A 47,669-nucleotide genomic window follows, 5' to 3' on the forward strand; every position below is an offset into this window, starting at 1 on the left:
CGCGCGAGAAGCGCTCGACCGCGAGCAGGCCGAGCGCGTTCGACGTCGTGGTCTGCCAGGCGCCCTGGCGCTGCAGCGCGAGCAGGCCGGCCGTCACGCGCGGCATCTCGTCCTTCCACGCCGGGTCGCCCGCGAATTCCAGCGCGAGACGTGCCGCGTTGGTCTCGTTGCTGGTCATCAGCCACCACAGGTCGTCGTCGCGCGCGGTCGAGAACACGAGCTGCGTGCCCTGGTACGTGAGGCGTGCCCGCAGGATCTGTTCGACCTGCGCGCGTTTCTCGTCGCGTTGCGGGATGTCCTTCACGCGCGTCAGGATCGCGTGATAGTCGATCACCGCCGACGTCGGCCACTGGTTCGGCGCGATCTCGATCGAGCCGAGCATGCGGCCCTGCGCGGCGCCGTAGCGCGACAGCGCCTCGATCGCGGCGAGCTTGCGCAGGTCGCGATCCTGGCGCGGCGCCCAGGTGTTGCGCTCGAGGCGGCCGTCGACGAAGCGCGCGAGCCCGGCCTCGAGCTGCGTGCGCAGGTCTTCCGGCAGCGCGAAGCGCGGGTCGAGACGGCTTGCCTCGTCGGACACCACGAGCAGGTACGACGACAGCGTCGCGCTGCCGGCATGCGAATCGTCGGACGACGGCGGGAAGTAGCTCGCGAGCCCGTCGCTGTCGAGATAGACGGGCATGCGTGCGATCAGCGCCTGCCATTGCGCCGGATCGCGCAGGCCGATCGCGCGCGACGTCTGCTGTTCGAGGCAGCGGTACGGATAGCGCTCGAACCAGCGCTTCACGCCGGGCAGGCCATCGGCGAGCTTCGACTGCAGCGACACGGCGATGCCGCCGCGCGGCAAGCCTTGCGCGTTGTTCGCGGCGCCGGCCGGGGAGGCCACCGGCACCGTCAGCGTGCCGTCGACTTGCGCGAGGGTCGCCTGCTGGACCGTGACCGGCAGCGCGGGCACGACCTTCTGCGCGACCGCCAGCGCGTCGGACGCACGCTTGCCGCCTTGCTCGGCGGCTTCGATGCGCCAGTTCAGCGCGCCGGCCGCGTCGAGCGCCTGCTCGGGCACGGTGATCGTCCATGCGACTTCGGTTGCCGTATTGGCCGCGAGCGAAATGGTTTGCGGTGCGACCTCGACGCCGGTCACGCGCGGTGTCACGACGACCTGCATCGCGCGGTCGGTCGTGTTGCGCAGCGTGACCTGCGCCAGGAACGCGTCGCCTTCGCGCACGAGCGGCGGCAGGCCGGAAATCAGCTGCAGATCCTGCGTGCTGCGGATCGACGTGCTGCCGGTGCCGAAGCGGTCGGGGCCGACCGCCGCGATCGCGACGATCCGGAAGCGCGTGAGCGCGTCGTTCAGCGGCACCTCGACGGTCGCGCTGCCGTTCGCGTCCAGCGTCACGCGCGGATTCCACAGCAGCAGCGTGTCGAACAGCTCGCGCGTCGGCGCGCTGCCGCCGCCGCCGCCGGCCGGCACGGCCTTGCGGCCGAAGTGGCGGCGGCCCACGATTTCCATCTGCGCGGTGGCCGTCTCGACGCCGTACGCGCGTCGCCGCAGCATCGCGTCGAGCAGGTCCCAGCTGTTGTTCGGCATCAGTTCGAGCAGCGCCTCGTCGACGGCCGCGACTGCGATCTGCGTGCCGGCCGGCGCGGGCTGGCCGTTCGGCAACGTGACCTTCACGTGTGCCTGCGCCTTGCTGCGCACCGTGTAGCGCGTCGCGTCGGTCGTCACGGTCACGCCGAGGCGGTGCACGCCCGTGCCGACCTTGATCTCGCCGAGCCCGTAGCGGAACGCCGGTTTCGACAGGTCGACGAACGCGGTCGGCGCTTCATAGTGACGGCCTTCGCGCCAGAACGCGCGCGCCCATTCGACCGGTGCCTTCCAGCCCCACGTGAAGAACGAATACCACGGCACTTCGCGAATCCGGCCGCGCAGCGCGAGCACCGACACGTAGACGTTCGGCCCCCACGATTCGTCGACCTTCAGGTCGACCGTCGGGTTCTTGCCGTTCAGCTCGACGATGTGCGTTTCCATCACGCCGCCGCGTTCGACGGCGACCAGCGCGGTTGCATAGCGGAACGGCATGCGCACCTGGAAGCGGGCGGTTTCGCCCGGTTCGTACGAGGTTTTCTCCGGGATCACGTCGATCCGGTCGGTGTTGTCGCCGCCGAACCAGAGTTCATCCTCGCGCGTGACCCATACCGACGTCGAGGCATTCGACGTGCGGCCGTCGCCGTCCTTGGCCACCGCGATCAGCTGCACGTTGCCGGCCTGTTCGAGCGTCGCGTCGCAGGCCATGCGGCCCTTGTCGTCGGTCTTGCCCGAGCACAGCACGCCGAGGTCGCGCGTGTCGCTCTTGTTGTCGTACGCGTAGAAGCCGCCGACCATCCGCTTGCGCGACGACGTCGTGATGTGCGCGACGCCCTTGATCTCGATCGGCACGGACGCGCGCGGCTTGCCTTGCAGGTCGACCGCCAGTGCCTGCACGGGCACGCGCTGGCCGACCGATACCCAGCGGCCCGCCTTGATGCCGGCCACCACCGCGGCCGGCCACAGGATCGTGTCGCCGCGAATCGTCTGCACTTCGCCGTTCGGATCGGCGAACGTCGCTTCGAGCGCGATGCGCTTCGGCGCATCGACGTCGGGCAGGCCCTTCAGCGTGACCGAGCCCGCACCGTTGCGGTCGAGCGTCAGCGGCAGCTTGTCGGCGATCAGCTTCGTTGCGTCGGGATCGTTGTTCGACGCCGATGCGTTGTCGCCGTCCTGCGAATCGTCGTCGGCATTGCCGTCGCTCTTGTCGGCGCGATACGGCGTGAAGCTGAAATCCTCGAAGCGGTCCGCGAACGGCGGCGAGGCCCACTTCATCAGCGCCGACACCTGCACGGGCAGGTTCGATGCGCCGCCGCCCGACACGTAGTCGATCTGCACCGCGAGCGGCGCTTCCTTCACGGCGACGAGCGGGCTCTTCTGCGCGTCGCGCGCGCCGATCGATCCCTTCAGCACCGGCAGGCGGAATGCCTCGACGCGGAAGCTGCCGCTGTAATAGGTGGCGGTCGGTGCGTCTTCCGGGCCGCCTTCGAGTTCGACGCTGTATTCGCCGAGCTTCGCGGCGGCCGGCAGCGTGAATTGCGTGTCCGCGCTGTGGTCGGCCGCCCACGTGAGCGGCAGCTTGTAGGTCTGGCCCGTGCCGAGATGGCGGATCGTCACGCGCGTCGGGTATTGCGCCGGGAACGCGAGGCTCTGCAGCGTTTCGGCACGGATGAAATGCTTCATCGACACGGTTTCGCCGGCGCGCAACAGCGTGCGGTCGAATACCGTATGCGCGCGCACGGTCCGTGCGCTGTCGGTGTCGGTCGGCACGTTGAAGCGCCACGATTCGATCCCGCGGTTCCAGCCCGAGCTGACGAACGCCATGTCGGGGCCCGTCTTCGGATCGTTCACGCGCGCCGACACGAAGTAGTCGTCGAAGCGTTGCTCCGAATCGGACGAGCTGCATGCGCGCTTCGATTCGAACGCGCCGTCGATCTTCAGCAGGCCCTGCGCGTCGGTCTTGCCGGATGCGATCTCGTCGCCGTTGCAGTCCGACACGCGGATCTGCGCGTTCGGCACGGGCTTGCCCTTGTCGAGCGTCGTGACCCACACGAGGTTGTTTTCGCGGCCCTGTTTCAGGTGCACGGCGAGGTTGGTGACGAGTACCGTGGTGCGCACGTACATGCTCGACGGCTTCGCGAGCAGCGAGCGGCCGAGCGCGGGCGACGCGAGTTCGAGCACGTAGAAGCCGGGCTTGTCGATCGGCACGCCGACGACTTCGAACGGGCGCAGCGCCTTCGGGTCCGCCTTCGGCAGCGTCAGCGCCTGCACGCCGGGCTGGCCCTTGAGCAGCGTCAGCGAGCGCACGTCGATGCGGCGATCCTTCGGCGCGGGCGCCTTCTCGCCGGCTTCGCGCGGCACGTAGACAGGATGCTGGCCCTTGCGTTCGAGCAGGCCGGGAATCTGGCGGTCGATCGAGCCGGCCGTCATCGACCAGTTGTCGAAGCGGTCGACCGTGCGCATCCACTGGCGAATCGCGGTGTCGTCGTCGACCTTCAGGTTCGAGAACTGCGCACCCTGGGTGTTGAGGCCGTCGATATGCAGGTCGGCCTCGACGTTGCGCAGCGTGACGGGCACGAGCGCGGGCGAATCGGGTTCGGCAAAGCGTTCGACGATCCCGAAGGTGCCCGACGAGAACTTCGCGAGCGGCGGCATCGGCGCGGTGCGCGTCGCGAGCGGGAACAGGTCGGCGTTGGACAGCGAGCGGTCGGTCACGTCGCGCAGGCCCGACGGCAATTCGATCGTCAGGGCAGCCTGTTCGGGCAGCGGCGGGTTGAACGTGACGGTCGTGACTTCCTCGCTCTTGTCGTCGGCCGCGAAGGTCGGCGACAGCGAACCGTCAGGGCCGCGCACCTTGATCGCCTCGGCGTTCTTGCGCGAGATCGGCGCGTTGAACGACAGCGTGAGCGGGCGCAGCGGCGTGCAGGGCGCCTTCGCGTTTTCGCGTTCGCACGAGAAGCTTGCGGCGAACGGTGCGCGCACGGTGAAATCGAAGCGCCGTTCCGTTTCGTTCGGGATGCCGCTCGGGCTCGTGACGCCCTTGCCGTACACGAGCTGCATCTTTGCGCTCGCCGGCAGTGCCTGCGCGCACGACAGCGTCAGCACGCGCGCGGCATCTTTCTTCAGCCCGAAATGATCGAGCAGTGCGTTGCGCGCTTCGTCGTCGGCGGCCGTGACGGGAATGCGGTTGCCGATGCCGGCCGCTTCACACCAGATGTTCGCGAGCGCCGAGCGCGGTTCGGCCGGGCCGTTCAGCTTCAGCACGAACATCTGCCGTTCCTCGATCTCGCGCGAGCCGGGGCGGACGTTCACCGGGAACGGGCCGCCTGTCTGGAACGTGAAGCGGCGCGGGCCGCTGGCCGCATTGCCGGCGACCGAGCGCAACGTGTCGTTGAGCGCGACCGAGCAGCGCACGCCGGGCGGCAGGTCGTTTTCGAAATCGTAAACCCAGGTCTTGTCGTCGAGCCAGTGACCCTGACCGCGCGCGGCCGTGGAATCGTTGCAGGTGACGCGCGCGGGATTCGGCGCGGAGGCCGAGCCGAACGCGACCATCGGTTCGTCGAACTTGACGACCGACTGCCGGACTTCGGTGACGGTGCCTTGCGGCGACACGCTCACCGTGCGCGCCGCGCCCGCATGCAGCGACAGCGCGGTGGCGCCGCCGAGCGCCGCGACGGCGCCGATGCGCCAGAGCAGCCGGGTGGTGTGGTCGGTTCGTTTTGCTTTGTTCTGTTTGTCGTGCTGCTTCATCGCTCGATCGCCCTCGGAGGGAAGCTTTCTGTTTGATTGCACGGGATTCTAACCGACCGCCACGCGGACGAAACGCATCAGGCAGGATGTCACCGGCCTGTGACACACGCACGTTCGTGCCGCAGATTTGTCGCGTCGACGATACAAAATTGCAGCGAAATGTCGATTGTCACGGATTGCGGAACATTTAATGGACTATAAAAAGATTGTTCGATCCGATTTGTGCGCGTACATTTCAGGTCCGCGCCAATGTTTGAGAAATATCAAGCGTGGTTTTCCCGAATCCGGTGTTCGAGAGAAGGAAACATGCACAACGACAACACTCCCCACTCGCGTCGCACTGGCGACGCAGCCGTAACTGGCATCACACGGCGTCAATGGCTGCAGGGCGCACTGGCGCTGACGGCGGCGGGCCTCACGGGCTCGCTGGCGTTGCGGGCCCTGGCCGACGATCCCGGCACCGCGCCGCTCGATACGTTCATGACGCTCTCCGAAGCATTGACAGGCAAGAAGGGGCTGAGCCGCGTGCTCGGCCAGCGCTTCTTGCAGGCCTTGCAGAAGGGCTCGTTCAAGACGACCGACAGCCTGCCGCAACTCGCCGGCGCACTCGCGTCCGGCTCGCTGAATCCCGACCAGGAAACACTCGCGCTGAAGATTATTGAAGCGTGGTATCTCGGCATCGTCGACAACGTCGTGATTACCTACGAAGAAGCATTAATGTTCAGCGTCGTCTCCGATACGCTCGTGATCCCGTCGTATTGCCCCAACAAACCCGGCTTCTGGGCCGAAAAACCGATCGAGAGGCAAGCCTGATGGCCGATACCGATACGCAAAAGGCCGACGTCGTCGTTGTCGGGTCGGGTGTCGCAGGCGCGATCGTCGCGCACCAGCTCGCGCTGGCGGGCAAGTCCGTGATCCTGCTGGAAGCTGGCCCGCGCATGCCGCGCTGGGAAATCGTCGAGCGCTTCCGCAACCAGGTCGACAAGACCGATTTCATGGCGCCGTACCCGTCGAGCGCATGGGCGCCGCATCCTGAATACGGTCCGCCGAACGACTACCTGGTCCTGAAGGGCGAGCACAAGTTCAACTCGCAGTACATCCGCGCGGTGGGCGGCACGACGTGGCACTGGGCCGCGTCGGCGTGGCGCTTCATCCCGAACGACTTCAAGATGAAGACCGTGTACGGCGTCGGCCGCGACTGGCCGATCCAGTACGACGACATCGAGCATTACTACCAGCGCGCCGAAGAGGAGCTCGGCGTGTGGGGCCCGGGCCCCGAGGAAGACCTGTACTCGCCGCGCAAGGAGCCGTACCCGATGCCGCCGCTGCCGTTGTCGTTCAACGAGCAGACGATCAAGAGCGCGCTCAACGGCTATGACCCGAAGTTCCACGTGGTGACCGAGCCGGTCGCGCGCAACAGCCGCCCGTACGACGGCCGGCCGACTTGTTGCGGGAACAACAACTGCATGCCGATCTGCCCGATCGGCGCGATGTACAACGGCATCGTGCACGTCGAGAAGGCCGAGCAGGCCGGCGCGAAGCTGATCGACAGCGCGGTCGTCTACAAGCTCGAGACCGGGCCGGACAAGCGCATCACCGCCGCGGTCTACAAGGACAAGACCGGCGCCGATCATCGCGTCGAAGGCAAGTACTTCGTGATCGCCGCGAACGGCATCGAGACGCCGAAGATCCTGCTGATGTCCGCGAACCGCGATTTCCCGAACGGCGTCGCGAACAGCTCCGACATGGTCGGCCGCAACCTGATGGACCACCCGGGCACCGGCGTGTCGTTCTACGCGAACGAGAAGCTGTGGCCGGGCCGCGGCCCGCAGGAGATGACGTCGCTGATCGGTTTCCGCGACGGCCCGTTCCGCGCGACCGAAGCCGCGAAGAAGATCCACCTGTCGAACATGTCGCGGATCAACCAGGAAACGCAGAAGATCTTCAAGGGCGGCAAGCTGATGAAGCCCGAGGAGCTCGACGCACAGATCCGCGACCGTTCCGCGCGCTACGTGCAGTTCGACTGCTTCCACGAAATCCTGCCGCAACCCGAGAACCGCATCGTGCCGAGCAAGACGGCCACCGACGCGATCGGCATCCCGCGCCCCGAAATCACGTATGCGATCGACGACTACGTGAAGCGCGGCGCCGTGCACACGCGCGAGGTCTACGCGACGGCCGCGAAGGTGCTGGGCGGCACCGAAGTCGTGTTCAACGACGAGTTCGCGCCGAACAACCACATCACGGGCGCGACGATCATGGGCGCGGATGCACGCGACTCGGTCGTCGACAAGGACTGCCGCACGTTCGACCATCCGAACCTGTTCATCTCGAGCAGCTCGACGATGCCGACCGTCGGTACGGTGAACGTGACGCTGACGATCGCGGCGCTTGCGCTGCGGATGTCGGACACGCTGAAGAAGGAAGTCTGACCGTGCGGAAATCTACTCTCACCTTCCTCCTCGCCGGCTGCCTCGCGCTGCCGGGTCTCGCACGCGCGGCCGACGCTGCCGATCCGGCGCTGGTCAAGCGCGGCGAATATCTCGCGGTCGCGGGCGACTGCATGGCCTGCCACACCGCGAAGGGCGGCAAGCCGTTCGCGGGCGGTCTCGGCATGCCGATCCCGATGCTCGGCAAGATCTACACGAGCAACATCACGCCCGATCCCGAGACGGGCATCGGCAACTGGTCGGCCGAGGACTTCGAGCGCGCGGTACGCCATGGGGTGTCGAAGAACGGCGACAACCTGTATCCGGCGATGCCGTACGTGTCGTACGCGAAGATCAACGACGATGACGTGAAGGCGCTGTATGCGTACTTCATGCATGGCGTCGAGCCGGTCAAGCAGGCGCCGCCGAAGAACGAGATCCCCGCGCTGCTGAGCATGCGCTGGCCGCTGAAGATCTGGAACTGGCTGTTCCTGAAGGACGGTGCGTACGAGCCGAAGCCGGCGCAGAGCGCCGAGTGGAACCGCGGCGCGTATCTGGTCCAGGGTCTCGCTCACTGCAGCACGTGCCACACGCCGCGCGGCATTGCGATGCAGGAGAAGTCGCTCGACGAGACGGGCGGCGGCTTCCTGTCGGGTTCGGTGCTCGCGGGTTGGGACGGCTACAACATCACGTCCGACGCCAACGCGGGGATCGGCGGCTGGACGCAGCAGCAGCTCGTCCAGTACCTGCGCACCGGCAGCGTGCCGGGTCTCGCGCAGGCGGCCGGCCCGATGGCCGAGGCGATCGAGCACAGCTTCTCGAAGATGACGGAAGCCGACATCGGCGCGATCTCGACGTACATTCGCACGGTGCCGGCCGTCGCCAATGGCGACGCGAAGCAGTCGCGCGCGTCGTGGGGCAAGCCGTCCGACGACGGCGAGAAGCTGCGCGGCGTGCCGCTGGCAACGTCGGGCATCGATCCGGCGCGGCTTTATCTCGGCAACTGCGCGACTTGCCACCAGATGCAGGGCAAGGGCACGCCGGACGGCTATTACCCGCCGCTGTTCCACAACTCGACGGTTGGTGCGTCAAATCCGACCAACCTCGTGCAGGTGATCCTGAACGGCGTGCAGCGCAAGGCCGGCAGCGAGGATGTCGGAATGCCGGCATTCCGCCACGAGCTGTCGGATGCGCAGATCGCCGCGCTGACGAACTACCTGACCGGGCAGTTCGGCAATCCGGCCGCGAAGGTGACCGAGCAGGACGTCGCGAAGCTGCGTTGATGCGGCGCGTGACGAAGCAGGGCGATAACTGACAAGAGGAGGAGCACTGCACATCGGGTTGTTGCCCGATGCCGGTTGTTGCAGAGCGGGGCGGGCGGCGCAGGCGGCCGCCCGTCCTGGTTCATTCGCAATCCGGTGCGCGGGGGCTGTTCCCGCTACGCGCATCGCTTTCGTTGATCGACACCATGACACCGAATCAACCGTTTCTCGCGTCCCAGCGCGATGTGCTGCTGCTGATTGCCCGGATCCTGCTCGTGATCCTGTTCATCATGTTCGGCTGGAAGAAGATCGTCGACTTCCCCGGGACCATCGCGTTCATGGGTTCGGAAGGCGCACCCGCGCCGATCATCTCCGCTGCAATCTCCGTCGTGATGGAGCTGTTGGTCGGGATCGCGATCCTGGTCGGCTTCCAGACGCGGGCGCTCGCGCTGCTGCTGGCGCTCTATACGATCGGCACCGGCATCATCGGCCACCATTACTGGACGATGACGGGCGGCGAGCAGATCAACAACATGATTCATTTCTACAAGAACATCGCGATCTCCGGCGGCCTGCTCGCGCTTTGCGCGGCGGGCCCCGGGCGCTTTTCGATCGATCGCGGATAAACAGGCCCGGGGCGCGCGCATGGGGCGCGCGCTGGAAGGTCGAGACTCCGAGGGGGCATCATTTTGCGACTCAAACATTTCGCATGGCTGATCGCGGCCGCCACACCGGCGGCCGCTTTTGCACAGACGAGCGTGACGCTGTACGGCCGCGTCGACGGCGGCATCGAATACCTGAACCACATCGCGAAGCCGAACGGCGGCAGCGGGACCCGCTGGAGCGCCGAAAGCGGCGACTGGGGCACCAGCATGTTCGGGCTGAAGGGCATCGAGGATCTCGGCGGCGGGCTGTCGACGGTCTTCAACCTGGAAACCGCGTTCCAGGTGATGAACGGCCAGACGGGCGGCGGCCGCATGTGGTCGCGGCGTGCGTATGTCGGGCTGAAGAGCAACACCTGGGGCCAGCTGCAGGCCGGCCGCAACCTGTTCATCGACAGCGACGGCGTGTGGGAATTCGACCCGTTCGTGCAGCAGGCGTTTTCGTCGGCCTCGCTCGTGCGCGGCCGCAACTGGCAGCAGACCAGCAACAACATCGAGTATCACAGCCCGGTGATCGGCGGCTTCGACGTGCAGGCGCAATACGCGTTCGGCAATCAGTCGCGCGGCTTCAACTACGGCGCGGCCGACGATTTCGGCCGCTCGGACGGGATTATGATCTCGTACCACTCGCCGTTGCTCGACGTGCGCGGCATCTACGACGAACTGCGCGACAACAACGGCAAGTTCAGCAACATCTTCACCGCGTCGCGTGAGTACTTCGTCGGTGCGAACGTGAAGGTGTCGAAGTTCAAGATCCAGGGCGCGTATACGCACTACCAGGCACCGGATAGCCCGGCGGGCGTGGCCGATCGTGCCGATCACTACTGGCTCGGCGCGACCTATTCGGCGACGCCGCAATGGGCGGTGACGGGTGGCGGGTACTACGTGAAGGTGGGCGACGGCGGCGGCGATGCGTCGCACGACCCGTCGGGCCACGCGATGATGTACGTGCTCGGCACCACGTACAACCTGTCGAAGCGCACGTTCCTGTACGGCACGGTCGCGTATGTGCGCAATGGCGGCAACTCGAACTTCTCGCTGCTCGCGACGCCGCGTGATGCGACGTCGGGGACGAGCCCGATGACCGGCGAGTCGCAGACGGGGGCGTATGTGGGGGTGATGCATACGTTCTGAGCGGGGGTACGCGATTTTTGCGCAACGCACGGGCGGTGGTCGCTCGTGCGTTGTTGCGTTTACGGTGCGTGACCGGTGCCGGTCAGAACACGCAAGCGTCGGTCGTCGTCAGCGTCGCAAATGGCCCCCCAAGCGTCGCGTTGTGATGCGCGACGATCCGTTCGGCCGGCAATTCCGGCGTGTCCATACAGGTGTGCGCGTCGGTCACGAGCACCGCGCGAAAGCCGTGATCGGCGGCTGCGCGGCAAGCCGTGTCGACGCAATACTGGGTTTTCATTCCCGCGATGACGATCTCGCCGATGGCTGCCTCGCGCAGCCATTCGGCGAGCCGCGTACCCGCGAAGCTGCTCGACTGCGCCTTGTCGAACACGATGTCGCGCGCCGTATCGATCGCGAGTTCCGGCAGCAGCGCGGTCAGCGGCGTACCGGGCGCGATCGGCGAACCGGCGGGCCCGGTGTGCCGGACGGCGAACACCGGCGCACCGGCTTCATGCGCGCGACCGATCAATCGGTTGATGTTCGCGAGCACGCGTTCGCCGTTGTACGGACGCTCGGGGCCGTGAAACAGGCCGACCTGCATGTCGACGACGAGCAGTGCGCGTTTCGGGGAAGAGACTTCGGGCATTGCGTTTCTCCTGAGTGACCGATACGGACGGAGAAACGACAAGACCCCGTCCGGAACCGGCGGGGCCTGTGAGGGATGGCGCTACGACCTTGCGCGCACTCGCCGCACGAGCCCGCCGAAGGCGGTCGTGCGCGTCGTGGTCGAGGTGGTGGTCGTGGTGTGGCGCATGGAGCGATCATGCACGATGCGCGCGCACCAAGTCAATCGCGCATCGTGCATCGGCCACCGGTCAGTCGAGTGCCTTCCCGGCCTTTTCATCCATACAGCGGACTGCGAGCAGCGTCATCGCGCCACAGCCGATCGCGTACCACGCGGGTGCGTTCGGGTTGCCGGTCGCCGCGATCAGCCACGTGACGAAGAATTGCGCGAAGCCGCCGAAGATTGCGACGCCGACGCTGTACACGAGCGCACCGCCGGTCGCGCGCACCGCACGCGGGAACAGTTCGCCGAGCATCGCGCCCGTCGCACCGATGTTGATCGCATGCACGATAGACAGCGCGGCGATGATCGACAGCAGCGATGCGGCGCCCGGCCAGCGGTTCAGCGCGATGAACGCCGGGTAGATCGCGGCCATCAGCACGATGCGCGTCCACCAGACGATCCGGTTGCGTCCGTAGACGTCGGACAGGTGGCCGCCGATCGGCGTCACGAGCATCAGGATCGCACCGGCGACGCAGCCGGCCGTCATCGACAGCCAGGTCGGCAGGTGCAGCACCTGCACGCCGTAGATCGCCATGTAGAACACGATGATGTAGTGGATCGACGTGCCGCCGATCGTCACGCCGAGGCCCGCGAACACGGCCTTGCCGTGATGGCGCAGCACGTCGGCGAGCGGCAGCGAGGCGACCGGCTCGTCGTGCATGGCGGCGGGCGCGGCGGCTGGCACTTCCTCGACGGTGCGGCGCAGCCAGTAGCCGAGCGGCACGAACAGCGTGCCGATGATGAACGGCACGCGCCAGCCCCAGCTTTCGAGCTGCGCGGCATTCAGCGTCGACGTCAGCGCGACGCCGGTCAGCGCACCGGCGAGCGCGGCGAGCCCCTGGCTCGAGAACTGGAACGATGCGTAGAAGCCGCGACGATGCTGCGGCGCCTGCTCGAGCAACAGCGTCGTCGACGCGCCGACTTCGCCGCCCGACGCGAACCCTTGCAGCAGGCGCGCGAGCACGAGCAGCAGCGGTGCGGCGAGGCCGATCTGCGCGAAGGTCGGCGCGACGGCGATCGTCGCGGTGCCGAGCGCCATCAGCAGCAGCGTGAGGATCATCGCCTTCTTGCGGCCGGCACGGTCGGCATACATGCCGATCACGAGACCGCCGAGCGGGCGCGTGACGAAGCCGACGCCGAAGCTCGCGACTGCGAGCATCAATTGCCCGAACGACGAATGCACGGGAAAGAACAGCTTGCCGATCAGGATTGCGAAGAAGCTGTAGACCGTGAAGTCGTAAAACTCGAGTGCGTTGCCGACGGCGGCGGCCGCGATCAGCCGGCGTTTCTTCGCGGCGGCGCGAGCATCGACCGGCGTGCCGGCGAACGAAAGGGCGGACGTTTCCATGTGGGGTTCCCCCGGTGGGCGCGAAACGATGGGATGAAGGGCCGTCAGGCCGCGAGCCAGGCTTCGGCGATGCGAACCCAGTAGCTCGCGCCGATCGCGAGGATGTCGTCGTTAAAGTCGTAGCCGGGGTTGTGCACCATGCAGCCGCCCTTGCTGCCGATCCCGTTGCCGATGAATGCGTAGCAGCCGGGGCGCGCTTCGAGCATGAACGCGAAATCCTCGCTGCCCATCAGCGGCGCCGAGTCGGTTTCGACGCGATCGGCGCCGAGCATCTGGCGCGCGATGTCGGCCGCGAATGCGGTGGGCTCCGCGTGATTGACGAGTACCGGGTAGCCGTAGTCGTAGTCGACTTCCGCCGTGACGCCGAAGCTTTCCGCCTGGCCTTTCGCGAGCGCTTCGATGCGGCGCGCGAGCAGCGCGCGCACGTCGGCGTTCAGCGCGCGCACCGACAGCTTCATCGTGACGGTTTCGGGAATGATGTTGAACGTCTCGCCGGCCTGCACGCTGCCGACGGTGATCACGGCCGCATGCTGCGCATCGACCTCGCGCGCGACGATCGTCTGCAGCGCAACCATGATGCTGCCCGCGGCCGACATCGGATCGCGCGCGAAATGCGGCATCGCGCCGTGGCCGCCGACACCGCGCAGCGTGATCGTCACGCGGTCGGCCGATGCCATCGCGGCGCCGGTGCGGAAGGCCATGTCGCCGGCCGCGCGGCCCGGCATGTTGTGGATCGCGAAGATCGCGTCGCACGGGAAGCGGTCGAACAGGCCGTCGTCCATCATCGCCTTCGCGCCGCCGAAGTTTTCCTCGGCCGGCTGGAAGATCAGGTTCAGCGTGCCGGAGAACTGGCGCGTGGCGGCGAGGTGGCGCGCCGCGCACAGCAGCATCGCGGTGTGGCCGTCGTGGCCGCATGCATGCATCTTGTTCGCATGGCGGCTCGCGTACGGCAGGCCCGTGGCCTCCGCGAGCGGCAGTGCGTCCATGTCGGCGCGCAGCCCGACCGTGCGCGTGCTTTGCCCTTCGCGCAGCACGCCGACCACGCCCGTCTTGCCGATGCCGCGATGCACTTCATAACCCCAGCCGGTGAGCAGCTCGGCGACGAGATCGCTCGTGAGCGTTTCCTCGAACGCGAGCTCGGGGTGAGCGTGGATGCGGCGGCGTACCTCGACCAGCTCGGGTGCGATCGCGGCGATGCCGGGGATGATGGGGTTCACGGCTTGCAGCATGGTGTCTCCTGTGGGGCAGGTGGGGCGTTTGACGCACATATGACGAGCAAGCATATAAATTTCTTTTGCGTACCAGAAGCTGATAAATTGCTTTGGTGCTCACCACCGGTTGCCGCTCGGGAATACCCTGAGCCGGCGTGTGCCGCGCAGCACAGGGTTTCCACGGATCACGCATTGCCGCCATGAAATACCATCAGCTGAAAGCGTTCGTCACCGTCGCGGAAGAGGGGAGCATTCGCGCGGCCGCGCGGCGCCTGAACGTGTCGCCGGCGGCGCTGACGAAGGCGGTCAAGGAACTGGAGATCGCGCTCGGCGTGTCGCTCGTCGTGCGCACCGCGCGCGGCGTGCAACTCACCGCGTTCGGCCAGCAGTTGCAGGTGCGCGCGCGGCTGATCGTCGCCGAAATGCAGCGCGCCCGTGACGACATCGAGCAAGCGCAGGGCGCGATGACGGGCTCCGTCGCGGCGGCGATCACGCCGGCCGCCGCGGTGACGATCCTGCCCGATGCGTTTCGCGCGTTCCGGCGCCGCTTCCCGGTGGCGCGCGTCAACCTGATCGAAGGCTTTCCGGGCGTTGCGCTGCCGCGCCTGCACGACGGCTCGCTCGATTTCGCGGTGGCCGTCGTCGTGCCCGAACTGCTGGCGGCTGAATTCGATCACGCAGAACTCTATGCGAGCCGGTCGCTGATCGTCGCCCGCAAGGGGCATCCGCTCGCCTCGGCCACGTCTCTCGCCGATCTCGTCGAGGCCGACTGGCTGATGAACCCGTCGCCGGAAAGCTCGACGCAGGTGCTGTTCAATTCATTCGTCGCGTACGGGCTGCCGGTGCCGGCGCGCGTCGTCGAATGTCCGAGCTTCGGGCTCGCACACAGCCTGATGACCGGTTGCGACCTGATCGCATCGATGCCCGAGCAACTACTGCAGGGCGAGTGGGCGCGCGACCAGCTCGCGGTGCTGCCGATCCGCGAGCGCTTGCCGGGCGTCTCGGTGCAGGTCATCACGCGTCGCGACAGCCCGCTGACGCCGGCCGCGGCGATGCTGCTCGACTGCCTGCGCGATTCCGCTCGACGCAAGGGGCTGCGGTGAACCGGTGCCCGTGGTTGGGAACCGTCATTGCATCGTTATCCTGACGATAAAGTGCGTGACGTTGTCGTCGTCCGGCAGGCACGTGGCTTGCGCAGCGGGCACGCCATTCCGGCGCATGCCGCGCGAGCCGGTATCATAGCGGCCGGCCCGCCGCTTCGGCCGGCCTCCAACAACATCGCCATCCGGCATCCAGCAATCAGAGGCATTTCATGACCAGTGCAACCCAATTCGACAACGTATCGGTCGTCAAGCGTGCGAACGTCTATTTCGACGGCAAGTGCGTGTCGCATACCGTGCTCTTCCCGGACGGCACGCGCAAGACGCTCGGCGTGATCCTGCCGTGCGCGCTCAACTTCGGCACGGACGCACCCGAATTGATGGAAGTGCAGGCCGGCAAGTGCCGCGTGAAGCTCGACGGCAGCAGCGAATGGCAGTCCTACGGCGCCGGCGAATCGTTCTCGGTGCCGGGCAAGAGCCGCTTCGACATCGAAGTGCTCGAGACGCTCGATTACGTCTGCAGCTACCTGTAACACGCAAGCGCGCAGCAAAAGAAAAAGCCCCGCCGAAGCGGGGCTGGTCGCAAGCGGATGGCACCCAGGCCATCCGGAGCGCCTGTTCTCTTTACAGGCAGGCGTTGATGTCGCCGGCCGACGATGCATCGCCACCGCGGAAACCGACCCAGGTCTTCGCGTTGCCGGCGTTGGCCGGGCGGACCACGGCGGCAGCGCCGTTCGGCGGCTGCTGGCCCGGCGCATACACGGCCATTGCGAGGCCGTTTGCCAGTTCATACTGCGACGTCACTTGTTGTTGCGACTTGTCGGCCCACGTCTTGGCGATGCACTGCGCCACTTGATCGGCGGGCTTTTGGCTTTGTCCCACGTTCTGCAGGGCAGAATCGGCTGCATGAGCAGAAAATGCCACGGTCAATGCGATGAGCGGTAGGTATTTAGCGTTCACGTTATCTCCCTCGAGTCGTGATTGATTGAGTGGGATGCGCAGCAGGACTGCGTAACAGTGAGATCGCATCAGGCGAGCACGGTTCCGGCTATTCCGAAACAAGTTGTTAACGCGCTTGCCAAATGGCGGCTGCGATGCAGTGCACTTTGCTGCGGCACGGCATGCGTCGTGTGCGGCACGACGTCATGCGCTGCGTGGTCGGCGCGCTGCCCGGTCGTGTGGTGACGTGACGGTCGCGGCGAGCGGCATGTGTCTGCATGCCGTGCCGCGACTCTTTATTTGATCGCGAAGTGGAATGGCTGATTGGTGGCCCCGTCGCATGAGCACCATGATGACAAACTTTCGCCCGTCGAATTGTTAACCAACTTTAAACACGGAAAGCGGCGGAAAGCGATGCGGCACGCGAGGGGCGTGACGCATCGTGCAGCGAATCGAGACGAGCGGGTCGTGCGCGGCGAGGGTGCCGCGCAGCGCGGTGGGTCAGCCGGCCTTGCGCGTGCCGATGTCGCGCAGGTTGGCGGGGACGATCGGGCGGAAGCGCTCGCGCTTCTGTTCGTCGTCGAAGTGCTGGAGGGCGGGCTTGATCAGGTCGCTGCGCGACACGATGCCGGTGATGCGCATCGATTGCTCGTCGGCGACGACGGGCAGGCGCTCGAGCCCGAGCATCGCGAGCCGCGACGCCACGACGCGGCACGTTTCGTGCGCCTGTGCGACGGCAGGGGCGCGGTTGGCGAACGCGTCCGAGATCGGCGTGTCGGCCGCGGCCTGTGCGCGCTGCGCATCGAGTGTCGCGCGATCGACGAGACCGAGCAGGCGGCCGTTCTGCACGACCGGGTACGCACGGTGCGTCTGCTTCGCGCCGAAGTACTGCGACTCGACGGTATCGAGCGTCGCTGCGCCGTCGATCGCGACGAGCCGGTCGGCGGCCGTCATCACTTCGCCGATGTCGTGCCGCTCGAGCGGATCGACGCCGTACTCGCGATAGATGTGATAGCCGCGGCGCGCGATCTTTTCCGTCATGATCGAGCGCTTCATCACGATGGTCGAGAAGCCGTGCGCGACGAGCGTCGCCGCGAGCAGCGGCAGCAGCGCATTCGCGTCATGCGTGAGGCCGAACGCGAACACGATCGCGGTCAACGGGGCGCCGAGCGTTGCACCAAGTGTCGCGGCCATGCACACGAGCGGCCACAGCGCCGGGTCGCCGCCCGGCAGCATCGGCGACAGCACGGTGCCGAGGCCGGCGCCGAGCATCAGCAGCGGGGCGAGCACGCCGCCCGACGTGCCCGAGCCGAGCGCGATCACCCACATCACGGCCTTCACGATCAGCAGCGCGAGCGCGATCTTCAATGCGATGTGCTGATGCAGTAGGTCGCCGATCACGTCGTAGCCGACGCCGAGCGCGCGCGGTTCGAGCCATCCGCCGATGCCGATCACGATCGCGCCGAGCGCAGGCCACCACATCCAGTGCACCGGCAGCTTTGCGAAAGTGTCCTCGACGCGATACAGCGCAGCCGACAGGCCGCACGCGAGCATGCCCGACAGCAGGCCTGCGACGATGCACGACAGCAGCGCGACGGGTGTCGGCGCGGCCGTCGTCAGCGGAAACAGCGGATCGACGCCGAAGAACACGGCGCGGGCGAAACCGGCCACCGCGCAGGCGAGCGCGACCGGCAGGAAACTGCGCGGACGCCATTCGAACAGCAGCAGTTCGACCGCGAGCAGCACGGCGGCGACCGGCGTGCCGAACACGGCCGTCATGCCGGCAGCGGCACCGGCGACGAGCAGCGTCTTGCGCTCGGCGGCGGTCACGTGCACGCACTGCGCGATCAGCGACCCGAGCGCGCCACCCGTCATGATGATCGGGCCTTCGGCGCCGAACGGGCCGCCGCTGCCGATCACGACGCCGGACGACAGCGGCTTGAGGATCGCGACCTTCGGCGACATGCGGCTCTTGCCGAACAGGATCGCCTCGATTGCTTCGGGAATGCCGTGGCCGCGGATCTTTTCCGAACCGAAGCGCGCCATCATCCCGACGATCAGCCCGCCGATCACCGGGATCACGATCACCCACGCGCCGAGCGTATTGTTTGCTGGCGAACGGTCGACGAACGAGAACTGCTGGTAGAAGAACAGGTTCGTGAACAGGTGGATCAGGCTCAACAGCACGAATGCGGCCAGCGTGCTGAGCAGGCCGATCCCGGCGGCAAGCAACGCGATCCTGGGCAGGCGGTCGTTGGTCGCGAAATCGCGTTTGTGTGGTGCGTTCATCGGCGTGGAAAAAACAAGGGTCAGTAATCGATCTGGGGAACCTGGAACGCGTCCTTGAGCGACTTCAGCTCGGCGCGATGCATGGCCGCGAGGCGGGCGAGCAGCGTCTCGCCGGCTGGCTCGAGGTGGACCTCGACCTGCCGGCGATCCGCTTCGCTCGTCTTGCGCTTCACGAGGCCGAGCGCTTCGCAGCGCGTGACCAGCGCGACGACGCCGTGATGCTGCGCCTGCAGGCGTTCCGCGAGTTCGCCGATGGTTGCCCATTCGCGATGCGGGTAGCCCTTGATGTGCAGCAGCAGCAGGTATTGCAGCGGCGTCACGCCTTCGCTTTGCGCGGCGCGTTCGGAGAAGCGCTCGAAGCGGCGCATCTGGTAGCGGAACTCGGACAGTTGCTGGAAATCGCTTTTCGCCAGCGCGCGTCGGGTATCGTTCATCGAGGTCGGTCGGACAGTCAGTTTCGGTAGCGGGCAATATATCACAACATGATATAAATGGCCGAATTTCGGCGAATGGAATGCATTCTGCGTTGCGCCGGCCGTTACATGGCGTTATGTGCGCCGCATGAGTTACGCGGCCTCGAGAATTTGCGTCTGCCGATAAAGGCCCGTGACGAGATCCGTCTGGGTAATGATTCCGACGAGCCGGCGCGATGCATCGACGACCGGAATGTGGTGGTGGCCCGAATGCGTAAACAGCGGGACGAGCGCGGTGATCGGCATCGTTTCCGGCACGCACGCGACGTCGCGCGTCATCACGGTGGCGACGCTCGCCGGCTGGCCGCCGAACGATTGCGGCAGCCGCGCGGACAGGCGTTGCCACAGCGGGGTCGGGCGGCGCAACTGGCGCGTGAGGTCGGCGCGCGTGACGATGCCGGCCAGGCGGCCGTCGCCGTCGACGACGGGCAGCGCCTTCACGCGGTGGCGGTCGAGCAGCGTGAGCGCGGCCGTCACCGACGTGGACGGCGCGACTTCGATCGCGTTCTTTGTCATCAGGTCGGCGCACGAGAGCTGGCCGAACGTGCGCGTATACGCCTGCATCTCGGTTTCGCGCAGCAGCGCTTCGAGATCGTCCGGATCGACGTCGAGCCATTCGCCGCGGCGCTTCAGCACCGCGTCGAGGTCGCCGCGCGTGAAGCCGCCGCGCGCCGGTGCAGCGCCGCCTGCTTGCGGTTTCGTTTCAGGCCGCACGCCGCCGTGCGGGTAGCGATGCCCGGTCAGCGCGTGATACGCGAGCGCGGCCGACAGCAGGACGGCCGATTGCAGCGCGATCGGCTCCAGCACGAAGCTGAACCCGAGCGAATGGATCGCCGGGCCGCCGACCACGGCCGTCAGCGCAACGGCGCCCGACGGCGGGTGCACGCAGCGCAGCACGAACATGCCGCCGATCGCGCACGCGATCGCGACCGCGGCGGCCGTGATCGGATCGGCGATCCATTGTGCGCACGCGACACCGACTGTCGCCGCGACGAGATTGCCGCCGATGATCGACCACGGCTGTGCGAGCGGGCTCGCCGGCACCGCGAACAGCAGCACGGCCGACGCGCCCATCGGTGCGACGAGCAGCGGCACGAGGCCCGGCACGCCGGGCAGCAGCCGCATCGTCACGCCGACCGTCGCGATGCCGACGAGCGCGCCCGTGCACGAGCGCAGGCGCTCGCGCCAGCCCAGCGACATCGGATGGGGAATGAAGCTGTGCAGCCATTGCCGCAACGTGCGGCGCGACGAAGGGGAGCCTGACGACATGGACGGTAAGCGGTAAGAGTGACTGCGCGGAGGCGCGCAGCGACAAGCCGCGAATTATATCGCGTTGTGATATAAATTGTCGCGCTGCATCAAGCCGTTGCACGTGCGCGACGCGAATGCCTTGCAAAAACCTTTCATCCGATGAGAGCTTGGGGGCGGGGCAATCGCGCAAATTTGTCTGCAGCGGCGTACAATTCGGGCCACTGAATCCCCCGTCATGCCAGAACCACGTACGCGATGCCCGCTCTCCCGCCTTTCTCCCGGCACGGTGATCGATACGACGTGGTTCGCGGCCGCGTTCCGTTCCCCACCTGACGCGAGCGCTGCCGACGCCTCCCCACTGACTCTCCCCAAGCCAATTCAATGGACATGCTCGAAAACATGCGCCTGTTCGTGCGCGTTGTCGAAGCCGGCAGTTTTACTGCGGTCGCGAAGGAAATCGACGCGACCACCGCGCAGGTGTCGCGCGCGGTATCGAACCTCGAAGCGCACGTACAGACGCGGCTGCTGCATCGCACGACGCGCCACCTCGGCCTCACCGAAAGCGGCGAACGCTATTTCGAGCGCGCGAAATCGATCCTCGCGGAAATCGACTACGCGAACGCGGAGGCGCGCAACGCGCTGCTGCGGCCGAGCGGCAAGATGCGCATCCATGCGATGACGGGGCTCGGGCAGAGTCATGTCGTGTCGTCGATCGTCCGCTACCAGGAGGACAACCCCGACGTGTCGGTCGAGCTGACGCTCGCGCAGCGGATGCCGAATCTCGTCGAGGAGGGCTACGACGTATCGATCGTGACGGCGTCGCAGCTGCCCGATTCGGGCTACGTCGCGCAGACCTGCGGCACGAGCTGCAGCGTGCTCGTCGCGTCGCGCGAGTACCTGGCGCGCCACGGCACGCCGCAATCGCCCGACGAATTGCCGAACCACGTGTGCCTGCGCCTCGATACGCCCGCGTCGCCGGCCGGCGAATGGCGGCTCGAGCGCAACGATGGCGAGGAGGCCGTCTACGAGCTGCAGCCCGCGCCTTTCCAGGTCAACGTGCCGGACGCGCTGTGCGTCGCGGTGCGCGCCGGGCGCGGGATCGCGTGCGTCGCGTTGTATACGGTGCTCGACGACATCCGCGAAGGGCGGCTGATTCGCGTGCTGCCCGACTACCGGCTGCAGACGGTGAGCGTGTATGCCGTCTACGCGACGCGCCGCTATCTCGATGCGAAGATCCGCACGTTCCTCGACCACCTGCGCACGACGCTCACGCCCGCACTGGAAAACGACCTGCGCGAACTCGACCGGCTGACCACCGAACAGACGCCGGGCGGCCGCAAGCACGCTTGACGATCCGCGCGGGTGCGCGCCGCGCGAACCGCACACGCCGTGGCGAGGCTCATGCGCGCGGCGCGATGCGAATCCGCTCGAAGCGTCCCGCGAGCCATCCGTAGGCGGCAATGCCGATCAGCCCGTGCGCGGCGACGAACCACAATGCGCCGGCGAACGAGCCGGTGCTGGCGACGAAATAGCCGATCACGAGCGGCGTGACGATCCCGGCGATGTTGCCGAGGCCGTTGAACACGCCGCCGCTCAGCCCGACCATCCCTTCCGGCGCGGTGTCGGCGAGCACGGCCCAGCCGACCGCCGCGAGCCCCTTGCCGAAGAACGCGATCGTCATCAGTGCAATCACGACTGCGTTCGACGACGCGCCGTTCGCGAGTACCAGCAGCGTCGCCATTGCCATCCCCACGACGAACGGCGTCTTGCGCGCCTTCGACGGGTGCATGCCGCGCCGGATCAGCCAGTCCGACAGCACGCCGCCGAGCACGCCGCCCGTGAACCCGCAGATCGCCGGCAGCGCGGCGACCCAGCCGGCCTCCATGATCGTCATCCCGCGCCCCTTGATCAGGTAGATCGGGAACCACGTGATGAAGAAGTAGGTGAGTGCGGTGATGCAGTACTGGCCGATGTAGATCGCCCACAGGTTCCGGTGGCGGAACAGTTGCGACACGTCGTGCCACGACACGCGCGGCCGATGGCGCACGCGGTTCGCTTCGAGATCGACGAGCGCGCCGTGCGCACGCAGGTAGTCGCGTTCCGCGTCGCTTACACGCGGGTGGCCGTGCGGCTCGCGATACCACGCGAACCACAGCGCGGCCAGCGCGATGCCGAGCATCCCCATCCACAGGAATACGTGCTCCCAGCCGAGCGCATGCGTGAGCCAGGCCATTGCGGGCGTGAACAGCACGACGGCCATGTACTGCGCCGAATTGAACAGCGCCGACGCCGTGCCGCGTTCGGCGGTCGGAAACCAGCACGCGACGATTCTCGAGTTGGCCGGGAACGCCGGCGATTCGACGAGGCCGAGCATGAAGCGCATGACGAACAGCGCGAGCGTCGCGGACGCGCCCTGCACGGCGAGCCCGCCGACCGTACCCTGCAGCATCGTGAAGACCGACCACAGCAGCAGGCTCAGGCCGTACACGCGCCGTGCGCCGAAGCGGTCGAGCAGCCAGCCGCCCGGGATCTGGCCGATTGCATAGGCCCATGCGAACGCGGAAAAGACGATGCCGAGCTGCACGGGCGTCAGCCCGAGGTCGTGCGCGACGCCGGTGCCGGCGATCGACATCGTCGCGCGATCCGCGTAGTTGATGACGGTGACCGCAAAAATCAGCGCGAGAACCGCATAGCGGACGCGGCCGATCGTGCGCGAGGTGGCGGGCGACGCGGCGAGCGCGGCGCCGCTGGATCGATTGGGCATGCGTGTCTCCTGGCCTCCGTCGCGCGGAGGCATCCGGTGTTGTAACGGGGGGCCGCCGTGCGGCGTGTGGCGATCAGTGCGTGACGCTGGTAGGCGGACGCTGGCCCGCGAAGCATGCGGCGAGGTTGGCGAGCACGATCCGGCCCATCTCTTCGCGCGTTTCGCGGGTCGCGCTCGCACGGTGCGGCTGCACGACGACGCGGTCGAGTTCGAGCAGCGCGGCCGGCACGTGCGGTTCGTTCGCGAACACGTCGAGGCCGGCGCCGGCGATCGTGCCGTCGGCGAGCGCGCGAATCAGCGCGGCTTCGTCGATCAGCTTGCCGCGCGCGACATTGATCAGGAATCCTGCGGGGCCGAGCGCGGCGAGCACGTCGGCCGTCACGAGCACGTTGCCGTGATCGGCCGATGCAGCGATCACGAGCACGTCGCTGTCGTGCGCGAGCGCGGCGAGGTCGGGCACGAAGCGATAGCCGCTGTCACGATGCTCGCGCGGGCCGAAGTAGCTGACGGGCATCCGGAACGCCTGCGCGCGCTGCGCGATCGCACGCCCGACGCGGCCGAGCCCGACGATGCCGAGCCGCTTGCCGGTCACCTGTGTCGCGAGCGGCTGGGCCGTCTTGCCCCAGCGGCCGGCGCGCACGATGCGCTCGCCGGTGCCGAGGTCGCGCAACGTCATCAGGATCAGCCCCATCGCCATGTCGGCGACGTCGTCGGTCAGCACGTCGGGTGTCGTCGTCACGTGGATGCCGCGCGCGCGGGCGCGGTCGAGATCGACGGCGTCGGTGCCGATACCGCTGATCGCGACGATCTCGAGCGCGGGCAGGCGGTCCATCAGCGCGCCGGACAAGCCGTTCGCGCCGCCGGTCACGACGCCGCGAATACGCGTGGCCACGCGATCGAGCAGCGCGTCCGGTTGCTCGGCCGCATACAGCCGGTGCACCGCGTAACGGGCGGACAGTTCGGCGTCGATGGTGTCGGGGAGCGGCTGGGTGAGCAGGATGTCGATGGTCATGAAGGTCTCGGTCGTCGTGCGCGGCGCGGGCCGCGCATCAGGTGCAACCGAGTATAGAAATTGGATCGATATCGGTCTAACATCAAAAGACTATCGATTGATTCAAGAATTGGATGATTGAACTGCACCAGCTTCGCTGCTTTGTCGCGGTCGCCGAGGAGTTGCATTTCGGTCGCGCGGCCCGGCGGCTCTTCATGACCCAGCCGCCGCTCAGCCGGCAGATCCAGCTGCTCGAGCATGCGCTCGGCATCGCGCTGCTCGAACGCAGCAGCCGGCAGGTCAGCCTGACCGCGGCCGGCGAGCGGTTCCTGCGCGACGCGCGGCACATCCTCGAATTCTCCGCACGGGCCGAGCAGGCCGCGCAGCGCGTCGCGCATGGCGGTGCCGGCCGCATCACGCTCGGCTTCACCGCGGTCAGCGCGTACCGGATGATCCCGATGCTGCTGGCGCATGCCGCGCACGCGCTGCCGGACGTCGACGTCGAATTGCGCGAGATGGTGTCGACCGTGCAGATCGATGCGCTTGCGTCGCGGATGCTCGACGCGGGCTTCGTGCGCCAACGTGCCGCGCGCCAGCCGCTCGAATACCGGCTCGTGCAGCGCGAGCCGATGCTGGTCGCGGTCGCGGAGGGCGCGCCGCTCGCCGCATGCGAGCGCATCGGCCCCGACGATCTCGACCGGCAGCCGTTCATCGCGTATTCGCCGAACGAGGGGAAATACTTTCACGACCTGATCTCGGGCCTGTTCGCGAACGCGGGGCGGCTGCCGAACTACCTGCACTACGTCGGGCAGACGCATACGATCCTCGGCCTCGTGCGCGCGGGGCTGGGTGCCGCACTCGTGCCGGCGTCGGCGCGCGAACTGCATGTGGACGGCGTGGTGTTCCGGCCGCTGGCGGGCGCCGACGTGGCGGCCGAGCTGTATCTCGCATGGCGCGCGGACAACGACAACCCGGCGCTGCCGGTGTTCAACGCGATGGTCGAACGGTTCCTGTCGGGAAGCGCGGAAGACGGACGCGCGTAAATGCGGGCGGCGGCGCGCGGTACGCGCCAGCCTCGCGTCGACAAGTCGGTTGTCTGATGATTGACGACACGGCCCGCGAACCGCGGTATACCCCATCCGCAGGCGCTTCAGACCCGTTGAAACGCCTTTCCTGAAGCGGATTCAGGTGTTCATGCCCCGTATTTCCTGTCGCTCGACACGGGGAAACCCTCATTCCGGATTCGTCGGTCGTCGTATTACTGTATCGATACACTAAATCGATACAGTTGCGCTGCGATGCGCACAAGCAAAGGAGACGGCCCATGAATACCCTGACCCGGCGGCGTTTTCTGCAGACGGCGTCCGTCGCCACGCTCGCGGCCGCAGGCGGCTTGCCCGGCGTGGTACGCGCGCAGCCTGCGGTGACGTTGCGCTGCTCGTCGTCGATGCCGGCCGACCAGAACGCCGCGCACTACGTGTGGTACGAGCGTCTGGCGGCGAACCTGAAGGCGAGCGTTGGCGATGCGATTCGCGTCGACTATTTCCCGAACAGCCAGCTCGGCAAGGAGAGCGATGTCGCGCAGCAGGTGAAGATCGGCGCGATCGACATGATGATCGCGGGTTCGTCGATCTGGGCGACGGTGGCGCCGGAACTCGGGATGCTCGATCTCGGCTATCTGTTCGACAGCTATGCGCATGTCGCGAAGGTGCTCGACGGTCCGGTCGGTGCAAGCCTGAACACGCTGCTGCAAAAGCGCGCGGGCTGCTCGGTGCTGACCTGGGGCTCGCACTTCGGCGGGCGCTGCGTGTTCACGAAGCAGCCCGTGCTTGCGCTGCAGGGCCTGAAGGGCACGAAGCTGCGCGTGCTGCCGACGCCGGCGTTCATGGACACCTTCAAGGCGATGGGGGCGGTGCCGACACCGATTCCATTCGGCGAGCTGTACATGGCCGTGCAGACAGGTGTTGTCGACGGGCTCGAGCACGATCCGGCCACGGTGCTCGCGAGCAAGTTCGACGAAGTGGTGAAATCGTGCTGGCAATCGCATCACGTGTTTGCCGCGATGACCGTCGTGATGGGGCGGCGCGCGCTCGACCGGATTCCGGCGAACCTGCGCCCCGCGTTCGATCGCGCGGTGGCCGACGCAACCGCACAGCAGCGCGCGATTGCCGCGCAGAAGGCCGACCAGGCCGAGCAGGCACTGAAGCAGCACGGCATGAGCTTCCATCCGATGGCGGCGGCCGAACGCGCGGCGTTGCGGCAGACGATGCACGACCGGCTCTATACGGCATTCGCCAAGCAGTACCCGGCGACCGCGCCGCTGTTTCCGGCGATTGCCGCCGTGCGGGGCTGAGCGATGGAGACCTGTTCCGTTTCGGGCGCCGCGGCGGCGCCTGGCGCCGGCCATCCGGCACGCCGCGTCGCACGCGCGCTGGACGCGATGCTGCGCGCGATCGAATACGTGTCCGCGGCGGTGCTGGCCGTCGATGTGCTCGTCGTGTTCGTTTCGGTCGTGTTCCGCTATTTCCTGCATGACCCGCTCGACTGGACCGAGGAGGTCGCGAGCGCGCTGATGATCGTGCTGGTGTTTTTCGGTGCGGCGACGGTGCTCGGGCGCAGCCAGCACGTCGGCATCGACCTGTTTCGCGGCTGGCTCCCGGCGCGCTGGCAGGGCGCGCTCGTGCAGATCGGCCACTGGATCGTCGCGGCCGTCTCGCTGAACCTGCTGGTGTCGTCGTGCCAGTTGCTGGCCGATTCGTACGACCAGTTGACGCCGGGCGGGCTGCCGGGCTGGATCAACGTGTATCCGATGATGTTCGGCGCGCTGTTCATGACCGTGTTCGCGCTGGCCAACGCGCTCGACGCGCCGCGCCGCCGCGTGGCCGGCACGCTCGCGTGCTGCGCGGGATTCGCGGCCGCGCTGTACGGATGGAACGCGCTGGTGCCGGCGCACGCGATCGCGCCGGGCGTGCTGCTGGCCGCCGGTTTCGTCGGCGGGCTCGTACTGGGCGTGCCGATCGGTTTCGTGCTCGCGTTCTCGGCGCTGCTGTATTTCCTCGCCGACCCGACACTGCCGCTGCTCGTCTACTCGCAGCAGGTCATGGCCGGCGCCGATCACTTCGTGCTGCTCGCCGTGCCGTTCTTCGTGCTGGCCGGGCTGCTGATGGAATCGAACGGCATGTCCGCGCGGCTCGTCGAACTGCTGCTGCGGATCTTCGGGCGCGTGCGCGGCGGGCTAGGGCTGATCGTGATTCTCGCGACGGCCTGCTTTTCCGGCGTGTCGGGCTCCAAGCTCGCGGATATCGCGGCAGTCGGCGGCGTGGTGATGCCGGCCGTGCGCCGCGCGCGCCAGGATCCCGACGAAACGGCCGCGCTGCTCGCGTGCAGCGCGGTGATGGCCGAGACCATCCCGCCATGCGTGAACATGATCATCATGGGCTTCGTCGCGAACATCTCGATTGCCGGGCTGTTCGTCGCGGGCATCGTGCCGGCCGCGGTGCTGGCCGCGTCGCTCGCGGTGGTCACGGTGATCGCCGGGCGCAGGATCGACGTCTCGGCGGTGTTCGCGGAACGTCGCGCATGGCTGCCGCTCGCGGGCGGCGCGCTGGTCGCGCTGGTGATGGTCGCGATGATCGGCAAGGGCGTGACCTCGGGGATCGCGACCTCGACCGAGGTGTCCGCGTTCGCGGTGGTCTATGCGCTCGTGGCGGGCTGGCTCGCGTTTCGCGAGCTGACCTGGCGTTCGGTCGGACGCGTGTTCGTGCGTGCCGCGTCGATGGCCGGCGGCATCCTGTTCATCGTTGCCGCGGCGTCGAGTGTGTCGTTCGCGCTGTCGATCGAGCAAATTCCGGCACTGGTCTCGGGCACAATGACCGCGTTCGCCCACCAGTACGGCGCGACGATGTTCCTGCTGCTCGCGGCGCTGGTCATGGTCGTATTCGGCGCGGTGCTCGAGGGTGCGCCGGCGCTGATCATCTTCGGGCCGCTGCTTGCGCCGATCGCGCTGCAGCTGGGCATCAACCCGCTGCATTTCGGCACGGTCGTGGTGGTGGCGATGGGGCTCGGCCTGTTCGCGCCGCCGGTCGGACTCGGTCTGTTCACGACCTGCGCGATCACGGGCACCGAAGTCCGGCACGTTGCGCGGCCGATGGTGAAATATCTGCTGGTGCTGGTCGCCGCCCTCGTGGCGCTGATTCTCGTGCCGGCGTTTTCGTTGTGGCTGCCGGCCCATTTCGGCCTGTAGCCGCCTTTTACAGCAAGACGACATGAGTACGATTCAGGACGTGGCCCGTCATGCGGCCGTTTCGGTCAGCACGGTTTCGAACGTGCTCAACGGCCGTACCGACCAGATGAAGCAGGAAACGCTCGAACGCGTGAACGCCGCGATGGAAGTGCTGCAGTACCGGCCCAGCACGCTGGCGCGCCAGCTCAAGACGGGGCAGACGCCGCTCGTCGGGCTGCTGGTGCCGTCGATGGCGAACCCGATGTACGGCTACATCGCGCGCGAGGTCGAGGCCTGCGCGCAGGAACGGTATGGTCATCGCGTGCTGATCGGCAATACGTATCGCGATGCGAAGAAGGAGGCGTCTTTCTTCGACGACCTGTTCGCGCATGGCGTGCGGCGCGTGATCGTGATCTCGTCGCTGGCCGACGAAAGCCACCTCGAGCGCGCGGCCGAACGCGGGATGACGGTCGTGAGCTACGACCGGCGCGCGACGCCCGGCGAGCTGTCGAAGGTCGATCACGTCACGGCCGACAACGAGGCCGCCGCGCGGCTCGCGACGCGTTGCCTCGTCGACGCGGGGCACCGGCGGCTCGCGTTCGCGACGGTCGCCGGCATGACGGTGAGCCGCAGCGACAAGATCCGCGGCTTTCTCGCGACGGCGCGCGACGCGGGCGTCGAAGCACACGCGCGGGTGCTCGACGGCGGTCCGGCGAACGAGTACGGCGATGCGGTGATCGTCGACGTGGGGCGCGCGCTGGGCGTCGCGCTTGCCGCCGATCCGGCGCGGCCGACCGGCATCGTCGCGGTCAACGACCTGTTCGCGCTTGGCCTGATGGCCGGGCTGCGCGACGGTGGCCTGCGCGTGCCGGACGACGTGTCGGTCGTCGGGATGGACGGTCATTTCCTGTCGGCGATTTCCAATCCGGCGCTCACCACGGTGCAACTGCCCGTCACCGAGATGGCCGAGGAAATGGTGCGGCGCGTGATGCGGCCGGACGGCGACATGCCGCCGGCGCCCGAACCGCACGTATTCTCCGGCGTGACCCTCATCGAGCGCGCATCGGTCGCGTCGCCGCCGCAAGCGGGCCACTCGCACGGAGGGGCCGCATGACGCGCGTCTTCGTCACCCATCCGTCGGGGATGCTCGACCATTATTTCGGCGCGAAGGCGATGCGCGCGCTGCAGGCGATCGCTGACGTCACTTGCAACCCGCTCGATCGCGAGCTGGGCACGGACGAACTGGTCGCCGCCGCGCAGGGCTGCGACGCGATGATCGCGTACCGGCAGACACCCGCGCCGCGTGCGCTGTTCGCCGGGCTGCCCGCACTTGCGGCGTTCCTGCGTTGCGCGGTCGATATCCGGACCGTCGATGTCGATGCGGCGAGCGCGTTCGGCGTGCTGGTCACGCAGGCGAGCCCTGGCTTCGCGCCGGCCGTCGCCGAGTGGGTGATCGGCGCGATGATCGATCTCGCGCGCGGTATCGGCCGCTATGCGTCGGCCTACCACCAGGGGATGCCGACGGTGCCGCAGATGGGGCGCGAATTGCGCGGCAGCACGCTCGGCCTGATCGGTTACGGACAGATCGCGCGCCACCTTGCGCCGATCGCGACGGCGCTCGGGATGCGCGTGCTCGTCAGCGATCCGTACGTGCGTGTCGACGCGCCGACGCTTGAACAGGTCGAGGTCGCGGCGCTGTTGCAAGCGGCCGATTTCGTCGTGTGCCTCGCGCCGGCCACGCCGGCCACCGCGAACCTGATCGATGCGGGTGCGTTCGCGGCCATGAAGCAGGACGCGTATTTCATCAATGCATCGCGCGGCGAACTGGTCGACGAGCAGGCGCTGTCCGACGCGCTCGACAGTGGCCGGCTCGCAGGCTGTGCACTCGACGTCGGGCGCGCGGCGGACCAGATGCCGACGCCCGCGCTCGCCGCGCATCCGCGGGTGATCGCGACGCCGCATGTCGGCGGCCTGACGATGCCCGCGGTCGAGCACCAGGCGCTCGAGACGGTCGATCAGCTCGCCGCGCTGCTCGCCGGAAGCATGCCGCGCGGCGCCGTCAACGCGGGGCATGCAACGCGGCTGGCGCGCTGGTGCACGGCAGGGGCAGATACCCGCCCGGGCTCGCGATGAGACCCGACGAGCCCACCGTGCGGCCGGCCGACGCGTGCGATTGCCACATCCACATCTATGACGACGCCTATCCGCTCGCGCCGACGGCGACGTTCCGTCCGCCGCACGCGCCGGTGGATGCGTATCGCCGGGTGCAGCAGGCGCTCGGCCTTGCCCGCGTCGTGATCGTGCAGCCGACCGGCTATGGTGTCGACAACCGTTGCCTGCTCGACGCGCTGGCCGCATTCGGCCAGCAGGCGCGCGGCGTCGCGACGTTGCCGGCCGACGTGCCGGACGCCGAGCTGGCGCGGTTGCACGCGGCGGGCGTGCGCGGCGTCCGGTTCATGATGTTGGCGGGCGGCCTGGCGCGGTGGGACGAACTGGAGCGGGTGGCCGCGCGGATCGGGCCGCTTGGCTGGCACGTCGACCTGCAGCTCGACGGCCGGACGCTGCCCGAGGTCTTGCCGTTGCTGTCCTCGCTACAGGCGCGTGTCGTGATCGATCACACGGGCAAGTTCCTGACACCCGTCGCGCCGGACGCGCCCGAGTTTCTCGCGCTGCGGCGCCTGCTCGACCGTGGCCATGCATGGGTGAAGCTGTCCGCGCCGTACGAGACGTCGCGCTCGGGTGCACCCGGTTACGACGATGTCGCGCGTCTCGCCGCCGTGCTGGCTCGCCACCATCCGGCGCGTTGCGTATGGGGCAGCAACTGGCCGCACCCGAACGTGTCGCCGGTTCCCGATGACATGAACTTGCTCGGCTGGCTGGACGACTGCACGGCGGACGACGCGGTCACTCGCGCGATTCTGGTCGACAACCCGGCCGTGCTTTACGGGTTCTGAGCCGCCAGCAAGGACGGGGCAGCGTGTGACAAGCTTTCAATCCGGAAGCTTGCGCATGCGATGGCAAGCAATCCTGACCGGACACGACCGGTCGCAGTCCTGCGAATCCTTACCGTACTGAAAGCGGTTTCACTACCGGTGTTCCAGATGAGGAACGCAGCAGCTTCGCTGCACTGCGACAACTGCTTGACGCTGCATGCCGGTCGGCGCACGATACGTCCGTGCATTTGGAGCGGGACGCGCCGGCCGCGCGGTTCCTGCACCCGCGACACGCAAAAGAACAACGATGAGCCTTTACGCCCTCGTACCGGAATACCGGCCCCGCGTTTGTCGGCCCGCCGGAACAACGCTTCTCCCGACGCCCGTCGCGTCACGTATCCGTCATCCCGTTTCGTACCGTGCATCGGTACGCTTTCCCGTTCGCGCGCGCGCCGCGACGATGAACGGCGCCAGTCCGGCCCGCCGCATCGCACCGCCGCACGCTACCCCCGATCACCGCATCCCGAACGGCGCCTACACCGGCGTGTCGTGACGCCGGTCGTGCCCATCCTTGTATTGCACCGCCGGCTTGCGTGGCTGCCCGGCGGTACCGAAGTCCGAAGCATTTCGATTGAGCTTGAAAAAGCAAACGCAAGCAGTTCGGTTCGAGGTTCAAGGAGAAAAACTCATGTCGCAGCTTTCGAATGAAGAAGCAAACGGCAGTTCGGGGAGTGGCAAGGTCAAGCTGATCAAGTGGGCGATCATCATCGCCGGCGTCGCGATCGCGGCACCGGCCGCGCTGTTCATCCTGAAGGGGGTGATCGCGCTCGTCACGGCGGGCGTGATCGGCCTCGGCGCGATCTATTTCGCGCCAGTCGTCGCGATGAAGTTCGCGAACCAGAAGGTGAAGATGATCGTCGCGGAGGCGCAGGCCAATCCGATCGAGACGTTGATCAACCAGCTCGCGGAAAAGCGCCAGGCGGCCCAGAAATTCGCGGACAGCATCACCGCGTTCCGCACCGAGGTGAAGAACTTCGAGAGCAAGACGGAGCTGTTCGAGAAGCAGTATCCGGACGATGCGCCACGCTTCCGTCAGCAGCTCGACACGATGAAACAGCTGCTCGCATTCCGCGAGGGGCGCTACAAGCAGGTGCAGGCCGAACTGAAGAATTTCGCGTCGGCGATCGACCGCGCGAAGGCGATGTGGGACATGTCGCAGGCGGCGCAGCAGATGAACAAGCTCGCGGGCCGGCAGGCGTCCGACACGTTCGAGCAGATCAAGACCGACGTGGCCGTCGATTCGGTGATGCGCTCGGTCAACAAGGCGTTCTCCGAAATGGAGACGTCGCTGATGGATAACCCCGAGGTCAAGCAGGCACAGCAGCAGGCGGTGATGAACGCCCCGCACGCGCCCGGGCTCGATGCGGCGAACCCCGCGCAGTTGCCGTCGAAACAACAACAATAACTTCCTGCAGGCTCGCAACCATGAAAAAACTTCTTGGCGCCATTGCGTTTCTGGTCGTGCTCGTCGGTGTATGGATCGTGCATCAGGGCGGCCTGTCGTCGCTGATTCCCGCGCATGACGCGGCCCCGGGCGCGACGTCCGCGCAAAGTGGCGACACCGGCCAGTCCACGCAGACATCGCCGTCGTCCAACGTGCTCCCGGCCGGCTTCACCCCGCAGGCCAGCACGCTGAAATCGATCGCCGAAAACAGCATCGTGCGGATCTCCGTGCAGAACCCGAGCGAACCGTTCTTCGGCGAGGACAAGGGCGCGCCGCACGGCTTCAACGTCGAATTCGCGCGGCTGCTGTTCGCGGATCCGTCGTTCTCGCATGGCGGCAAGCCGGTCGTCGTCGATACGCGTCACGAGGTCGACACGTATCCGGGCGTGCCGAAGCAGCTGCTCGATACGGATGCGAAGGGGAATCACGTGGTCGACGTGGCGATGGACGGGCTGACGTTCCCGGACAACACACCGTCGGGCGTCGTCTATTCGGTGCCCTACGTCGACGATTTCGGCTACTCGCTGATTGTGCGGCAAGGTTCAGCGATCCGCTCGACCGACGATCTCGCGGGCAAGACGGTCGGCATCCTGAAGGGCGACCCGGACGTGCGCGCGTTCGTCACGCGCCAGTATCCGAACGTGAAGTTCGTCGAGGTCGACGATTCCGATCCGGCGTTCATCGCAAAGAGCATCGACGGCCATACGGTCGACGCGTTCATCTACGACTATCCGTTCGCGGTGAGCTCGATCAAGAACACCGACCTGAAGTTCGCGGTGACCAAGCTCGACGGCTCGAACATCGCGTACAAGATCGGCGTGCGCGCGGACGACCAGGATCTGCTGATCTACCTGAACGCCGCGATCGCGAAGCTCACGCAGTCGCCGCAGTATCTCGACCTGCTGCGCAAGTATTTCGTCAGCGACCAGGCGGTGACGACCGCGGCCGCGTCGGGCGAACATACGTACGTGGTGAAGGCGGGCGACACGCTGAACATGATCGCCGCGAGCAAGCTCGGCAGCGGCCAGCGCTATCGCGAGATTCAACGCCGCAACAACCTCGCCAACCCGAACCTGATCCTGGCGGGCCAGCATCTGGTGATTCCGGTGCGGTAGCGGCGGCGTGATCTGAACGAAGGACGTTGAAGGGACGTGAAAGACTGCGCGCGGCCCGGCGGAGGTGATCCGCCGGGCCGCGCGCTTTTCTGCGTCAGTGAGTGATCGACAGGAACAGGTACGCGGCGAACAGCGACAGGTGCACGACACCGTGCAGCACCGTCGTGCGCCCCTGGCTGAGCGTCAGCGTGCTGACCAGCAGGGTGAGCGCCAGCAGCACGGTTTCCATCGGGCCGATGCCGAGCGTGAGCGGCTGGCCGACCCAGATGAACACGGCCGCGACGGTCGGGATCGTGAGCCCGATGCTCGCGAGCGCCGAACCGAGCGCCAGGTTCATGCTGGTCTGCAGGCGATTCGCGCGCGCGGCGGTGACGGCCGCGAGCCCCTCCGGCAGCAGCACGAGCGCGGCGATCACGATACCGACAGCGGCTTCGGGTGCGCCGAGCTGCATCACGGCATGCTCGACAGCCGGCGACAGCAGCTTTGCGAGCAGCACGACCGCGACGAGGCTCACGAACAGCAGCACCATGCTGATCACGGCGGTGCGGTTGCTCGGCGCCGCCGCGTGAACCGCCTCGTTCGCGCTGTCGTGCGCGGCGAGGAAGTAGTCGCGATGGCGCACGGTCTGCACGAACACGAAGGCGCCGTACAACACGAGCGACGACACGCCGGCGAACGCGAGCTGCGATTTCGAGAAGAACGGGCCCGGTGCGGCGTTCAGGTAGTTCGGCATTACGAGCGACAGCACCGACAGCGACGCCAGCACCGCGAGCGCCTTGCTTGCGCCGCGGCCCTGGAAGTCCTGTTCGCCGTGCTTCCAAGCGCCGACCAGCAGGCAGATGCCGACGATGCCGTTGCAGATGATCATCACGGCGGCGAATACGGTGTCGCGTGCGAGGCCCGATTTCTCCGGGCCCGCACCGAGCATCACCGACACGATCAGCGCGACTTCGATGACGGTCACGGCGACCGCGAGCACCAGCGTGCCGAACGGTTCGCCGACGCGGTGCGCGACGACTTCGGCGTGGTGGACGGCGGCGAACACGGCGCCGGCGAGTGCGGCGGCGAACACCGCGATGACGAGGCCTTCGGCCGGTACGGCGCGCGACAGCGCGAGGACCAGCCATGCGGCAAGCGGGGCCACGAGGGTCCAGCGCGGGAGCTGGTTGGACGAGAGCGGCATGGAGGGTTTCCTTATGCGAGTGGCGGCGCGCGACGCGCCGTCACGGGTTGACGAAGCCCGGCCGTACTATCCGCCGAACGAGGATGTTGAAACCGAAGGGTGGCGGCACGCAATGGTGCTGCCCTGGGTTCGCCGCCGTGAGGCGGCGAGGGGCGCGGGCGGGCCGGAGCCCGTCGCTGGATGAAACGGTTCGATGCGGCTGGCCGCGAACGGCGAGGCGAGCACGTGTGACGACGCGCGGGCCGGAGGCTCGGTTCCGACCCCGGAAGGGCGGCCGGCGATGGACGGCGGTGGCGGCGTGACACGCGGGTTCCCCCTGAAATCCGGCGGTTTGTCGAATTTTATCAGGCGTTCGGGGGTCACTATCTCATATTCGAATGCTTTCATTGACCTTTCGGTTTGCAAAAAGTGCCCCGACCTTTCAATTTTTTTGTCTTTGCAGTTTCCGTAACGGTCTCTTGCACGACAAATTCGGGCTCGCCCTGACATAAATCTACCGACCGGTCGGTTTATAATAGACCGCACCTCCACTTCATGACGGATCGCAAGCGATGGCTGTTTCTTCTGCACATTCGGTGAACTCGGGCGCGCTGGCGCCGTCGGCCGTCGTCGGCGTGATCGGCGCCGGCGCGATGGGCGCGGGCATTGCGCAGGTTGCGGCGGCGGCCGGCCATACGGTGCTGCTGTACGACCTGAACGAAGCCGCCTGCGACAAGGCGCTGGCCGGCATCCGCGCGCAGTTCGCGCGGCTCGCGGAGAAAGGCCGGCTCGAACCGGCCCAGGCCGATGCGGCCGGCGCGCGGATTCGCGCGGTGCGTGAACTGGCCGATTTCGCGGGCGCCGCGCTGATCGTCGAGGCGGCAGCCGAGCGGCTCGATGTGAAGCGCGAGATCTTCGCGACGCTCGAGTGCCATGTCGACGACGCGTGCCTGCTGGCGACCAACACGTCGTCGATCTCGATCACGTCGATCGCGGCCGGGCTGCGCGTGCCGCAGCGCGTCGCCGGACTGCATTTCTTCAACCCGGCGCCGCTGATGGCGCTCGTCGAGGTGGTCAGCGGGCTCGCGACCGCGCCTGAGGTCGCGCAGGTGCTGGTTGCGACCGCCGCCGCGTGGGGCAAGCAGCCCGTGATGGCGAAATCGACGCCGGGCTTCATCGTGAACCGCGTCGCACGGCCGTATTACGCGGAGGCGCTGCGCGTGCTGAACGAGCAGGGCGGCGCGCCGGCATCGATCGACGCGGTGATGCGCGAGGCCGGCGGCTTCCGGATGGGGCCGTTCGAGCTGATGGACCTGATCGGCCACGATGTGAACTTCGCGGTGACCGAATCGGTGTTCCGCGCGTACTTCAACGATCCGCGCTACACGCCGTCGCTGATCCAGCAGGAACTCGTGAACGCGGGCTTCCTCGGGCGCAAGTCGGGCCGCGGCTTCTATTCGTATGCGGACGGCGCGACACCGCTCGCGCCCGATCTCGAAGCACCGTGCGACGCGCCGGACGACGTCGCGCTGTTTGCGCAGGACGGCCCGGCCGCCGCGCTGCATGCGCGCTTCACCGAACGCATTCCGGGTGCCCGGCAGGCCGGCGCGCATGCCGACGACCTGCTCGCGACGGCCGGCCGCGCATCGATCGCGCTGACCGACGGCCGCACCGCGACCGCGCGCGCCGCGCAGACGGGCGCGGCCGATCTCGTGCTGGTCGACCTTGCGCGCGATTACGCGCAGGCCGGGCTCGTCGCACTGACGCGTGCACTCCAGTGCAGCGATGCAGCCTATGCGGACGCGGTCGGCCTGTTCCAGCAGGCGGGTTTTCGCGTCGTCGGCGTCGCGGACGTGCCGGGCATGGTCGCGATGCGCACCGTCGCGATGCTCGCGAACGAGGCGGCCGACACGGTGAACCAGGGGGTGTGCTCGCCCGCCGATCTCGATCTTGCGATGGAGAAGGGCGTGAACTACCCGTGCGGCCCGCTCGCGTGGGCCGATGCGATCGGCATCGGCCGCGTGCACCGCGTGCTGTCGAACCTGGCGGCGAGCTACGGCGAGGACCGCTATCGCGTGTCGCCGCGCATCGCCGCGCTGCATGCGGCCGGCCGCACGTTCCGGTCGTAGCCGTCGCCCCCGTTACTTCGAACACGATAACGACATCACTCCATTGGAGGAGCACCCCGATGACTCACCCGACGCATCCCGCCGCCGCCCTCGAGTCGATCGAGACCGCCAGCCGTGACGAACTGCAGGCACTGCAGCTCGAGCGCCTCAAGTGGTCGCTGCGCCACGCGTACGACAACGTCCCGCACTATCGCCGCACGTTCGATGCGGCGGGCGTGCATCCGGACGACCTGAAGTCGCTCGCCGATCTCGCGAAATTCCCGTTCTCGACCAAGAACGACTTGCGCGACAACTATCCGTTCGGGCTGTTCGCGGTGCCGCGCGAGCAGGTCGTGCGCGTGCACGCGTCGAGCGGCACGACGGGCAAGCCGACGGTGGTCGGCTACACCGCGCGCGACATCGATACCTGGGCGAACGTGACCGCGCGCTCGATCCGCGCGGCCGGCGGCCGGCCCGGCGACACGCTGCACAACGCGTTCGGCTACGGGCTCTTCACGGGCGGCCTCGGGATTCACTACGGCGCGGAACGGCTCGGCTGCATGGTCGTGCCGATGTCGGGCGGCCAGACCGAAAAGCAGGTGCAGTTGATCCGCGATTTCGAGCCGAAGATCATCCTCGTCACGCCGTCGTACATGCTGAACCTGATCGACGAGATGGTGCGGCAGGGGATGGACCCGGCCAAGTCGTCGCTGAAGATCGGCATCTTCGGCGCCGAGCCGTGGACGCAGGCGCTGCGCGAGGAAGTCGAGACGCGCGTGGGTATCGACGCGCTGGACATCTACGGGCTGTCGGAAGTGATGGGCCCGGGCGTCGCGTGCGAATGCGTCGAGACGAAGGACGGCCCGGTGATCTGGGAAGACCATTTCTACCCGGAGATCATCGATCCGGTTACGGGCGAAGTGCTGCCCGACGGCAGCCAGGGCGAGCTCGTGTTCACGTCGCTGACGAAGGAGGCGATGCCGGTGATCCGCTACCGCACGCGCGACCTCACCGCGCTGCTGCCGCCGACCGCCCGCGCGATGCGCCGTCTCGCGAAGATCACGGGCCGCTCCGACGACATGCTGATCGTGCGCGGCGTGAACGTGTTCCCGAGCCAGATCGAGGAGATCGTCGTCGCGCTGCCGCAGTTGTCGGGCCAGTTCCAGATCACGCTGTCGCGCGACGGTCACATGGACCGGCTCGACCTCGCGGTCGAACTGCGTTCCGAAGCGGCCGCGTCCGTCACCGACAGCGATCGCGCGGCGCTCGCGCGTGAGCTGCAGCACCGGATCAAGACGATGGTCGGCGTGTCGTCCGGCGTGACGGTGCTGGCGGCGGGCGGCATTCCCGCGACCGCGACCGGCAAGGCCCGGCGCGTGATCGACCGCCGCCAGGCCGCCTGATTCCCCTGTTTGCCGTTCTACCCGAGGAAACCTGTTCGATGGATGGATTGAAGACCCTGGCCGTCGCGGTCGATGCGCGCGGCATCGCAACCGTCGCGCTGCAGCGCGGCGACGTGCTCAACGCGTTCGACGAGACGATGATCGCCGAACTGACCGACGTGTTCACCACGCTCGGCCGGCGCGACGACGTGCGCGCGATCGTGCTGCGTTCGGACGGCCGCGCGTTCTGCGCGGGCGCCGACCTGCAGTGGATGCAGCGCGCGAGCACGAACGACGCGGCGGCGAACCTGCGCGATGCGGAGCGATTCGCCGCGATGATGCGCGCGATCCGGCAATGCCCGAAGCCGACGGTGGCGCGCGTGCAGGGCCATGCGTTCGGCGGCGGCGTCGGCCTGTGCGCGGCGTGCGACATCGTGATCGCGAGCGATCACGCGCGCTTCTCGGTCAGCGAGGCACGCTTCGGGATCCTGCCGGCCGTGATCGGCCCGTATCTGGTCGAGGCGGTCGGCCAGCGCCAGGCACGCCGGCTCGCGCTGACGGCGACCCAGCTCGCCGCGGGCGAAGCGGTCGCGATCGGCCTGATCCACCAGGCCGTGCCGCTCGATTCGCTCGACGAAGCACTCGACAAGACGCTCGCCGAACTCGGCCGCAACGGCCCGAACGCGCTGATGGAGATCAAGCGCTTCTTCGACGCGATCGGCGAGTATCCGCCGTCGGACGAGCGCGCGGCATTCACCGCGCAGACGATCTCCCGCGTGCGGGCGACGCCGGAAGCGAAGGAAGGCTTCACCGCGTTCTTCGCGAAGCGGCCGCCGGCCTGGGAGGCGGGCGCCGAGTAAGGGGAAACCGAGGAGAAACCAAGGGGAAACGGCGACGATCGACGGCACGGCGGGCCCGGCCGAATTTTGCGGCTCGGGCTCGGGCGCTTGCTCTACAATGCGTGACCTCCGGCGCGCTGCCGGCCCAGCCCCGACCGATTCTTCATCCGATGATCGTCAACCGCCTTATCTCCGAGATCCTGTTCGGCTTCACCGGCCTGATCGGCATCATCAACCCGATCGGCATCGCGTTCCTGTTTCTCGAACGGACCGAGGCGCTCTCCGAGCAAGAACGCGATCTGCTCGCGAGGAAGGTCGCGTTCAACGCGTTCGTCGTGCTGATGGTCGCGTTCTTCGCCGGCACGCCGGTGCTGCATTTCTTCGGGATCTCGATGGAAGCGCTGCGGATCGGCGGCGGCTTCGCGGTTGCAGTGGCCGGCTGGCAGATGCTGAACGAGCCCGACGGGCCGGGCGGCGGCGACACGCCGGTCAAGCCGATCGACGCGAACGCGATCATGACGCGCGCGTTCTTCCCGCTGACCATGCCGCTGACGGTCGGCCCCGGCTCGATCGCGACCGCGATCGCGCTGAACGCGAACCGCACGCACAAGCTGTCGGAGTTCGCGCTGTCGAGCGTCGTGTCGATCGCCGTCTCCGTGCTGGTTGCGATCGTGATCTGGCAGGTCTACAGCCGCTCCGCGTTGCTGTCGCGCTACCTCGGCAGCGAAGGCACCAAGGTCGCGAAGCGCGTGTCGGCATTCCTGCTGCTGTGCATCGGCGTGCAGATCATGCTGACCGGTTTTTCCGCGTTCCTGCAGCCGATCGCCGACCAGGCGAAGTAATCGGCCGGCGGGCGCCGCGGAGCACGGCGGCGCAGCCGGTGCCCCGCACGACCTCGCGCTGACGACCACCCCCTTCGTACGATGCGGCGACGCCGCACGCATTTTTGCCGCCCGGGATACCATGCGACGGTCCGGCGGATGCGCGGCGCGCATCCGGCCGTCAGCTCAACTTCAATGGCGAGGCGTGCAATGGAATACGTGAAATTCGGATCGACAGGGCTGGAAGTGTCCAAGCTGGTGCTGGGTTGCATGACGTTCGGCGAACCGTCACGCGGCTCGCACCCGTGGACGCTGCCGGAAGCGGAGAGCCGCCCGATCATCCAGCGGGCGGTCGAAGCCGGCATCAACTTCTTCGATACCGCGAACATGTATTCGGACGGCACGTCGGAGGAGATCGTCGGCCGCGCGCTGCGCGATTTCGCGAAACGCGACGAGATCGTGATCGCAACCAAGGTGTTCTACCGGATGCGGCCCGGGCCGAACGGCGCGGGGCTGTCGCGCAAGGCGATCATGACCGACATCGACCAGAGCCTGAAGCGGCTCGGCACCGATTATGTCGATCTCTACCAGATTCACCGCTGGGACGACGGCACGCCGCTCGAGGAGACGCTCGAGGCGCTGCACGACGTCGTGAAGGCCGGCAAGGCGCGCTATATCGGCGCGTCGTCGATGTTCGCGTGGCAGTTCGCGAAGGCGCTGCACACGTCGAAGCAGCACGGCTGGACCCGCTTCGTCAGCATGCAGAACCACCTGAACCTGCTGTATCGGGAAGAAGAGCGGGAAATGCTGCCGCTGTGCGAAGACGAAGGGATCGCGGTGATTCCGTGGAGCCCGCTCGCGCGCGGCCGCCTGACGCGCAACTGGGACGAGTCGACCGAGCGGCAGCAAAGCGACGCGGTCGGGAAGCGGCTCTACGATGCGACGGCCGAGTCGGACAAGGCGGTCGTTGACGCCGTTGCGACGATCGCCGCCGCGCGCAACGTGCCGCGTGCGCAGGTCGCACTCGCGTGGGTCGCGCAGAAGCGCGGGGTCACCGCGCCGATCGTCGGTATTTCGAAGCCGCGGCAGCTGGACGACGCACTGGCCGCGCTCGAACTGAAGCTGACCGACGACGAGATCGCCACGCTCGAACGCCCGTACGTGCCGCACGCGGTCGCCGGGCTCAACTGAGCGGCGGCGCCGCGCGGCCGTCAGCGCGCGGCGTCGAGCATCGGGTAGGTGAACAGGCCGAAGTGGACGAGGTTCAGCCCCGCATGCGCGAGCGCGGATGCGAGCAGTCCGCCGCGCCGCCAGGCGAGGCCGTAGCCGACGCCGGCCACCGTGCCGAGCACGATCCATTGCCAGCCGCCGGCCGCATGCGCGGCGCCGAACAGCACCGCGCCGATCGCAAGCGCGGCCCACGGCCCCCATGCGAACGCGCGTAGCACGCGCGTCAGCCCGCCCTGCACGTAGCCGCGGAACAGCGCTTCCTCGGCGAGCGTCACGAGCAGCAGGTTGTTCACGAGCCACAGCCAGCCCGACGGCGGCCACTTGGGCGCCCAGCCGACCATGCCGAACGCGAGCGCGCCGGCCAGGCACGCGGCGGCCGTTGCGACAGCGGCCACCGCGCCGGTACGCAGGGCGCGCAACAGCGGGATGTCGGGGGCGACCCACGGCAGTACCCACACCAGCCACAGGCCGATGAGCGGCTTGTCCAGATTCAGGTACATCGTGAACGGCACGGCATCCGGCGTGAAGCGCGTCGGGCCGATCACGCGCGGATTGTGGAAGCCGGGAATCAGGTGCAGGCTGAGCGCGATCGCGACCGCCGCAAAGACGATGTGTGCGGCGATGCGTACCGCGCGCGGGCGCTTGGGCATCACGCCCCAGGCCGCCGCGGCCAGCAACGCGAGCGGCGCCAGCGTGAGCGGCGCGAGCTTGCCGAACGCCAACGCGCACGCATAGCCGAGCGCGGCGAGGCCGACGCTCAGGCCATGCTGCGGGCGATGCCACGCGAACGCGGCGGCCGCGAACAGGGCGAGCCAGATCGTGGCGGACGGAAGGAGCGAAAGGGACATGACAGGAGCGGCATTCGTCGGACGAGACGCCGCGCATCATACAGCAGCCGCGTTGCCATACCGGCCGGCGGCGGTCGGCAGTCAGCGGCCGGCGGTTTCGGTGACGCCGTCGCGACCCGGGATGTGGACGCTGTTGCGCTCGCGCATCCGCCGCCGGTACCAGAACGTCCAGAGCAGCAGACAGCCGAACACGGTGTAGCCCATGACCGGCGACACGACCAGCACGCGTTCGACCGGCCAGGTCACGACCATCCAGAGGCGCAGCAGCATTTCCAGCGTCATGAACGCGCCCCAGACGAAGGTCATTCGCCGGAGCATCTGCCGCAGCCCCGGCTGTTCGTTCCAGACGGCTTCGAAATGCGCGGCACCGCCATCCATTTCGCGGGCCACGGTGGCGCGGGCGAGATAGAAGATCAGCGGGCGTTCGCGGAACAGCGACAGCAGGAACACGACGCCGATCGTGCCCGACGCGAGCGATTCGCGCATCAGCAGCGTGCGCGGGCTGCCGCCGAGCGCCATCCCGAGGATCGACAGCGCGATGCCGAGCAGCACGATGGCCGCTACCGCGTCGACGCGGCGCGAGCGGATGAATTCGACGATCGACCAGATGATCGGCGGGATCGCCGACGCGTACAGCGCGCCGGTTTCGCCGAAATACGGCTGCGCGGCCCGGTAGGCAACCCAGGGCAGCACGAGGTTGACGAAGAGTTCGAGAATCAGTCCGGCTCGCGGTTTCACGGTGAGCAATTCCACGCAGGTTGGGGCGAACGCGCAAAGGGCATGGTGGCCCCCCGGTTGCCCCGAAAAGGGTTCGGTTCAGTATATCGAAGAATCGGGCGGGGCTGCGGTACCGCCTCGGCCGCTTGCCGCCGGTGCCGTCGTCATGGATTCGCAGCGACCGGCAGCGTGATCGTGACCGTGGTGCCCTGCAGCACGACGCTTTGCACGTGGATGGTGCCTCCGTGCCGTTCGACGACGGCCTTGACGAACGCCATGCCGAGCCCGACGCCGCTGGTTTCCGGCTGGCCGGCGGTGCGAAAGCGCCGATAGCGCTCGAACAGCCGCGTCTGGTCCGCGCTGCTGATTCCGCATCCGCTGTCGCGGATCGTGCAGCGCACGGTCTTGCGGTCGGCGCTCGGCTCGACCCTGCATTCGACGCTTGTCAGCGATGCGCTGTACTTGATCGCGTTGTCCAGCAGGTTGATTAGCGCGCGCGACAGCAGCGCCGGGTCGCCCAGCACGATCGTGTCGTCGCGCCGAGGCACGTCGTCGATCGACATGGATTTCCGGTGCGCGAGCGGCCACACCGCGTCGCGTGCCTCGTTCATCAGGTCGGCGAGGTTGACCGGCACGCGTTCGTATTCGCTGGCCTCCGCACGCGAGAGCTGCGCGAAACCGTCGGCCATCGCCAGCGTGTGCCGCGCCAGCTTGCCGATTCTCGCGAACTGCTGCTTCATCTGCGCATCGCCCGCCCGCCGCGCCTGCGTGTCGATCAGGATGATCAGCGAGGTCAGCGGAGCGCGCATGTCGTGCGAGAACAGTGTCAGCATGTCGTTGCGCTGGCGTTCGAGCATGTCGCGGCGGACGGTCGCGTTGCGCAACGTCTCCAGTGCGTCATGGATCCGCGTGATCTCGGGCCCGATGCCGCGTGGCATCGCGACATGCGACGTATCGCCGTCGCTGAGCGCGACGATCCGGTGGCCGAGCGCATCGAGCGGCTTCGACAGCAGCCGCTGCATGCCGCGCGCGAGCGAGGCCAGGATCGCGATGCACAGTGTCGTGGCGAACGCCGACAACCCGACCTTGATCCGGGAGGCGTTCCGGTCGCCGATCGCGCGGCGCCGGGCAAGGTCGATCACGCGGTCGCGCAGCAGCTCGCTCGGCCGGAAGTGCGGCACGATCGCGCGGGAAAAATCGGCGGCGCTCATCGCATAGGCGCCGTTCTTGCCGCCGGTGACGGTCGCGTCGACGAGCGGCAGGATGTGGGTGTCGAAGGCCGCGTTGAGCTGCGCATATTCGCGTGCCACGTCGGGGTCGTCGAGCTGCGCGCCGATTGTGCCGTCGATCAGCGCGCGCAATTGCTCGATGCGGCCGCGCATCCGCATGATGTCCGCGAACTGCGTGCGGTCGAGCGCTTGCCGCGCGAACATCGGCGCAATGAGCAGCGAGCCCGTGCGGCCCGTGTATTCGCGGAGATCGCCGAGGAGCCGCGCGAGCAGGATCGCACCCGACGTGCGCGGGTCGCGCATCGCCGTGTCGGTCATCGCGCCGTCGATCAGCAGCGACAGCGTGTCGACGATCCGGAACAGGCGCGCCTGCGCGTGCTGGATGTCGTGAACGGTGCGTGACGCGAGCGGCCGCGCGTCGAGCGCATCGACTTCGGCGCGCGCATCGGCGAGCGTGATCCGGACCGAGTCGAGTGCATGCAGCAGGTTGCTGCGTTCGCGATCGTCGAGCACGGTCGCCTGCGCGATGACGGCGCGAAAGCGTGCGAGCGCCCGGTCGGAACGCGTGCGCGCGGCGAGCAGGTTGCGGACCTCGGTGGCGCCGTCGTCCTGCAGGCGCACCAGCAGGTCGTTCGTCGGGCCGCGTTCGGCCGAGATCACGTTGGCGGTGCTCATCGCGCCGCGGACGAATTCGAAGCTCTGCAGGTCGACGTTCTCCTGCCGGTATTGCCGGAAACTCCCCCAGATGATCGTGCCGCACAGCAAGGCCAGCAGCGTGGTGACGAGTGCGAAGCCGATATGCGTCTTCTGCTGGATCGTCAGCGATCGAAAGTTGTATGCGTGTTCCCGGCTAAACGAGAATGAACGATTCATGACACACCATGTTTGCAAGCTATCCCGGGTGGGCCCGTATTCTCGGCCTGTCGGCGCCATGACACCGTAAGGTTTTGTGGGGGGGCGCGGGCCGCCTCCACGGGGTGGCAACAATCCCGGCAGGGAGGCCGGATCGTGCTTGCACAGGATCACCTTGCGTCAGTGTCCTGTCGACACCGGACGGATCACGCTTGATCCGGAGAAACCCTGAGCGCGTATCGGGTGCGTGGCGCGTTACGGCGAATGGTTTGGATTGCGAAGGTTCCTGATCGTCGTGTCTGCCGTGGTATGCGGCAACAAGTGCGCATTGGCCGACGGCAGCAAGGAGGGGGCGCTGGAGGGGAATGGCAGATAGGCGCGCCGCCCGCGCACGGGCGACGCTTCAGGGCGACACTGCGGCAGGCGTGCCGCGGCGCGAACAGGTGAATCGGTGAATCGGCGCCGCGGCCGCGCGAGCGGTCAGGCGACGGCGGGCTGAACGATGATCTTCACGTTCCGGTCCTTGTGGTTGACCAGTTCCTCGAAGCCGTGCGAGACGATGTCGCCGAGCGCGATGCGCCCGGTGATGAGCGGCTGCACGTCGATGCGGCCGTCCGCGATGAAGCGGATCACGTCCGCGAATTCGCCGTTGTATGCGAGCGAGCCGATCACTTCCTTCTCGGTCGACACGATGTCGAAGAAGTTGAACGGCGCCGGTTCCTCGAAGATGCCGACCATCACCGACTTGCCGGCCTTGCGGATCACGTCGATCGCGAGCTTCGCGGTGGCCGTGTGCCCGATGCACTCGAACGACACGTCAGCGCCGTAGCCGCCGGTCAGCGCCTTGACTTCCGCGATCGCGTCGGACGTCTTCGGATCGATGACGACGCTCGCGCCGACTTCCAGCGCCTTCTCCTTGCGCGCGGCCGACATTTCCAATGCGATCACGCGCCCGGCGCCCGCGGCCTTCGCACACATGATCGTGCACAGGCCGATCGTGCCCGCGCCGACCACGACGACGGTCTGCCCGACGATGTTGCCGGCCTTTTTCACCGCATGCAGGCCGACCGCGAGCGGCTCGATCAGTGCGCCGGCCTCGGTCGGGAAGTTGTCGGGCAGCTTGTACAGCAACTCGGCCGGCACGTTCACGAACTCGGCGAATGCGCCGTTGTTCATCAGCCCGGTGAACGCGAGGTTCTCGCAGATGTTGTACAGCCCATGCCTGCAATACCAGCAGGTGCCGCAATGCTGGCATGCGTCGGCCGTCACGCGATCGCCGACCGCGAAGCCCGTCACGCCCGCGCCGAGTTCGGCGATCTCGCCGCTGAATTCGTGGCCGAGGATGCACTGGCCCTTCAGGCCCGTCAGCGGATGCGGCGCGTCGACCGGGATGAAGACGGGGCCCGCGACGTATTCGTGCAGGTCGGAGCCGCAGATCCCGCACCAATGCACGCGAATCGTGACCCAGCCTGCCGGCGGGCGCTCCGGAACGGGAACCTGTTCGACGCGGATGTCGTGGCGGCCGTGCCAGACGGCGGCTTTCATGCTGGGAGCGGTGGTCGATGCCGGTGTACTCACGTTGCTGTCTCCATCAGGTTGTCGTCGGGCGCGAGGCAGGGCTGCCGGTGCACCCGTCGCGCGATTGCGCGAACGACCGGTATGCAGGAACGGGGCCAGCTCGAGTGGGGGCGCAGGGCGGCGATTGGACGGGATGGGCGTGGTGCGATGCGTCATCTCCCGGTTCGTTGACGGGAAACGGTTTGACGGGGGCGTGGCGCGAAGTTTGCTGCAACAGCTGGACGGCACGCCGGTGAGACGCTGGGACGTTCGTCTCAGCGCAATGAGACGAAACGCGAGACGCACGGCGATGGCCGGTGCGGTTCGACGCGCGTTCAGGCGACCACTTCGTCGACCGCGACCGGTGCGAGCAGCGTGAATCAGGCGGCGCGGTACAGCGGCAGGCCGATCCATTGCCGCGATCGGCGGAACGGATCGTTGCGCACATTACCCCTTTACTTGAAGTTAACTTCAATTTGTATCATGTGCGCCAGTCCGATCGCGGACGCGTGACGCATTCCGTTGCACGCGGCCGCTTCAACGGAGGTGGAGATGACCGAATCGCCTGTCGCGGCCGATGCCGCCATGCTGCCGTCGCGCAGCTACCGGGCCGCCGTCGCGAACGTCGTGCTGGCGAGCATCGTGTCGGCGCTGCACGTCGGCAAGGCGACGATCGCGTTGCCGTCGCTTCAGCACGAGTTCGGCGGCTCGCTCGCGTCGCTGAGCGGAATCATGTCGGTGTTTCCGTTCGTCGGGGTGTTCGGCGGCATCGCGGCCGGCCTGCTGGTGCGGCGCTGGGGCGACCGGCTGCTGCTGATCGCGGGCCTCGTCATCCTCGGCCTGTCGAGCATCGCCGGCGCATGGGCCGGCAGTTTCGCGCTGCTGCTGGCCACGCGCTTCGCCGAGGGGCTCGGTTTCGTGATCGTGGTGGTCGCGGCGCCGGCCGTGCTGAACCGCGTGACGCCGCCTGAGCGGCGCAATTTCGCGTTCGGCCTGTGGAGCACGTTCATGCCGGCCGGCATGGCGCTGTCGATGCTGGTCGGGCCGCTGCTCGGCGGCTGGCGCAACGGCTGGCTCGTGGCCGCGGCGCTGACGCTCGTCGCGGCGGCTGCGGTGCCCGTCACGACGTCCGCCGATGC

38 protein-coding genes are annotated in these 47,669 nt (G+C 67.5%); 23 read left to right on the forward strand and 15 right to left on the reverse strand.

What is annotated here, in order from left to right; translation table 11 throughout:
- Window positions 1-5,332 (reverse strand): MG2 domain-containing protein (locus G3O06_RS24730; RefSeq protein WP_205817803.1); only part of this gene is annotated, 5,332 nt, incomplete at its 3' end.
- Between the two features lie 306 nt (window positions 5,333-5,638).
- Between G3O06_RS24730 and G3O06_RS24735 the strand changes: the two genes are divergently transcribed.
- From G3O06_RS24735 to G3O06_RS24755, 5 genes are all read left to right on the forward strand, one after another.
- Complete coding sequence (locus tag G3O06_RS24735; RefSeq protein ID WP_174999456.1) at window positions 5,639-6,145, forward strand: sugar dehydrogenase complex small subunit; 507 nt, start codon at window positions 5,639-5,641, stop codon at window positions 6,143-6,145.
- The gene (locus G3O06_RS24740; protein WP_174916495.1) at window positions 6,145-7,764 is read left to right on the forward strand and encodes a GMC family oxidoreductase; all 1,620 of its coding nucleotides are present in this window, start codon (window positions 6,145-6,147) and stop codon (window positions 7,762-7,764) included. The genes G3O06_RS24735 and G3O06_RS24740 overlap by 1 nt, the downstream gene beginning before the upstream one ends.
- Before the next feature lie 2 nt (window positions 7,765-7,766).
- A complete protein-coding gene (locus G3O06_RS24745; RefSeq protein WP_174969005.1) occupies window positions 7,767-9,044 on the forward strand; it encodes a cytochrome c in 1,278 nt (425 codons plus the stop codon).
- Between the two features lie 185 nt (window positions 9,045-9,229).
- The gene (locus G3O06_RS24750) at window positions 9,230-9,649 is read left to right on the forward strand and encodes a DoxX family protein (protein ID WP_205817804.1); all 420 of its coding nucleotides are present in this window, start codon (window positions 9,230-9,232) and stop codon (window positions 9,647-9,649) included.
- Between the two features lie 63 nt (window positions 9,650-9,712).
- Entirely contained in the window at window positions 9,713-10,819 is a 1,107-nt protein-coding gene (locus G3O06_RS24755; protein WP_174999455.1) for a porin, read from the forward strand.
- A gap of 82 nt (window positions 10,820-10,901) precedes the next feature.
- Here G3O06_RS24755 and G3O06_RS24760 read toward each other — a convergent pair whose 3' ends face one another.
- The 3 genes from G3O06_RS24760 to G3O06_RS24770 all read right to left on the reverse strand — a co-directional run bounded on the left by G3O06_RS24760 (window position 10,902) and on the right by G3O06_RS24770 (window position 14,222).
- On the reverse strand, window positions 10,902-11,444 hold the full coding sequence (locus G3O06_RS24760) for a cysteine hydrolase family protein (protein ID WP_205817805.1): 543 nt from the start codon (window positions 11,442-11,444) through the stop codon (window positions 10,902-10,904).
- 229 nt (window positions 11,445-11,673) lie between these two features.
- Window positions 11,674-12,993, reverse strand: coding sequence for an MFS transporter (locus tag G3O06_RS24765; RefSeq protein ID WP_205817806.1), 1,320 nt, complete (start codon window positions 12,991-12,993; stop codon window positions 11,674-11,676).
- 44 nt (window positions 12,994-13,037) lie between these two features.
- Window positions 13,038-14,222, reverse strand: a complete 1,185-nt coding sequence (locus G3O06_RS24770; RefSeq protein ID WP_205817807.1) for a M20 aminoacylase family protein — start codon at window positions 14,220-14,222, stop codon at window positions 13,038-13,040.
- Window positions 14,223-14,404: 182 nt separating this feature from the next.
- On the opposite strand from G3O06_RS24770, the gene G3O06_RS24775 reads away from it, so the two are divergent.
- Window positions 14,405-15,307 (forward strand): LysR substrate-binding domain-containing protein, encoded by a 903-nt coding sequence (locus G3O06_RS24775; RefSeq protein WP_174918575.1) that lies wholly within the window; start codon window positions 14,405-14,407, stop codon window positions 15,305-15,307.
- A gap of 209 nt (window positions 15,308-15,516) precedes the next feature.
- On the forward strand, window positions 15,517-15,837 hold the full coding sequence (locus G3O06_RS24780; protein ID WP_205817808.1) for a pyrimidine/purine nucleoside phosphorylase: 321 nt from the start codon (window positions 15,517-15,519) through the stop codon (window positions 15,835-15,837).
- Between the two features lie 91 nt (window positions 15,838-15,928).
- Here G3O06_RS24780 and G3O06_RS24785 read toward each other — a convergent pair whose 3' ends face one another.
- The 4 genes from G3O06_RS24785 to G3O06_RS24800 form a co-directional block, all read right to left on the reverse strand.
- Complete coding sequence (locus tag G3O06_RS24785; protein WP_059240325.1) at window positions 15,929-16,264, reverse strand: hypothetical protein; 336 nt, start codon at window positions 16,262-16,264, stop codon at window positions 15,929-15,931.
- A 480-nt stretch (window positions 16,265-16,744) separates the two neighbouring features.
- The gene (locus G3O06_RS24790) at window positions 16,745-18,532 is read right to left on the reverse strand and encodes a chloride channel protein (RefSeq protein ID WP_205817809.1); all 1,788 of its coding nucleotides are present in this window, start codon (window positions 18,530-18,532) and stop codon (window positions 16,745-16,747) included.
- 20 nt (window positions 18,533-18,552) lie between these two features.
- Window positions 18,553-18,966 carry a helix-turn-helix domain-containing protein gene (locus G3O06_RS24795; RefSeq protein WP_085037382.1) on the reverse strand — a complete coding sequence of 138 codons (414 nt, stop codon included), beginning with the start codon at window positions 18,964-18,966 and terminating at the stop codon, window positions 18,553-18,555.
- Between the two features lie 132 nt (window positions 18,967-19,098).
- Window positions 19,099-20,274, reverse strand: coding sequence for an HPP family protein (locus G3O06_RS24800; protein ID WP_205817810.1), 1,176 nt, complete (start codon window positions 20,272-20,274; stop codon window positions 19,099-19,101).
- Between the two features lie 363 nt (window positions 20,275-20,637).
- Between G3O06_RS24800 and G3O06_RS24805 the strand changes: the two genes are divergently transcribed.
- Window positions 20,638-21,606 carry a LysR family transcriptional regulator gene (locus G3O06_RS24805; protein ID WP_174969019.1) on the forward strand — a complete coding sequence of 323 codons (969 nt, stop codon included), beginning with the start codon at window positions 20,638-20,640 and terminating at the stop codon, window positions 21,604-21,606.
- A 49-nt stretch (window positions 21,607-21,655) separates the two neighbouring features.
- On the opposite strand, the gene G3O06_RS24810 is transcribed toward G3O06_RS24805, so the two are convergent.
- A complete protein-coding gene (locus tag G3O06_RS24810; protein WP_205817811.1) occupies window positions 21,656-23,020 on the reverse strand; it encodes an MFS transporter in 1,365 nt (454 codons plus the stop codon).
- Between the two features lie 73 nt (window positions 23,021-23,093).
- Window positions 23,094-24,032, reverse strand: a complete 939-nt coding sequence (locus G3O06_RS24815; RefSeq protein WP_205817812.1) for a 2-hydroxyacid dehydrogenase — start codon at window positions 24,030-24,032, stop codon at window positions 23,094-23,096.
- Here G3O06_RS24815 and G3O06_RS49795 point away from each other — a divergent pair.
- The 9 genes from G3O06_RS49795 (at window position 24,031) to G3O06_RS24855 (ending at window position 33,785) form a co-directional block, all read left to right on the forward strand.
- Window positions 24,031-24,153, forward strand: a complete 123-nt coding sequence (locus G3O06_RS49795; RefSeq protein WP_277403748.1) for a hypothetical protein — start codon at window positions 24,031-24,033, stop codon at window positions 24,151-24,153. The genes G3O06_RS24815 and G3O06_RS49795 overlap by 2 nt on opposite strands.
- Window positions 24,146-25,054, forward strand: a complete 909-nt coding sequence (locus G3O06_RS24820) for a LysR substrate-binding domain-containing protein (protein ID WP_174969022.1) — start codon at window positions 24,146-24,148, stop codon at window positions 25,052-25,054. Before G3O06_RS49795 ends, G3O06_RS24820 begins: the two co-directional genes overlap by 8 nt.
- A gap of 281 nt (window positions 25,055-25,335) precedes the next feature.
- Window positions 25,336-26,364 carry a TRAP transporter substrate-binding protein gene (locus G3O06_RS24825; RefSeq protein WP_205817813.1) on the forward strand — a complete coding sequence of 343 codons (1,029 nt, stop codon included), beginning with the start codon at window positions 25,336-25,338 and terminating at the stop codon, window positions 26,362-26,364.
- A gap of 3 nt (window positions 26,365-26,367) precedes the next feature.
- Complete coding sequence (locus tag G3O06_RS24830) at window positions 26,368-28,254, forward strand: TRAP transporter large permease subunit (RefSeq protein ID WP_205817814.1); 1,887 nt, start codon at window positions 26,368-26,370, stop codon at window positions 28,252-28,254.
- Between the two features lie 22 nt (window positions 28,255-28,276).
- A complete protein-coding gene (locus G3O06_RS24835) occupies window positions 28,277-29,347 on the forward strand; it encodes a LacI family DNA-binding transcriptional regulator (RefSeq protein WP_205817815.1) in 1,071 nt (356 codons plus the stop codon).
- Window positions 29,344-30,366: a hydroxyacid dehydrogenase gene (locus tag G3O06_RS24840; protein ID WP_205817816.1), complete on the forward strand. Its 1,023-nt coding sequence runs from the start codon at window positions 29,344-29,346 to the stop codon at window positions 30,364-30,366. Before G3O06_RS24835 ends, G3O06_RS24840 begins: the two co-directional genes overlap by 4 nt.
- Window positions 30,363-31,187, forward strand: a complete 825-nt coding sequence (locus G3O06_RS24845; RefSeq protein ID WP_205817817.1) for an amidohydrolase family protein — start codon at window positions 30,363-30,365, stop codon at window positions 31,185-31,187. The genes G3O06_RS24840 and G3O06_RS24845 overlap by 4 nt, the downstream gene beginning before the upstream one ends.
- 667 nt (window positions 31,188-31,854) lie before the next feature.
- The gene (locus G3O06_RS24850) at window positions 31,855-32,631 is read left to right on the forward strand and encodes a hypothetical protein (protein ID WP_174918587.1); all 777 of its coding nucleotides are present in this window, start codon (window positions 31,855-31,857) and stop codon (window positions 32,629-32,631) included.
- 20 nt (window positions 32,632-32,651) lie between these two features.
- Entirely contained in the window at window positions 32,652-33,785 is a 1,134-nt protein-coding gene (locus G3O06_RS24855; protein WP_205817818.1) for a transporter substrate-binding domain-containing protein, read from the forward strand.
- A 94-nt stretch (window positions 33,786-33,879) separates the two neighbouring features.
- Here G3O06_RS24855 and G3O06_RS24860 read toward each other — a convergent pair whose 3' ends face one another.
- Window positions 33,880-34,968 carry an ionic transporter y4hA gene (locus tag G3O06_RS24860; protein WP_174918589.1) on the reverse strand — a complete coding sequence of 363 codons (1,089 nt, stop codon included), beginning with the start codon at window positions 34,966-34,968 and terminating at the stop codon, window positions 33,880-33,882.
- Between the two features lie 551 nt (window positions 34,969-35,519).
- Between G3O06_RS24860 and G3O06_RS24865 the strand changes: the two genes are divergently transcribed.
- The 5 genes from G3O06_RS24865 (at window position 35,520) to G3O06_RS24885 (ending at window position 41,288) form a co-directional block, all read left to right on the forward strand.
- A complete protein-coding gene (locus tag G3O06_RS24865; protein WP_205817819.1) occupies window positions 35,520-37,076 on the forward strand; it encodes a 3-hydroxyacyl-CoA dehydrogenase in 1,557 nt (518 codons plus the stop codon).
- 59 nt (window positions 37,077-37,135) lie between these two features.
- On the forward strand, window positions 37,136-38,458 hold the full coding sequence (gene paaK / locus G3O06_RS24870) for a phenylacetate--CoA ligase PaaK (protein ID WP_205817820.1): 1,323 nt from the start codon (window positions 37,136-37,138) through the stop codon (window positions 38,456-38,458).
- Window positions 38,459-38,496: 38 nt separating this feature from the next.
- Window positions 38,497-39,297 (forward strand): enoyl-CoA hydratase-related protein, encoded by an 801-nt coding sequence (locus tag G3O06_RS24875; protein ID WP_205817821.1) that lies wholly within the window; start codon window positions 38,497-38,499, stop codon window positions 39,295-39,297.
- Window positions 39,298-39,446: 149 nt separating this feature from the next.
- Window positions 39,447-40,118, forward strand: a complete 672-nt coding sequence (locus tag G3O06_RS24880; RefSeq protein ID WP_174918593.1) for a MarC family protein — start codon at window positions 39,447-39,449, stop codon at window positions 40,116-40,118.
- Window positions 40,119-40,307: 189 nt separating this feature from the next.
- A complete protein-coding gene (locus tag G3O06_RS24885) occupies window positions 40,308-41,288 on the forward strand; it encodes an aldo/keto reductase (protein ID WP_205817822.1) in 981 nt (326 codons plus the stop codon).
- 20 nt (window positions 41,289-41,308) lie between these two features.
- On the opposite strand, the gene G3O06_RS24890 is transcribed toward G3O06_RS24885, so the two are convergent.
- The 4 genes from G3O06_RS24890 to G3O06_RS24905 form a co-directional block, all read right to left on the reverse strand.
- Window positions 41,309-42,175 (reverse strand): CPBP family intramembrane glutamic endopeptidase, encoded by an 867-nt coding sequence (locus tag G3O06_RS24890; protein ID WP_205817823.1) that lies wholly within the window; start codon window positions 42,173-42,175, stop codon window positions 41,309-41,311.
- A gap of 81 nt (window positions 42,176-42,256) precedes the next feature.
- Window positions 42,257-42,913 (reverse strand): VC0807 family protein, encoded by a 657-nt coding sequence (locus G3O06_RS24895; RefSeq protein WP_174982364.1) that lies wholly within the window; start codon window positions 42,911-42,913, stop codon window positions 42,257-42,259.
- A gap of 143 nt (window positions 42,914-43,056) precedes the next feature.
- Window positions 43,057-44,994: a HAMP domain-containing sensor histidine kinase gene (locus G3O06_RS24900; protein WP_205817824.1), complete on the reverse strand. Its 1,938-nt coding sequence runs from the start codon at window positions 44,992-44,994 to the stop codon at window positions 43,057-43,059.
- A 459-nt stretch (window positions 44,995-45,453) separates the two neighbouring features.
- Complete coding sequence (locus G3O06_RS24905) at window positions 45,454-46,518, reverse strand: 2,3-butanediol dehydrogenase (protein WP_174982917.1); 1,065 nt, start codon at window positions 46,516-46,518, stop codon at window positions 45,454-45,456.
- A gap of 564 nt (window positions 46,519-47,082) precedes the next feature.
- Between G3O06_RS24905 and G3O06_RS24910 the strand changes: the two genes are divergently transcribed.
- The coding region (locus G3O06_RS24910) for an MFS transporter (protein WP_205817825.1) at window positions 47,083-47,669 on the forward strand (587 nt) is incomplete at its 3' end.

This window comes from Burkholderia sp. Ac-20345, from assembly GCF_017104825.1.
In the GTDB taxonomy this organism is placed as follows: Bacteria; Pseudomonadota; Gammaproteobacteria; order Burkholderiales; family Burkholderiaceae; genus Burkholderia; species Burkholderia lata_B.

Coding starts and splice junctions, on each gene's coding strand:
- G3O06_RS24735 (WP_174999456.1), top strand. CDS start 5,639: ATGCACAACGACAACACTCCCCACTCGCGTCGCACTGGCGACGCAGCC.
- G3O06_RS24740 (WP_174916495.1), top strand. CDS start 6,145: ATGGCCGATACCGATACGCAAAAGGCCGACGTCGTCGTTGTCGGGTCG.
- G3O06_RS24750 (WP_205817804.1), top strand. CDS start 9,230: ATGACACCGAATCAACCGTTTCTCGCGTCCCAGCGCGATGTGCTGCTG.
- G3O06_RS24760 (WP_205817805.1), bottom strand. CDS start 11,444: ATGCCCGAAGTCTCTTCCCCGAAACGCGCACTGCTCGTCGTCGACATG.
- G3O06_RS24765 (WP_205817806.1), bottom strand. CDS start 12,993: ATGGAAACGTCCGCCCTTTCGTTCGCCGGCACGCCGGTCGATGCTCGC.
- G3O06_RS24770 (WP_205817807.1), bottom strand. CDS start 14,222: ATGCTGCAAGCCGTGAACCCCATCATCCCCGGCATCGCCGCGATCGCA.
- G3O06_RS24775 (WP_174918575.1), top strand. CDS start 14,405: ATGAAATACCATCAGCTGAAAGCGTTCGTCACCGTCGCGGAAGAGGGG.
- G3O06_RS24780 (WP_205817808.1), top strand. CDS start 15,517: ATGACCAGTGCAACCCAATTCGACAACGTATCGGTCGTCAAGCGTGCG.
- G3O06_RS24790 (WP_205817809.1), bottom strand. CDS start 18,532: ATGAACGCACCACACAAACGCGATTTCGCGACCAACGACCGCCTGCCC.
- G3O06_RS24795 (WP_085037382.1), bottom strand. CDS start 18,966: ATGAACGATACCCGACGCGCGCTGGCGAAAAGCGATTTCCAGCAACTG.
- G3O06_RS24800 (WP_205817810.1), bottom strand. CDS start 20,274: ATGTCGTCAGGCTCCCCTTCGTCGCGCCGCACGTTGCGGCAATGGCTG.
- G3O06_RS24805 (WP_174969019.1), top strand. CDS start 20,638: ATGGACATGCTCGAAAACATGCGCCTGTTCGTGCGCGTTGTCGAAGCC.
- G3O06_RS24810 (WP_205817811.1), bottom strand. CDS start 23,020: ATGCCCAATCGATCCAGCGGCGCCGCGCTCGCCGCGTCGCCCGCCACC.
- G3O06_RS49795 (WP_277403748.1), top strand. CDS start 24,031: ATGAAGGTCTCGGTCGTCGTGCGCGGCGCGGGCCGCGCATCAGGTGCA.
- G3O06_RS24815 (WP_205817812.1), bottom strand. CDS start 24,032: ATGACCATCGACATCCTGCTCACCCAGCCGCTCCCCGACACCATCGAC.
- G3O06_RS24820 (WP_174969022.1), top strand. CDS start 24,146: ATGATTGAACTGCACCAGCTTCGCTGCTTTGTCGCGGTCGCCGAGGAG.
- G3O06_RS24825 (WP_205817813.1), top strand. CDS start 25,336: ATGAATACCCTGACCCGGCGGCGTTTTCTGCAGACGGCGTCCGTCGCC.
- G3O06_RS24830 (WP_205817814.1), top strand. CDS start 26,368: ATGGAGACCTGTTCCGTTTCGGGCGCCGCGGCGGCGCCTGGCGCCGGC.
- G3O06_RS24835 (WP_205817815.1), top strand. CDS start 28,277: ATGAGTACGATTCAGGACGTGGCCCGTCATGCGGCCGTTTCGGTCAGC.
- G3O06_RS24840 (WP_205817816.1), top strand. CDS start 29,344: ATGACGCGCGTCTTCGTCACCCATCCGTCGGGGATGCTCGACCATTAT.
- G3O06_RS24845 (WP_205817817.1), top strand. CDS start 30,363: ATGAGACCCGACGAGCCCACCGTGCGGCCGGCCGACGCGTGCGATTGC.
- G3O06_RS24850 (WP_174918587.1), top strand. CDS start 31,855: ATGTCGCAGCTTTCGAATGAAGAAGCAAACGGCAGTTCGGGGAGTGGC.
- G3O06_RS24855 (WP_205817818.1), top strand. CDS start 32,652: ATGAAAAAACTTCTTGGCGCCATTGCGTTTCTGGTCGTGCTCGTCGGT.
- G3O06_RS24860 (WP_174918589.1), bottom strand. CDS start 34,968: ATGCCGCTCTCGTCCAACCAGCTCCCGCGCTGGACCCTCGTGGCCCCG.
- G3O06_RS24865 (WP_205817819.1), top strand. CDS start 35,520: ATGGCTGTTTCTTCTGCACATTCGGTGAACTCGGGCGCGCTGGCGCCG.
- paaK (WP_205817820.1), top strand. CDS start 37,136: ATGACTCACCCGACGCATCCCGCCGCCGCCCTCGAGTCGATCGAGACC.
- G3O06_RS24875 (WP_205817821.1), top strand. CDS start 38,497: ATGGATGGATTGAAGACCCTGGCCGTCGCGGTCGATGCGCGCGGCATC.
- G3O06_RS24880 (WP_174918593.1), top strand. CDS start 39,447: ATGATCGTCAACCGCCTTATCTCCGAGATCCTGTTCGGCTTCACCGGC.
- G3O06_RS24885 (WP_205817822.1), top strand. CDS start 40,308: ATGGAATACGTGAAATTCGGATCGACAGGGCTGGAAGTGTCCAAGCTG.
- G3O06_RS24890 (WP_205817823.1), bottom strand. CDS start 42,175: ATGTCCCTTTCGCTCCTTCCGTCCGCCACGATCTGGCTCGCCCTGTTC.
- G3O06_RS24900 (WP_205817824.1), bottom strand. CDS start 44,994: ATGAATCGTTCATTCTCGTTTAGCCGGGAACACGCATACAACTTTCGA.
- G3O06_RS24905 (WP_174982917.1), bottom strand. CDS start 46,518: ATGAAAGCCGCCGTCTGGCACGGCCGCCACGACATCCGCGTCGAACAG.